Source organism: Streptococcus sp. SG2, assembly GCF_030439925.1.
GTDB lineage: Bacteria > Bacillota > Bacilli > Lactobacillales > Streptococcaceae > Streptococcus > Streptococcus gordonii.
Window position 1 is genome coordinate 1 of the sequence record NZ_JAQFJD010000004.1, and the last position, 57671, is coordinate 57671.

Annotated in this window: 57 protein-coding genes, 1 tRNA gene, 1 rRNA gene and 1 riboswitch (1 of these 60 running past the window's edge); of the genes, 48 read left to right on the plus strand and 11 right to left on the minus strand. The window is 40.3% G+C overall.

Annotated features, from left to right (window positions below; translation table 11 throughout):
• Positions 1-10 precede the first annotated feature (10 nt).
• A 5S ribosomal RNA gene (rrf, locus tag PCY09_RS08275) occupies positions 11-126 on the plus strand.
• Positions 127-131: 5 nt separating this feature from the next.
• Positions 132-205: transfer RNA gene (locus PCY09_RS08280), tRNA-Asn, on the plus strand.
• 98 nt (positions 206-303) lie between these two features.
• Here the strand turns inward: PCY09_RS08280 and PCY09_RS08285 are convergent.
• Entirely contained in the window at positions 304-1674 is a 1371-nt protein-coding gene (locus tag PCY09_RS08285) for an aspartate kinase (RefSeq protein ID WP_061600582.1), read from the minus strand.
• 252 nt (positions 1675-1926) lie between these two features.
• On the opposite strand from PCY09_RS08285, the gene PCY09_RS08290 reads away from it, so the two are divergent.
• From PCY09_RS08290 to PCY09_RS08365, 16 genes are all read left to right on the plus strand, one after another.
• Entirely contained in the window at positions 1927-2718 is a 792-nt protein-coding gene (locus tag PCY09_RS08290) for an enoyl-CoA hydratase (RefSeq protein ID WP_061600580.1), read from the plus strand.
• Between the two features lie 138 nt (positions 2719-2856).
• Entirely contained in the window at positions 2857-3291 is a 435-nt protein-coding gene (locus PCY09_RS08295; RefSeq protein WP_008809618.1) for a MarR family winged helix-turn-helix transcriptional regulator, read from the plus strand.
• The gene (locus PCY09_RS08300; RefSeq protein ID WP_061602180.1) at positions 3291-4265 is read left to right on the plus strand and encodes a beta-ketoacyl-ACP synthase III; all 975 of its coding nucleotides are present in this window, start codon (positions 3291-3293) and stop codon (positions 4263-4265) included. The genes PCY09_RS08295 and PCY09_RS08300 overlap by 1 nt, the downstream gene beginning before the upstream one ends.
• Positions 4266-4320: 55 nt before the next feature.
• Entirely contained in the window at positions 4321-4545 is a 225-nt protein-coding gene (locus PCY09_RS08305; RefSeq protein WP_002893611.1) for an acyl carrier protein, read from the plus strand.
• A gap of 288 nt (positions 4546-4833) precedes the next feature.
• On the plus strand, positions 4834-5808 hold the full coding sequence (gene fabK / locus PCY09_RS08310; RefSeq protein ID WP_008809616.1) for an enoyl-[acyl-carrier-protein] reductase FabK: 975 nt from the start codon (positions 4834-4836) through the stop codon (positions 5806-5808).
• Entirely contained in the window at positions 5801-6721 is a 921-nt protein-coding gene (gene fabD / locus PCY09_RS08315; protein ID WP_061583133.1) for an ACP S-malonyltransferase, read from the plus strand. Before fabK ends, fabD begins: the two co-directional genes overlap by 8 nt.
• A 9-nt stretch (positions 6722-6730) precedes the next feature.
• A complete protein-coding gene (gene fabG / locus PCY09_RS08320) occupies positions 6731-7465 on the plus strand; it encodes a 3-oxoacyl-[acyl-carrier-protein] reductase (RefSeq protein WP_061602181.1) in 735 nt (244 codons plus the stop codon).
• 89 nt (positions 7466-7554) lie between these two features.
• Entirely contained in the window at positions 7555-8787 is a 1233-nt protein-coding gene (gene fabF, locus PCY09_RS08325) for a beta-ketoacyl-ACP synthase II (RefSeq protein ID WP_008809613.1), read from the plus strand.
• A 6-nt stretch (positions 8788-8793) separates the two neighbouring features.
• Positions 8794-9282, plus strand: a complete 489-nt coding sequence (gene accB / locus PCY09_RS08330) for an acetyl-CoA carboxylase biotin carboxyl carrier protein (RefSeq protein WP_061600574.1) — start codon at positions 8794-8796, stop codon at positions 9280-9282.
• On the plus strand, positions 9279-9701 hold the full coding sequence (fabZ, locus tag PCY09_RS08335) for a 3-hydroxyacyl-ACP dehydratase FabZ (RefSeq protein WP_008809611.1): 423 nt from the start codon (positions 9279-9281) through the stop codon (positions 9699-9701). The genes accB and fabZ overlap by 4 nt, the downstream gene beginning before the upstream one ends.
• Positions 9702-9718: 17 nt before the next feature.
• Positions 9719-11098: an acetyl-CoA carboxylase biotin carboxylase subunit gene (locus PCY09_RS08340; RefSeq protein WP_008809610.1), complete on the plus strand. Its 1380-nt coding sequence runs from the start codon at positions 9719-9721 to the stop codon at positions 11096-11098.
• Positions 11099-11165: 67 nt separating this feature from the next.
• A complete protein-coding gene (gene accD / locus PCY09_RS08345) occupies positions 11166-12029 on the plus strand; it encodes an acetyl-CoA carboxylase, carboxyltransferase subunit beta (RefSeq protein ID WP_125397281.1) in 864 nt (287 codons plus the stop codon).
• Positions 12026-12796, plus strand: a complete 771-nt coding sequence (locus PCY09_RS08350; protein ID WP_045504127.1) for an acetyl-CoA carboxylase carboxyl transferase subunit alpha — start codon at positions 12026-12028, stop codon at positions 12794-12796. The genes accD and PCY09_RS08350 overlap by 4 nt, the downstream gene beginning before the upstream one ends.
• Before the next feature lie 160 nt (positions 12797-12956).
• A complete protein-coding gene (locus PCY09_RS08355) occupies positions 12957-13625 on the plus strand; it encodes a hypothetical protein (protein WP_227250374.1) in 669 nt (222 codons plus the stop codon).
• 244 nt (positions 13626-13869) lie between these two features.
• A complete protein-coding gene (locus PCY09_RS08360; protein WP_046165209.1) occupies positions 13870-14418 on the plus strand; it encodes a carboxymuconolactone decarboxylase family protein in 549 nt (182 codons plus the stop codon).
• A gap of 18 nt (positions 14419-14436) precedes the next feature.
• Positions 14437-15501 carry an acyl-CoA dehydrogenase family protein gene (locus tag PCY09_RS08365; protein ID WP_061602183.1) on the plus strand — a complete coding sequence of 355 codons (1065 nt, stop codon included), beginning with the start codon at positions 14437-14439 and terminating at the stop codon, positions 15499-15501.
• A gap of 483 nt (positions 15502-15984) precedes the next feature.
• Here PCY09_RS08365 and serS read toward each other — a convergent pair whose 3' ends face one another.
• From serS to PCY09_RS08390, 5 genes are all read right to left on the minus strand, one after another.
• Positions 15985-17262, minus strand: a complete 1278-nt coding sequence (gene serS / locus PCY09_RS08370) for a serine--tRNA ligase (RefSeq protein WP_061602184.1) — start codon at positions 17260-17262, stop codon at positions 15985-15987.
• 211 nt (positions 17263-17473) lie between these two features.
• Entirely contained in the window at positions 17474-17848 is a 375-nt protein-coding gene (locus PCY09_RS08375; RefSeq protein ID WP_048777611.1) for a DUF956 family protein, read from the minus strand.
• Between the two features lie 71 nt (positions 17849-17919).
• Positions 17920-18831 carry a PTS system mannose/fructose/sorbose family transporter subunit IID gene (locus PCY09_RS08380; protein WP_012130737.1) on the minus strand — a complete coding sequence of 304 codons (912 nt, stop codon included), beginning with the start codon at positions 18829-18831 and terminating at the stop codon, positions 17920-17922.
• A 17-nt stretch (positions 18832-18848) separates the two neighbouring features.
• Positions 18849-19652 (minus strand): PTS mannose/fructose/sorbose transporter subunit IIC, encoded by an 804-nt coding sequence (locus tag PCY09_RS08385; protein WP_061596369.1) that lies wholly within the window; start codon positions 19650-19652, stop codon positions 18849-18851.
• A 118-nt stretch (positions 19653-19770) separates the two neighbouring features.
• Entirely contained in the window at positions 19771-20760 is a 990-nt protein-coding gene (locus PCY09_RS08390; RefSeq protein ID WP_061602185.1) for a PTS sugar transporter subunit IIB, read from the minus strand.
• A gap of 340 nt (positions 20761-21100) precedes the next feature.
• On the opposite strand from PCY09_RS08390, the gene PCY09_RS08395 reads away from it, so the two are divergent.
• The 12 genes from PCY09_RS08395 (at position 21101) to PCY09_RS08450 (ending at position 29419) form a co-directional block, all read left to right on the plus strand.
• Complete coding sequence (locus PCY09_RS08395) at positions 21101-22351, plus strand: diaminopimelate decarboxylase (protein WP_061600748.1); 1251 nt, start codon at positions 21101-21103, stop codon at positions 22349-22351.
• 54 nt (positions 22352-22405) lie between these two features.
• The gene (locus tag PCY09_RS08400) at positions 22406-22654 is read left to right on the plus strand and encodes a YneF family protein (protein ID WP_008809598.1); all 249 of its coding nucleotides are present in this window, start codon (positions 22406-22408) and stop codon (positions 22652-22654) included.
• Positions 22655-22725: 71 nt separating this feature from the next.
• On the plus strand, positions 22726-23520 hold the full coding sequence (gene racE / locus PCY09_RS08405; protein ID WP_061593589.1) for a glutamate racemase: 795 nt from the start codon (positions 22726-22728) through the stop codon (positions 23518-23520).
• Positions 23517-24494, plus strand: a complete 978-nt coding sequence (locus PCY09_RS08410) for a nucleoside-triphosphate diphosphatase (protein WP_070492882.1) — start codon at positions 23517-23519, stop codon at positions 24492-24494. The genes racE and PCY09_RS08410 overlap by 4 nt, the downstream gene beginning before the upstream one ends.
• Positions 24470-24991 (plus strand): metallophosphoesterase, encoded by a 522-nt coding sequence (locus PCY09_RS08415; protein ID WP_070492884.1) that lies wholly within the window; start codon positions 24470-24472, stop codon positions 24989-24991. The genes PCY09_RS08410 and PCY09_RS08415 overlap by 25 nt, the downstream gene beginning before the upstream one ends.
• A complete protein-coding gene (gene cbpB / locus PCY09_RS08420; RefSeq protein WP_125369975.1) occupies positions 24988-25449 on the plus strand; it encodes a cyclic-di-AMP-binding protein CbpB in 462 nt (153 codons plus the stop codon). Before PCY09_RS08415 ends, cbpB begins: the two co-directional genes overlap by 4 nt.
• Complete coding sequence (xerD, locus tag PCY09_RS08425; protein WP_070492888.1) at positions 25446-26174, plus strand: site-specific tyrosine recombinase XerD; 729 nt, start codon at positions 25446-25448, stop codon at positions 26172-26174. Before cbpB ends, xerD begins: the two co-directional genes overlap by 4 nt.
• On the plus strand, positions 26174-26875 hold the full coding sequence (locus PCY09_RS08430; protein WP_045773078.1) for a segregation/condensation protein A: 702 nt from the start codon (positions 26174-26176) through the stop codon (positions 26873-26875). Before xerD ends, PCY09_RS08430 begins: the two co-directional genes overlap by 1 nt.
• 2 nt (positions 26876-26877) lie before the next feature.
• The gene (scpB, locus tag PCY09_RS08435) at positions 26878-27444 is read left to right on the plus strand and encodes an SMC-Scp complex subunit ScpB (RefSeq protein WP_008809591.1); all 567 of its coding nucleotides are present in this window, start codon (positions 26878-26880) and stop codon (positions 27442-27444) included.
• Positions 27445-27479: 35 nt separating this feature from the next.
• The gene (locus PCY09_RS08440; RefSeq protein ID WP_045773079.1) at positions 27480-28208 is read left to right on the plus strand and encodes a pseudouridine synthase; all 729 of its coding nucleotides are present in this window, start codon (positions 27480-27482) and stop codon (positions 28206-28208) included.
• Entirely contained in the window at positions 28205-28459 is a 255-nt protein-coding gene (gene yidD / locus PCY09_RS08445) for a membrane protein insertion efficiency factor YidD (protein WP_008809589.1), read from the plus strand. Before PCY09_RS08440 ends, yidD begins: the two co-directional genes overlap by 4 nt.
• Positions 28460-28642: 183 nt before the next feature.
• Entirely contained in the window at positions 28643-29419 is a 777-nt protein-coding gene (locus PCY09_RS08450) for a hypothetical protein (RefSeq protein ID WP_301556708.1), read from the plus strand.
• A 317-nt stretch (positions 29420-29736) separates the two neighbouring features.
• On the opposite strand, the gene PCY09_RS08455 is transcribed toward PCY09_RS08450, so the two are convergent.
• Both PCY09_RS08455 and trkA read right to left on the minus strand, forming a co-directional pair.
• The gene (locus PCY09_RS08455) at positions 29737-31179 is read right to left on the minus strand and encodes a TrkH family potassium uptake protein (RefSeq protein WP_125397279.1); all 1443 of its coding nucleotides are present in this window, start codon (positions 31177-31179) and stop codon (positions 29737-29739) included.
• Positions 31180-31183: 4 nt separating this feature from the next.
• Complete coding sequence (trkA, locus tag PCY09_RS08460; protein WP_061603089.1) at positions 31184-32533, minus strand: Trk system potassium transporter TrkA; 1350 nt, start codon at positions 32531-32533, stop codon at positions 31184-31186.
• A gap of 360 nt (positions 32534-32893) precedes the next feature.
• Between trkA and PCY09_RS08465 the strand changes: the two genes are divergently transcribed.
• The 6 genes from PCY09_RS08465 to PCY09_RS08490 all read left to right on the plus strand — a co-directional run bounded on the left by PCY09_RS08465 (position 32894) and on the right by PCY09_RS08490 (position 36894).
• Positions 32894-33400 (plus strand): tRNA (cytidine(34)-2'-O)-methyltransferase, encoded by a 507-nt coding sequence (locus PCY09_RS08465; RefSeq protein ID WP_061598626.1) that lies wholly within the window; start codon positions 32894-32896, stop codon positions 33398-33400.
• 55 nt (positions 33401-33455) lie between these two features.
• A riboswitch (FMN riboswitch) is annotated at positions 33456-33606 on the plus strand.
• Positions 33607-33737: 131 nt separating this feature from the next.
• Positions 33738-34295, plus strand: coding sequence for an ECF transporter S component (locus PCY09_RS08470; protein ID WP_111724026.1), 558 nt, complete (start codon positions 33738-33740; stop codon positions 34293-34295).
• On the plus strand, positions 34285-34935 hold the full coding sequence (locus PCY09_RS08475) for a phosphatase PAP2 family protein (RefSeq protein WP_125397278.1): 651 nt from the start codon (positions 34285-34287) through the stop codon (positions 34933-34935). The genes PCY09_RS08470 and PCY09_RS08475 overlap by 11 nt, the downstream gene beginning before the upstream one ends.
• A 95-nt stretch (positions 34936-35030) precedes the next feature.
• Positions 35031-35339, plus strand: a complete 309-nt coding sequence (locus PCY09_RS08480; protein WP_125397277.1) for an MGMT family protein — start codon at positions 35031-35033, stop codon at positions 35337-35339.
• Positions 35340-35398: 59 nt separating this feature from the next.
• Positions 35399-36346: a TIGR01212 family radical SAM protein gene (locus PCY09_RS08485; protein WP_111724023.1), complete on the plus strand. Its 948-nt coding sequence runs from the start codon at positions 35399-35401 to the stop codon at positions 36344-36346.
• Positions 36340-36894 (plus strand): class I SAM-dependent methyltransferase, encoded by a 555-nt coding sequence (locus PCY09_RS08490; protein ID WP_125397276.1) that lies wholly within the window; start codon positions 36340-36342, stop codon positions 36892-36894. The genes PCY09_RS08485 and PCY09_RS08490 overlap by 7 nt, the downstream gene beginning before the upstream one ends.
• 169 nt (positions 36895-37063) lie before the next feature.
• Here the strand turns inward: PCY09_RS08490 and PCY09_RS08495 are convergent, their stop codons facing one another.
• Positions 37064-38626, minus strand: coding sequence for a beta-carotene 15,15'-monooxygenase (locus PCY09_RS08495; protein ID WP_125397275.1), 1563 nt, complete (start codon positions 38624-38626; stop codon positions 37064-37066).
• Positions 38623-39417 carry an ABC transporter ATP-binding protein gene (locus PCY09_RS08500; protein ID WP_125397285.1) on the minus strand — a complete coding sequence of 265 codons (795 nt, stop codon included), beginning with the start codon at positions 39415-39417 and terminating at the stop codon, positions 38623-38625. Before PCY09_RS08500 ends, PCY09_RS08495 begins: the two co-directional genes overlap by 4 nt.
• 74 nt (positions 39418-39491) lie before the next feature.
• Here PCY09_RS08500 and PCY09_RS08505 point away from each other — a divergent pair, with 74 nt between their 5' ends.
• From PCY09_RS08505 to PCY09_RS08520, 4 genes are all read left to right on the plus strand, one after another.
• Positions 39492-40616 (plus strand): AI-2E family transporter, encoded by a 1125-nt coding sequence (locus PCY09_RS08505; RefSeq protein ID WP_045504054.1) that lies wholly within the window; start codon positions 39492-39494, stop codon positions 40614-40616.
• Positions 40617-40715: 99 nt separating this feature from the next.
• Complete coding sequence (locus PCY09_RS08510; RefSeq protein WP_125397274.1) at positions 40716-42362, plus strand: phosphoenolpyruvate carboxykinase (ATP); 1647 nt, start codon at positions 40716-40718, stop codon at positions 42360-42362.
• Positions 42363-42453: 91 nt separating this feature from the next.
• On the plus strand, positions 42454-43794 hold the full coding sequence (locus tag PCY09_RS08515; protein ID WP_125397273.1) for a hemolysin family protein: 1341 nt from the start codon (positions 42454-42456) through the stop codon (positions 43792-43794).
• A gap of 156 nt (positions 43795-43950) precedes the next feature.
• Positions 43951-44559 (plus strand): hypothetical protein, encoded by a 609-nt coding sequence (locus PCY09_RS08520; protein WP_125397272.1) that lies wholly within the window; start codon positions 43951-43953, stop codon positions 44557-44559.
• 287 nt (positions 44560-44846) lie between these two features.
• Here PCY09_RS08520 and treR read toward each other — a convergent pair whose 3' ends face one another.
• Entirely contained in the window at positions 44847-45557 is a 711-nt protein-coding gene (treR, locus tag PCY09_RS08525) for a trehalose operon repressor (RefSeq protein ID WP_125397271.1), read from the minus strand.
• 179 nt (positions 45558-45736) lie between these two features.
• On the opposite strand from treR, the gene treP reads away from it, so the two are divergent.
• The 8 genes from treP to PCY09_RS08565 all read left to right on the plus strand — a co-directional run.
• The gene (treP, locus tag PCY09_RS08530; RefSeq protein ID WP_125397270.1) at positions 45737-47746 is read left to right on the plus strand and encodes a PTS system trehalose-specific EIIBC component; all 2010 of its coding nucleotides are present in this window, start codon (positions 45737-45739) and stop codon (positions 47744-47746) included.
• Between the two features lie 135 nt (positions 47747-47881).
• Complete coding sequence (treC, locus tag PCY09_RS08535; RefSeq protein WP_185760630.1) at positions 47882-49507, plus strand: alpha,alpha-phosphotrehalase; 1626 nt, start codon at positions 47882-47884, stop codon at positions 49505-49507.
• A gap of 199 nt (positions 49508-49706) precedes the next feature.
• Positions 49707-52046, plus strand: a complete 2340-nt coding sequence (locus PCY09_RS08540; RefSeq protein WP_125397268.1) for an endonuclease/exonuclease/phosphatase family protein — start codon at positions 49707-49709, stop codon at positions 52044-52046.
• A 365-nt stretch (positions 52047-52411) separates the two neighbouring features.
• On the plus strand, positions 52412-54496 hold the full coding sequence (locus PCY09_RS08545) for an FctA domain-containing protein (RefSeq protein ID WP_125397267.1): 2085 nt from the start codon (positions 52412-52414) through the stop codon (positions 54494-54496).
• Positions 54497-54779: 283 nt separating this feature from the next.
• Entirely contained in the window at positions 54780-55589 is an 810-nt protein-coding gene (pflA, locus tag PCY09_RS08550) for a pyruvate formate-lyase-activating protein (RefSeq protein ID WP_125397266.1), read from the plus strand.
• A gap of 135 nt (positions 55590-55724) precedes the next feature.
• Complete coding sequence (locus PCY09_RS08555; RefSeq protein ID WP_002899779.1) at positions 55725-56660, plus strand: manganese-dependent inorganic pyrophosphatase; 936 nt, start codon at positions 55725-55727, stop codon at positions 56658-56660.
• A 90-nt stretch (positions 56661-56750) separates the two neighbouring features.
• Positions 56751-57263: a YiiX/YebB-like N1pC/P60 family cysteine hydrolase gene (locus tag PCY09_RS08560; protein WP_125397265.1), complete on the plus strand. Its 513-nt coding sequence runs from the start codon at positions 56751-56753 to the stop codon at positions 57261-57263.
• Positions 57256-57671: the 5' portion of a DUF1803 domain-containing protein gene (locus PCY09_RS08565; RefSeq protein ID WP_046165245.1), read on the plus strand. The gene runs 238 nt beyond the window's last position; 416 of the gene's 654 nt are visible here — the first part of the coding sequence; its start codon is at positions 57256-57258; its stop codon lies beyond the right edge, outside the window. Before PCY09_RS08560 ends, PCY09_RS08565 begins: the two co-directional genes overlap by 8 nt.

Genomic DNA, 57671 nt, shown 5'->3' on the forward strand with positions numbered 1-57671 from the left:
TACTCAATAGTTAAGTGACGATAGCCTAGGAGATACACCTGTACCCATGCCGAACACAGCAGTTAAGCCCTAGAACGCCGGAAGTAGTTGGGGGTTGCCCCCTGTGAGATATGGTAGTCGCTTAGCATTTATCCGGCATAGCTCAGTTGGTAGTAGCGCATGACTGTTAATCATGATGTCGTAGGTTCGAGTCCTACTGCCGGAGTTATATCTATAAGTAAGACAAGAAGTTCTTGTCTTTTTATATTTATTGTGTTTTTGCAATTTAATTTTTAAGTTCATATTTAATAAAAAGCTTGAAGATTATTCTTCAAGCTTTTTATGTTTATTAAAAAATGCTTCATAAAGGGCTTTAATGGCAGCTTTTTCTTGTTCGGAATTTACTACAAGCATGATAGAAACTTCGCTAGATCCTTGTGAAATCATCTGGATGTTAATTTTGTTGTCTGATAGAGCCTTTGTAGCAGTTGCAGTTAGACCGATATGGCTTTTCATTTGCTCACCTACAATCATGATGATAGACAAGCCGTGTTCGATTTCTGCATGATCTACTTCAATTTTTTGTGTAAGTTGACGGAGAATTTCTTCTTCTTTTATTGGGGTTAATTCCCTTTCTCTTAGAATGATTGATAAATCATCGATTCCTGTCGGCATGTGTTCCCAACGAATATTCAATTCTTCCAAGATTTGGAGAACTTTGCGACCGAAACCAACTTCACGGTTCATCAAATATTTTGACATGTTTATACTAACGAAGTTGGAATCTCCTGCAATACCGACAACAGGGATAGCTTTATCAGTATGATTTAGAATAATTTTTGTCCCGGGATGATTAGGGTTATTTGTATTTTTAATAACTAAAGGAATTTTACCACGGTAAGCTGGAATAAGTGCTTCATCATGAAGGACACTAAAACCTGCATATGCAAGTTCACGCATTTCACGATAGGTTAATTCTGGAATAGAGTCTGGTTCATGAATAATACCAGGATGGGCTGCAAAAATGCCATCTACATCAGTGAAGTTTTCATATAGATCAGCTTTAACTCCGGCAGCAATGATTGATCCTGTTATGTCTGAGCCACCTCTAGAGAAAGTACAGATTTGATTGTCTTTAGTTACACCAAAGAAACCAGGTATTACAAGTACTTCTTCAAAGTTGGTTAATTCTTCAATTTTATCATAGCTAGAAGGCAAAATTCTTGCGTTCCCAGGCTCGCTACTGACAAATATTCCTGCATCTCTAGGGTGAATATAACGGGCATTAAGGCCGTTTTTATTAAAGAATGCAGCAACTAGCTTGGCATTATTGTTCTCTCCAGCTGCTAAAAAACTATCATAAAGAAATAAATTATCTTCGATTGGTAGTGTGGCTAGATTTAAAATGCTCTTTGTTATTTTTTCAAGGACAACAGGTTTGAGCTCTAATTCTTCAATCATCTGAGCATATCGATTAATGATCCATTCTTGGTGTGGAGTGACATCGCCTTCTTCAACGTAAGCTCGGTAATATTTGATTAGTGCGTCTGTAACCTTTGTATCAGATTCCTCTCGTTTTCCGGGTGCTGAAACAACTACAAACTTTCGATCGGAATCAGATTTTACAATATTTAAAACTTTTTCTAATTGAGTTGCAGAGGCAAGTGAACTACCACCAAATTTGACAACTTTCATATTCTCTCCTAAAGGGTTTTGTTATTATTCAGACAATTTGTAATATTGCTTCTTTACATTATAGCAAATATCAAGCATAGTGTCAGTTTTTTTAGGAATAAAAAGTAGAAAAGCCGAACTATTGCTTTATTCTTTCAGATTTTGTTTTGAGAAAATAAAATTTTGTGCTAGAATATTTTAAAAGCAACAATTTGATATTCAAAATATTTGCATATCAAATCAAATTGCTAAGATAGAATTTGGAGAAGTGATATGACATTTACAAATATTTTCTACGAAGTTCTGGACGAAGTAGCTGTTCTTACCTTTAACCGACCAGAGGTTTCTAACGGATTTAATATTCCAATGTGCCAAGAAATTTTAGAAGCAATTTCATTGGTTGCGTCAGATGATAGTGTAAAAATTTTGCTTATCAAGGCAAATGGTAAGGTTTTTTCAGTTGGAGGAGATTTAGCAGAAATGCAGCGTGCTGTTGATGCGGATGATATCCAATCCTTAGTGAAGATTGCTGAGTTAGTAAATGTTATTTCCTTTGAGATGAAGAAATTACCTAAGCCTGTCATCATGAGTGTCGATGGGCCTGTTGCAGGTGCTGCTGCTAATATGGTTGTTGCTGCTGATTTTTGTATTGCAAGTGAAAAAGCGCGATTTATTCAGGCTTTCGTTGGAGTTGGATTAGCTCCAGACGCGGGAGGATTGTATCTACTAACTCGTGCTATTGGTGTGACTCGTGCAACCCACCTTGTCATGACTGGTGAGGCTTTGACAGCTGAAAAAGCTTTGGAATACGGGATTCTTTATCGACTTTGTGAATCTGAAAAGTTGGAGAAAACAACAGAGCAATTAATCAAAAAACTAAAACGTGGTTCAGGAAATTCGTATAAGGCAATGAAAGAAATGATTTGGAAAAGTCAATTTTCTGATTGGGAAGAATATGCAGAATTGGAATTGCACTTACAAAAGTCGTTAGCTTTCACTGAAGATTTTAAAGAAGGGGTCTGTGCTTATTCAGAAAAGCGTCGTCCTAAATTTCAAGGAAAATAATATTCGTTTAATTGAAATTATATAAATTGAAAAAAAGTAAATCATTTTCAAAAAGAACTTGCAAAAATATTTGGACTTTGATATAATTTGATAGTCAAATGTTTTGATGCTTGAATATTTATAAAGGGGGATGGATGATTGAATTACCAATTAGTAAATGATTATTTGACGTCGATTTTTAATAATGTATTGGTGATTGAAGAGTCCAGTTTGCGGGGCAGTCGCTTCAATGACGTCTCTATCAAAGAAATGCATACGATTGATGTTATTGGCGAAACTCCCAATGCAACTCCTAGTGACATTTCTAGAGAGCTTATGGTGACTCTAGGAACTGTGACAACGAGCTTAAATAATCTGGAGCGAAAAGGGTATGTAGAACGAACTCGTTCTGATATTGATCGTCGTGTGGTTCATTTGAGTTTGACGAAAAGTGGTCGTCTTTTGTATCGTTTGCATCGACGGTTTCATCATTCAATGCTAGACAAGATTATTGCTGGTATGAGCAGGGATGAGATTCAAGTCATGCAAAAAGGCTTGAAAAATCTTTATCAGTTTCTTGAGGACTTAAAATAATGAAATTTGCAAAAATCAGTCAAGTTGCTCATTATGCGCCTGAGCAAGTCGTTACGAATGATGATTTAGCCCAAATCATGGATACAAGTGATGAATGGATTTCAAGTCGGACAGGAATCAAAAAGCGTCATATTTCTCATCATGAATCGACAAGCGATTTAGCTACAAGAGTTGCCTTAGATTTGCTGAAAAAGTCAGGGATTTCTGCTCAAGATCTTGACTTTATTATTGTTGCTACTATTACGCCAGATTCATTGATGCCATCAACAGCTGCTCGTGTTCAGGCTAATATTGGGGCAAAGAAAGCATTTGCTTATGATTTAGTAGCTGCTTGTAGTGGCTTTGTATTTGCTCTTTCGACAGCTGAAAAACTTATATCTTCAGGTGTTTATCAGAAGGGGTTGGTTATTGGAAGTGAAACCTTATCAAAGGTTGTAGATTGGTCTGATCGAGGCACTGCGGTCTTGTTTGGTGATGGTGCGGGAGGAGTCTTGCTGGAAAGCACTTCTGATCAACATTTTCTTGCAGAAATCCAGAAAACGGATGGTTCTCGTGGAGAAAGTCTCACCTCTTGCCAAATTGGTTTGCAATCGCCTTTTGCACAGACTGAGGATGATGAAAAATATTTGACAATGGATGGTAGGGCAATTTTTGATTTTGCTATTCGAGATGTTGCTCAGTCCATTAAAGATACGATTGAAGCTAGTCCGCTGGAAGTTGATGAAATAGATTATTTCTTGCTCCATCAGGCTAATGATCGTATTTTGAATAAAATAGCGAAAAAGCTTGGTGTTTCAAGAGATAAAATTCCAGCTAATATGATGGAATATGGAAATACAAGTGCAGCTAGTATCCCTATTTTACTATCTGAGTGTGTCGAGCAAGGCCTTGTTAAGCTAGATGGAAGTCAGAGAATTTTATTATCTGGTTTCGGTGGAGGTTTGACATGGGGAACACTTATTGTTACAATTTAGTTAATCATGTGGTTTTCACATATTAAAAAATATTTTTATTTTAAAGGAGTCTATCATGGCAGTATTTGAAAAAGTACAAGAAATTATTGTAGAAGAACTTGGTAAAGAACCATCAGAAGTTACTCTTGAGTCAACTTTCGATGATCTTGAAGCAGATTCACTTGACTTGTTCCAAGTTATCTCAGAAATCGAAGATGCATTTGACATCCAAATCGAAACTGAAGAAGGTTTGAACACAGTTGGTGATTTGGTTGCTTATGTAGAAGAAAAAACTAAATAAGAAAAAGTAAATGGGGCTGAGAATACGTTCTCGCCCTCTTTTAAAGAAGACGAATTTGAGGTGGCAGTCTTGACTGTCTTTTATCTCTTCTAATGTTTAAGAGGAAACAATAGGCAGAGTAGAGGTTCGATGAAGTCAAGATGGCCGGGGTGGAACGAAAAAGTCTGTTTAAATGATTTTTTATCCACTCCCTCTTGTTTAGGTAATAGTTTGACTGTCAAAGTATAGAAAACATTCGTTTTTAAGAGAATCAAGCTATTACTTAAGCAATGATAAAAGGAAGGTATTATGCAAACACGAATTACAGAATTACTAAATATTAAATATCCTATTTTCCAAGGTGGAATGGCTTGGGTAGCAGATGGAGACTTAGCTGGTGCTGTTTCTAAAGCAGGTGGTTTAGGAATTATCGGTGGAGGCAACGCTCCCAAAGAAGTTGTTAAAGCAAATATTGATAAGATTAAGTCTTTGACAGATAAGCCTTTTGGAGTGAATATCATGCTTTTATCACCTTTCGTTGATGATATTGTTGATTTAGTCATTGAAGAAGGCGTAAAAGTAGTGACAACTGGTGCAGGTAATCCAAGTCGGTATATGGCTCGTTTTCACGAAGCGGGTATTACGGTCATTCCAGTAGTGCCAAGTGTTGCTCTCGCTAAGAGGATGGAAAAAATTGGTGCAGATGCTGTTATTGCTGAGGGAATGGAAGCCGGAGGTCATATTGGGAAATTGACAACGATGGCCCTTACTCGGCAAGTTGTAGAAGCGGTCAATATCCCTGTTATTGCAGCTGGAGGTATTGCAGATGGTTCAGGTGCAGCTGCTGGCTTTATGTTAGGAGCAGAAGCAGTTCAATTAGGAACTCGCTTTGTGGTTGCTAAGGAATCAAATGCTCATCAAAATTATAAAGATATGATTTTGAAGGCGCGCGATATTGATACAACAATTTCAGCTCAGCATTTTGGTCATGCAGTCCGCGCTTTGAAAAATAAGCTGACAAGAGATTTTGAAAAAGCTGAAAAAGAAGCTTTCAAACAAGAAAATCCAGATTTAACAGTATTCGAAAATCTTGGTGCGGGTGCCTTAGCAAATGCAGTTGTCCGTGGAGATGTTGAGAATGGTTCGGTCATGTCAGGACAAATTGCTGGTCTGGTCAGCAAGGAAGAGACCGTTGAAGAAATATTGAAAGATGTTTACTATGGTGCTGCTGAAAGAATTCAGCAAGAAGCTAAACGTTGGGCAGGAGTAACTAGAAATGACTAAAAAAGCCTTTCTGTTTGCTGGTCAGGGGGCACAGTACCTTGGTATGGGACGTGAGCTCTATGATCAATATGACGTGGTGAAATCAACTTTTGAGGAAGCTAGTCAAATTTTAGGCTATGATGTGCGTGATTTGATTGATAATGATGAAGAAAAATTGAATCAGACCCGCTATACCCAGCCAGCAATTTTGACTACGTCTCTGGCCATTTACCGTTTGTTAATTCAAGAAGGAATTCATCCTGATATGGTTGCTGGTCTTTCTTTAGGAGAATACTCTGCTTTGGTGGCTTCTGGAGCCTTAGATTTTCAAAGCGCTCTAGCTTTGGTTGCTAAACGCGGAGCCTTCATGGAAGAAGCAGCTCCAGCAGGTTCTGGTAAAATGGTGGCAGTTCTTAATGCTGATTTAGATCTGATAGAGAATGCATGTAAAAAGGCCAGTGCGCTTGGCGTAGTGTCTCCAGCTAACTATAATACACCTAGCCAGATTGTAATTGGTGGAGAGGCTGAAGCAGTGGATAAAGCTGTAGAGCTTTTGCAAGAAGCTGGGGTAAAGAGATTGATTCCACTCAACGTATCAGGACCTTTCCACACTGCTCTATTGAAACCTGCTAGTGATTTATTAGCTGAAGCTTTAGAAAATGTCAATTTTTCTGACTTTAAAGTTCCTCTGGTAGGGAATACAGAAGCTAGTGTCATGGAAAAGGAACGAATCAAGGAGCTATTAACACGTCAAGTGATGGAGCCAGTTCGCTTTTATGATAGTATTGCCAGAATGCAAGAAGCTGGTGTAACAGAGTTTATCGAGATTGGTCCAGGAAAAGTTCTCTCTGGATTTGTAAAAAAGATTGATAAGTCTGCTGCTATTTATCAAGTTGAAGATCAAGCTAGTTTGACACAACTTCTGGAAAAATGAGGAAACAATATGGAATTAAAAGATAAGAACGTATTGATTACAGGCTCCACTCGGGGAATTGGTCTTGCTATTGCCCATAAATTTGCTAGTCTTGGAGCTAATATTATTTTAAATGGACGTGGAGAAGTCTCAGAGAACGTCTTAGCAGAGTTTAAAGACTACCCGGTGAAGGTTTTTGCAGTTACTGGGGATGTTTCAGATAGTGCTGATGCAAAGCGCATGGTAGAAGAAGCAACTCTAGCTTTGGGTTCAGTTGATGTTTTGGTTAATAATGCAGGAATTACTAAAGATAAACTCATGCTTAAATTGACTGAGGAAGATTTTGAACAAGTGCTAAAGGTTAATTTGACTGGTGCATTTAACATGACGCAAGCTGTTTTAAAACCAATGACTAAGGCGCGTCAGGGAGCTATTATCAATATGTCTAGCGTGGTCGGTTTGACAGGAAATATTGGACAAGCAAACTATGCCGCCTCTAAAGCAGGCTTGATTGGCTTTTCTAAGTCAGTAGCTCGTGAGGTTGCGGCTCGTAATATTCGCGTCAATGTGATTGCCCCAGGATTTATTGAATCTGATATGACTGATGGTTTGCCAGAAAAAATTAAAGAAGCTTCTCTGGCTCAAATACCAATGAAACGTTTTGGTAATACTGAGGAAGTTGCAGATGTTGCAGTCTTTCTTGCCAGTCAGGAATACTTAACAGGTCAGGTAATCACTATCGATGGTGGCTTGACAATGCAATAATTTAGTAAAAGTATAGAAAAAATCTACTTAGAATGCATCTTAGTTGCAATTTTCTAAGTTTAAATCTTACCGTAAAAAGGAGTGTTGAGATGAAACTAAATCGTGTTGTAGTAACTGGCTATGGCCTAACTTCCCCAATTGGAAATACACCAGAAGAATTTTGGACTAGCCTTAAGGAAGGAAAAATTGGTATTGGGCCAATTACTAAGTTTGACCACAGTGAATTTGCTGTTCATAATGCTGCTGAGGTTCAAGATTTTCCTTTTGATAAATACTTCATTAAAAAAGACACTAACCGTTTTGATAATTATTCACTGTATGCTCTTTATGCTGCAGAGGAAGCTGTAAATCATGCTGGTCTTGACGTGGAAGCTATTGATAAAGATCGTTTTGGTGTTATCGTTGCTTCAGGTATCGGTGGTATTAAGGAAATTGAAGATCAAGTTATCCGCTTGCATGAAAAAGGTCCGAAACGAGTGAAACCAATGACACTTCCAAAAGCCTTGCCAAATATGGCTTCTGGGAATGTTGCTATGCGCTTTGGTGCCAATGGTGTTTGTAAGTCCATTAATACAGCGTGTGCCTCATCTAATGATGCAATTGGAGATGCTTTCCGTTCCATTAAATTTGGTTTCCAAGATGTGATGTTAGTTGGTGGTTCTGAAGCATCCATCACTCCTTTTGCGATTGCTGGTTTCCAAGCTTTGACAGCTTTGTCCACAACAGAAGACCCAACTCGTGCATCTATTCCATTTGATAAAGACAGAAATGGTTTTGTCATGGGAGAAGGATCTGGAATGTTGGTGCTGGAAAGTCTAGAACATGCTGAAAAACGTGGTGCAACAATCCTTGCTGAAGTAGTAGGATATGGAAACACATGTGATGCTCACCACATGACCTCACCACATCCAGAAGGACTTGGTGCGATTAAAGCTATTAAACTAGCATTAGAAGAAGCCGAAATCAAGCCTGAAGATGTGGCATATGTTAATGCTCACGGAACTTCTACTCCTGCCAATGAAAAAGGAGAGAGTGGTGCGATTGTATCTGTATTGGGTAAAGATGTCCCTGTTTCTTCTACTAAATCTTTTACAGGTCATTTGCTTGGAGCAGCTGGAGCGGTGGAAGCTATTGCGACTATCGAAGCAATGCGCCATAGCTTTGTGCCAAAAACTGCAGGAACTCAAGAATTGTCTGATTACATTGAAGCCAATGTCATTTTTGGCCAAGGAAAAGAGCAGGAAATCCCTTATGCTATTTCCAATACATTTGGTTTTGGTGGACATAATGCTGTTCTAGCCTTTAAACGTTGGGAGGCATAATAACTTATGAATATCAATGAAATTAAAGACTTGATGGCACAGTTTGACCAATCAAGTTTGCGGGAATTTTCGTATAAAAATCAACAAGATGAACTGACATTCAGTAAAAACGAAGGAAGAATTGTACCTCAAGAGGTTAATGCAAGTCCTCTTCCTACATCTACACCAGTAGCTCCAATTGCTCCAGCTCCTCAGGCAGAAGTAGTTGTTGAACAGCAAGAAGTGCCTGCTGAAGCAGCACCGGCACCAATCGCAGCTGAAGGTGATGTTGTGGAAAGTCCTTTGGTTGGAGTAGCCTATTTAGCAGCCGGACCAGATAAACCTGCTTTTGTGAACGTAGGTGACCAAGTGAAAAAAGGGCAAACCTTGATGATTATCGAGGCTATGAAAGTAATGAACGAAGTACCTGCTCCTAAAGATGGTATTATCACAGAAGTTTTAGTTCAGAATGAAGAAATGGTTGAATTTGGGAAAGGTCTGGTACGCATTAAATGATCGATATCAATGCAATAAAAGAGGCGCTTCCGCATCGTTATCCAATGTTGTTGGTAGATCGTGTATTAGAAGTTAGCGAAGATGAGATTGTTGCTTTAAAAAATGTGACAATTAATGAACCATTCTTTAACGGACATTTTCCACAGTATCCAGTCATGCCGGGTGTTTTGATTATGGAAGCTTTGGCTCAGACTGCGGGGGTATTGGAATTATCTAAAGAAGAAAACAAAGGCAAATTAGTTTTTTATGCGGGAATGGATAAGGTCAAATTCAAGAAACAAGTTGTTCCAGGTGATCAGCTTATCATGACTGCTAAATTTGTGAAACGTCGTGGTACCATTGCGGTTGTTGAAGCTAAAGCAGAAGTAGATGGCAAACTTGCAGCTAGTGGCACCTTGACATTTGCTATTGGCCAATAGAAAAGGGAGATTTCACCATGTTTCGTAAAATATTGATTGCTAACCGTGGGGAAATTGCGGTCAGAATTATTCGTGCGGCTCGAGAATTGGGGATTGCTACAGTGGCGGTCTATTCAACAGCTGATAAAGAAGCCCTTCATACCTTGTTGGCAGACGAAGCTATTTGTATTGGGCCTGCTAAGTCTACGGATTCTTATCTAAATATGAATGCTGTGCTTTCAGCGGCTGTTCTGACAGAAGCTGAAGCTATTCACCCTGGTTTTGGATTTTTGAGTGAAAATTCTAAGTTCGCAACCATGTGTGAGGAAGTTGGTGTGAAATTCATCGGTCCTTCTGGGGCAATCATGGATATGATGGGCGATAAGATTAATGCTCGTGCTCAGATGATTAAAGCTAATGTTCCAGTTATTCCAGGATCTGACGGAGAAGTTTTTACTGCAGAAGAGGCTTTGGAAGTTGCTGAAAAAATTGGCTACCCTGTTATGCTAAAGGCTTCTGCTGGAGGTGGCGGAAAGGGAATCCGTAAGGTTGAAAAGGCTGAAGATTTGGTAGCAGCTTTTGAGTCTGCTTCTAGCGAGGCTAAGGCTGCCTTTGGGAATGGCGCTATGTATATGGAGCGCGTGATTTATCCTGCTCGTCATATTGAAGTGCAGATTTTGGCAGATCAGCATGGACATGTTGTCCATCTGGGCGAACGTGATTGCTCGCTCCAGCGTAATAACCAAAAGGTCTTAGAAGAAGCTCCATCAGTGGCTATCGGGAAGACTCTCCGTCAAAAGATTGGAGATGCAGCTGTACGAGCTGCTCAGTCAGTCGGCTATGAAAATGCTGGAACAATTGAGTTTCTCTATGATGAAAATAAGGGTGAGTTCTACTTTATGGAAATGAACACTCGTGTTCAAGTAGAACATCCTGTAACAGAATTTGTGACTGGTGTAGATATTGTTAAGGAACAGATTCGCATTGCTGATGGTCAAGAACTTTCTTTCACACAAGATGATATTGAAATTCGCGGTCATGCCATCGAATGCCGGATCAATGCTGAAAATCCAGCCTTTAATTTTGCCCCAAGTCCGGGTAAGATTTCAAACCTCTATTTGCCTAGTGGTGGAGTCGGCCTTCGTGTGGACTCAGCTGTTTATCCAGGTTACACCATTCCTCCATACTATGACAGTATGATTGCTAAAATTATTGTTCATGGGGAGAATCGTTTTGATGCTTTGATGAAGATGCAACGGGCTCTCTATGAATTAGAAATCGATGGTGTATTAACCAACAGTGAGTTTCAGTTAGACTTGATTTCAGACTCTCAGGTTATTGCAGGGGATTATGATACAGCCTTTTTAATGGAGAAATTTCTCCCTGCTTACCAAGAAAGATTAAAAGAAGATAAATAAAACCTTTCATAAAGCGAAGGAAGCTAAGCTTTTGTAAAGGGAAACTGTAGTAATAAAGGAGTAAATGATGGCTTTATTCTCCAAAAAGGATAAATATATCCGGATTAATCCTAATCGTTCATATAGGGAACTGCCTCAACAAAAACCAGAGGTACCGGATGAGCTCTTTTCGAAATGTCCTGGTTGTAAGCATACCATTTACCAAAAAGATTTAGGTAGCGATCGTGTTTGTCCTAATTGTGGTTATACTTTCCGTATTACAGCCCTTGAGCGACTTGCTTTAACTGTAGATGAAGATACCTTTGAAGAATTATTTACAGGCATTGAAACGAAAGATCCATTGAATTTTCCTAATTATAAGGACAAATTGGCCCAAATGCGTGAAAAAACTGGCTTGGATGAAGCTGTGTTAACAGGAACTGCTTCCATTAAGGGACAGAAAACTGCTTTGGGAATAATGGACTCAAACTTTATCATGGCTTCCATGGGAAGTGTAGTTGGAGAGAAAATCACACGCTTGTTTGAATATGCAACGGAACTTCGCTTACCAGTAGTTTTGTTTACAGCTTCTGGAGGGGCACGTATGCAGGAAGGGATTATCAGTCTCATGCAGATGGCTAAAATTTCAGCGGCGGTACAAAGACATTCTAAAGCAGGTTTGTTTTATCTGACGATTTTGACAGACCCTACTACTGGTGGGGTAACAGCATCATTTGCAATGGAAGGTGACATTATTTTAGCGGAACCTCAAAGTCTTGTTGGATTCGCTGGTCGTCGAGTTATTGAATCCACTGTTCGTGAAAATTTACCAGATGGTTTTCAAAAGGCAGAATTTCTCTTGGAACATGGTTTTGTAGATGCTATTGTGAAACGAGCGAAATTAAGAGATAAGATTGCTAAATTGTTGGAATTTCATGGAGGGCTGCAATGACAAAGATTACTCGGATTGTAAGAGAAGCGAGAGATCAGACTCGGCTGACGGCTCTTGATTATGCTAAGGCAATTTTTGATGATTTCATTCAATTGCATGGAGATCGCTCTTTTCGAGATGATGGAGCTGTGATTGGAGGCATCGGTAGCCTAGACGGCCGTCCAGTGACTGTTATTGGAATTCAAAAAGGGAAGAATCTTCAAGATAATCTAAAACGGAATTTCGGTCAGCCTCATCCTGAAGGCTATCGCAAGGCTTTGCGTCTAATGAAGCAGGCAGAAAAATTTGGTCGCCCAATCGTTACTTTTATCAATACTGCTGGAGCTTATCCAGGTGTTGGAGCAGAAGAGCGTGGGCAAGGTGAAGCTATTGCTCGAAATCTGATGGAGATGAGTGATCTTAAAGTACCGATTATTGCCATTATTATTGGTGAAGGTGGTTCTGGAGGGGCCTTAGCTCTAGGAGTGGCTAATCGAGTTTGGATGTTAGAGAATTCAATTTATGCAGTTTTGAGTCCAGAAGGCTTTGCTTCTATCTTGTGGAAGGATGGTAGTAGAGCCATGGAAGCTGCTGAGTTAATGAAAATAACATCCCACGAACTTTTGCAAATGGAGATTGTTGATAAGGTAATTGAGGAAACAGGTTTAAGCAATCAGGATTTGATTACTTCTATCAAACAAGAACTTTTAGTTGAATTAGAACAACTTTCTTCATGGAGCGTGGAAGAATTGGTCGACCAACGTTATCAGCGTTTTAGAAAATATTAAGAAGCTTTTTTAAAGACCAAGATATTCTTGTCTTGGTCTCTTTTTACAAATAGTTAGTCTACAATCTATCTTTTTTGCCTAAAATCAGATTTCTTGTGATTAGAGAAGTCAAATGGAAAAAAATCGTTTGTACATTATATTGCGTCTGTAGCAGTAATAATTGGAAGTGTTTTGCCTTGGGGGACTTGTAAACCTAGGTGGATTTGGTGGTTTAAGTGTTTCAGGAATTGAAGGTGATGGGAAAATTATTATAATTTTAGCCATCGGATCTATTGTCTTAGCTATTCTTAAAGATCGCACTCAGCCTTTGATTAAAAACTTTGCTCTGGGAGTTGTGGCTTTGGGAGTTATTGAGACAGCTATTTCTATTTATGCCCTGTTTCGCTTAGGCGATATGAGTGTTAATTTTGGTTATGGTGGTTATGGTATTTCAGTTGGTATAGGTTTGTACTTGACTTCAATTGCTTCAATTGCAACATTTGTTTTAGGATTAATGGCTTTCTCAGGAGGAAAGATTTCAAAAGAAACCTTGACAGATGCAGCCAATGTAAGTAAGGAATTTGCTCAAACTGTTGGCCGTGTAACTTCTGCAACAGTGAAAACTGCTGTAAATGAAATCAAAAAAGAAACCGATCAGCCAAAAGATACAGAAGCACCTGCTGTAGCTGAAGAAGCTAAACAAGTAGAAGCTGACGAAAATAAAGAAGAGCCTACAAAGCTAGTAACAGAAGAAGCAGTTGAAAAACAGGTTCAGTCTGAACCAACAGTAGAAGAGGAAAGCCTAGATCCCATCGTTTCCAATGAAGCAGCAGAAAGTGATAAAGAGTAATCTTCTATAAGAATTGCTAATGAAAAAGTCTTTTAGTAACCATAGAGGTGAAATAATTAAAAAAGAAGCCATAAGGCTTCTTTTTTGGTTTAAACTTTTGTTTGATCACGATAAATTTATGTAAAAAATTTTAGTTTGAATTACTGCATTATATTCTCTTTATAGGACTTATATAAAATATATATTATACAAGCCGTAGAACCTATGTTAAGATAGTTGCTAATTAAAAGAAAAGAGGTCATTTATGTCAGAATTTACTATCCATACAATTGAATCCGCACCTGCTGAAGTGAAGGAAGTCTTGGAAACTGTTCAAAAAGATAATGGTGGCTATATTCCCAATCTTATCGGTCTTTTGGCCAATGCGCCAACGGCTTTGGAAACGTATCGGACGGTTGGAGCCATCAATCGCCGCAACAGCCTGACACCGACTGAGCGTGAAGTAGTGCAGATTACGGCTGCAGTTACCAATGGCTGTGCTTTCTGTGTAGCGGGCCATACAGCCTTTTCAATCAAGCAGATTCAAATGAATGATGATCTTTTGGAGGCTCTGCGCAATCGTACTCCGATTGATACAGATCCGAAGCTAGATACGCTTGCTAAATTTACCATTGCTGTCATCAATACCAAGGGACGGGTCGGAGATGAAGCGTTAGAGGACTTCCTAGAAGCGGGCTATACGCATGAGAATGCTCTGGATGTAGTTCTAGGTGTCAGTCTTGCGACTCTTTGCAATTATGCCAATAATCTGGCCAACACGCCAATTAATCCGGAATTGCAGCCTTATGCCTAGTCTTTGAGGAGGTGGCAAATGACATTTTTTTCAGAAGAGTTTATCAACTGGTTGGATGACCACGCTGATCAGATTGACAAAGAATCCTGTGCAGCGGGTAACCAACTGATTGAGCGTATCGCCGCTGAAGGAGCCTTTCGGGTTGGCGTTCCAGAAGAGCTGGGAGGCCGAGGTGGCAATGATACGGATGTGATTGAAGTGCTCAAGGAGCTGGCTCACCATTCTTTGACCGCTTCCTTTATCTCTTGGGGGCAAAGGACCTTTATTGATAACATTTTAAAATCTCCTAATCCCTACTTTAGAGACCACTATTTGGAAGGGCTCTTGTCAGGGGAATATGCAGGTGCGACAGCCCTGTCCAATGCCGTTAAATTCTTGTCGGACCTAGAAGAGTTAAATGTGTCTATTGTGGAGGAAGACGGACATCTTTATCTCAAGGGACGTCTGCCTTGGGTAACCAATGCTCGCGCGGATCGTTTCCTCAGCATATTTGTTGCTGGTTTCGAAGACGGGAGCCGCCAGCCGCTGGTTCTGGCTGTGCCATCTGACGCAGAGAATTTCTCCCGTTCAGCGGATTTAGAGTTTGTATCCTTGCAAGGGGGAAATACAGCTGCCCTGACCTTTAACCATGTGCCTTTGCAAGAGGAATGGATTCTTGCTCAAGATGCCCAGGCTTTTTTGGCAGAAAATCGCCCAGCTTTTCTCGGTTACCAGTTTGGTTTGGCTCTTGGCCTAGCAGAGAAGTCTCTGGAGGAGGTTGAAGCTAATCTGTCAGTCCGCTCTATTTTGAGAGAGGAGTGGGAGGAGCAAGTGGCTGCTCTGACTACGATCCAGGAACAGCTCTATAGAGGTCTTCTCCAGCCTGGTTATTTTGTTGAACGTCCTAAGGAGCTCTTCCAGCTGCGAATTGATATAGTTGATGTGGTAGCTCAAAGTCTGCTCTTGGAGCTGCAGGCTAGTGGAGGCAGAGGATATTTGAGTAATTCGACTTCTGGCTTTATCCGTCGTTGGAACGAAGGAGCATTTCTTCCCATTGTCTCACCGAGTGCAGTCCAGCTGCGGCATATTTTAGAAGTTTCATAGAAATGATGGCAAATTAAGTGGGATGGACATTAAGACAATGATACAAAAGAGTCACTGTGTAAGCAATTAAAGGTGCTCTAGTTTCTTGTATAGTCTTGATGATTTGCTTATTTCTGACACTAATGTAGCCATATCATCTCAAAGCAATTGACAGGATCGTCATAAGCTAATATTATTAATTATTTTTACTCCTTATTTCAAGTTTAGTAGGCTACCTTTTACTTATTTCCTATGCGAGCTAGATATATTTTGTGGAAGCAGTTAAGTTGCTATATATCCTTTCTGGCTGTTGAGATGTCATATATGTTTATTTTTACGATACAGAGTCATTGCTGGCCAGAAAGATAAGAAAAAATCCAAGATGATACTCTTTGAAAATCTGTTTTTGATTTTCTCTGAGTTGATCTCGGATTTTTTTATTTTAGTAAAATAAGTCTGTACTTAGACCTAGTGATATAGGCAAAGTATCAGGAGAATCTGCTTTTATTTTGGTGAGATGACTTCTAATCCACCCATGTACGGACGCAGAACCTCTGGGATAGTCACAGATCCATCTTCGTTTTGGTAATTTTCTAAGATAGCAGCCACTGTGCGTCCGACAGCCAGTCCAGAACCGTTGAGAGTATGAAGGAGTTTGACCTTGCCATCTGCTTCGTCACGGTAGCGAATTTGAGCTCGACGGGCTTGGAAATCTTCTGTGTTAGAGCAACTAGAGATTTCACGGTAGGTGTTCTGAGCAGGAATCCAAACTTCCAAGTCGTAGGTCTTAGCGGCTGAGAAGCCCATATCTCCAGTACAGAGTGCTACAACGCGGTAAGGCAGGTTCAGCTTTTGCAGGATATTTTCTGCGTTGGCAGTCATCTTTTCTAGCTCTTCATAAGATTCTTCTGGCTTGGCAAATTTCACCATTTCAACCTTGTGGAATTGGTGCAGACGGATGAGACCGCGCGTATCACGACCAGCAGAGCCAGCTTCAGAGCGGAATGATGGGCTCATAGCCGTGAAGTAGATTGGCAATTCTTTGCCGTCAAGAATCTCGTCTCGATAATAGTTAGTCAGCGGAACTTCAGCAGTCGGAATCAGAACGAAGTTAGTATCGCTTAGTTCAAACGTATCCTCTTTAAACTTAGGATATTGCCCAGTCCCAAACATGGAATCGTGGTTTACCATATAAGGAGTGATGACTTCTGTATAGCCTTCTTTACCATGCTCATCCAGCATGAAGTTGTAGATAGCACGCTCAAGTCTTGCACCTAAGCCCTTATAGAAGAGGAAGCGAGCACCAGTAACTTTTGCCCCACGTTCCCAGTCCAGGATGTCCAAATCTTCACCCAAATCCCAGTGAGCTTTAGCTTCAAAGTCAAATTGGCGCGGTGTACCCCAGCGACGGACTTCGACGTTTTCGTCCTCATCTGCTCCGACAGGAACACTTTCGTGCGGGATGTTAGGCAGAGTGGTAGTGAACTCAGTCAACTTAGCGTCTAGCTCTGCCAAGGTTGCGTCTAAGTTCTTGACCTCAGCAGAAAGTTTTTGCATAGCAGCAATCTTGTCATCTGCATTTTCTTTGTTGCGTTTGGCTTGGGCAATTTCGGCAGAAACAGTATTGCGCTCTGCCTTTAGCTCTTCGACCTTGACCAATAAATCCCGACGTTCTTTGTCAATGGTTTTCATTTGGTTAAGGGTAGCGGCATCAACACCTCGCGTAGCTAATTTTGTAGCTACAGTATCAAAGTCCGTACGGATACGTTTTAAATCTAACATAGGTACCTCCAAAAATAAAAGCACTCTATGAAACTGTTGGAGCGGCAGAGCCGCGGTTCCATCCAACTTCACAAAAGTGCACTTGCTTAATTATTCATTTTTAAACTAACGGTAGAATTTCCTATTTTCTCCTTATCTGCTCACAGCCGCCGCAGACTTTCTGAAAAGTGCCCAATAGTACTTATCCGTTTCCTAGATTATACTAGAAAATCTATTTTTTTGCAAATAGGTTTTTAAAAAATTTGCCAATTGTTTGTATCAAAGTAGGAAGTCTAACGACCTTATCATCTCCAACATACTCTCTTGCGATTTTGAGAATTTTACCAGAGTCTTTGGAAGCAAAGAGGAATTTTCCTTGATCTGTAAAGACTTCAAAATGTCGACTGATGCTCTTGCCTGAGACATTAGCGCCAATAGCTGTGATATTGGCCCAAGGAAGCTGAATGTAGTCCTCTACGTTAGCATCAGCATAGAACTCTAGCGCCTGATCACCGATAAGAAATTTCCCTACTTTACCACCAAATGCACCAAGGTAGGACACCCCTGTTGTTTGATAATCGATTGTTTTGTTTTGTGATTGCGCCATAATTGCTCCTTCAAAGTAAATCTCTTTCTATTATACCACAAGAAAAAGAAGGCCGAAACCTTCTTTTTTGATTACATAATCTTGAAGTAGTGAGCAACAATACCGACTGCAAAGAGTGCAAGGATGATGACGATTGGAGACACTTTCTTCTTCAATAAGTACATGCAAAGGAGTGTAAGCAACAATCCAGAAAGTCCAGGAATCAGCATATCCAAGTTTTGTTGGAAACTTGTAACCTTTTCAGGTGTTTGAGATAAGCCTTGACCTACTTGAGCAAAAGCTTCTTGAATACCTTTGTAGCCGTCAGACAATTTATCCCAGTGGATATAAGCTTTTTCATCTAGTTGAACTTTAGAAACATCAAAAGCAAATTTAATGTTTACCCAACGTTGTACAAGGACCGCGAGGATGAACATACCAAGGATTGAAGCTCCTTTGGTAATGTCTTGAAGGATACCACCTGACATGTCTTTTGTAATCTCAGAACCTGCTTTGTAACCCAATTCTTGAGTATACCACAAGAAGGCCATACGAATTGCATTCCAAAGAACGAAGAAAAGAAGTGGGCCAAGGATATTCCCTGTCAAGGCAAGAGAAGCACCAAGAGCTCCAAGGATAGGACGAACAGTGAACCAGAAGACTGGATCTCCGATACCAGCGAGAGGTCCCATCATACCGATTTTAACCCCTTGGATAGCTGCGTCATCGATTTCAACACCGTTAGCGCGTTCTTCTTCAAGAGCGAGAGTAACCCCCATAATTGGAGCGGCTACGTATGGGTGAGTGTTAAAGAATTCCAAGTGGCGCTCAAGGGCTGCAGCCTGGTCTTCTTTTTTAGTGTACAATCTTTTAATTGCTGGGATTAGTGAATAAGCCCAACCCAAGTTTTGCATCCGTTCATAGTTCCAAGAACCTTGTAAGAAAGTAGAACGCCACCAAACTTTTTGACGATCTGATTTTGTTAATTGCAGTTTTTCAGTCATGATTCGTTTCTCCTTTCTTAGTAGTCCTCTAAAATATCGCCGATTGGATCGTTAGATGAAGCGACAGTACCGCCACCGTTTCCACCTTTTTTAGATAGGTTCAAGTAGATAAGAGCTAAAGCAACACCGATTGCACCAAAACCAATCAAAGTGATATCTGAAACAGCTGCTAAGACAAAACCAATCGCAAAGAATGGCCATACTTCGCGGGTTGCCATCATGTTGATAACCATTGCGTAACCAACGGCAACAACCATACCACCACCGATAGACATACCATCTTTCAACCAGTCAGGCATAGCGTTAAGAGCTGCTTGAACAGATTGGGTAGGAACCATCAAAAGAAGAGCGGCTGGGATGGCAATACGAAGACCTTGCATAAGAAGGGCGATAAAGTGAGCGCGTTCAACTCCTTTGATGTCACCTTTTTTAGCGGCAGCATCAGCAGCATGGACCAAACCAACTGAAAGAGTACGAACGATCATAGTGAGGAAAAGACCAGCAACGGCAAGAGGAATAGCAACAGTTTGTGCTACACCGATTCCTGTTTTTGAAAAATCTCCACCAAGAACCATGATGATAGCAGCAGCTACTGATGCAAGAGCAGCATCTGGCGCCACGGCAGCACCGATATTTGCCCATCCAAGAGCGATTAGCTGAAGTGAACCACCCAGAATAACACCGGCAGTTAAGTTACCTGTTACCAAACCAATCAAAGTACATGCAACAATTGGTTGGTGGAATTGGAATTGGTCCAAGATACCTTCAAGACCAGCAAGGAAGGCAACAAAGACCACTAAAACCATAGAAATAATAGACATGATTTATAATTATCCTTTCATGAGATATGAGGACGTAAAATAGTCAGGCAAAACCTAGAAAGAACTGAGAGGTACAGTTTTGCTAAACTATCTGTCCAAATTTTATTCAATTAATGTATTATTGAACGTTTGCTTTTGTAATTAAGTCAAACAAGTCTTTCTTAGAGTCATTTGGTACTTTACGAACGTCAAATTCAACCCCAAGGTCACGAAGTTTTTCGTAAGTAGCTACATCGTCCTTGTCCATTGATAGTACGTTGTTAACCATTGTTTTGCCTGTTGAGTGAGCCATAGAACCTACATTGAGAGTCTTGATTGGCACACCGCCTTCAATAGCACGAAGAGCATCTTGAGGAGTTTCAAACAGGATCAAAGCATGAGTATTACCAAAGCGTGGGTCTTTTGAAACAGCAATCAGTTTGTCGATAGGCACAACGTTTGCTTTTACATTACCCGGTGCGGCTTGTTTGATTAACTCTTTGCGGAGTTCATCCTTAGCTACTGAGTCAGAAGCTACGATAATACGGTCTGCTTTTGAATCTGGTGTCCAAGCAGTTGCGACTTGTCCATGAAGCAAACGTGTATCGATACGCGCAAGATTGATTTTGAGCTTGCCATCACCGATAACAGTACCTTCTGGAATAGCAGCTTGAGCAGTTGCTGCAACAGGAGCGCTTGCAACTTCTTCTGCTGGATTCAATTCTTCAGGCAGTGCCTTCACACCTTCTTTAGCTTCTTTGATGATATTGGCTACGACGGTATCAACACCAGCGTTAGCATCCATCATTCTTTCTGTATATGCTTGAATCAACATTGGCAGATTCAAACCTGTAATAATAGCGAACTTGCGATCTGGATTTTCACCCATTACACGGCTAGCTTGGTTGAATGGAGAACCACTCCAAAGGTCAGCCAAGACTAAGACTTCATCGTCCGCATCAAACTGTGCCACAGCGTTATTGAATTTAGCATACAAATCATCAGGGCCTTCATTTGGCATAAAAGTAACAACTTGTACTTTTTCTTGTTCGCCAAAAATCATAGAACCTGATTGATGAATGCCAGCAGCAAATTCACCATGGCTTGCAATAATGATTCCAATACTCATTATTGACATTCCCCCTTATTAAAATGTTTGACCAAACTTTAAGAAAAGTTTAAGACTATCTTATTATAAAACGTTTTCAGGAAAAAAACAAGGGGGAGGCGCCAAAATGAATCAAATTCATTCAAGGAATAAAAGTACTCTAAAATATTGCTACAAGTACATTTTTTAATATTTAAATAGTAGAAAAATATAAAAATAAAAGACCAGTTTGAAAAAGATCGGTTAATATATGAATGAAGGTGGTAGAAAATGATAGATACGAAGGAGATGTACTGGGGTGGAAAGCTTATGAGATACTTATGGTATAATAGAGTGAATTACAATGAAAGTGTGGCATATTATGAAAACTCCTTTTATCAGTCGTGAAAAGCTAGCCGAGATTACGGAACAGTTTCCAACACCTTTCCATCTATATGACGAGAAGGGAATTCGAGAAAGAGCGCGTGCCCTGCATGAGGCCTTTTCTTGGAATCCAGGTTTTAAAGAGTATTTTGCTGTCAAGGCTACCCCAAATCCTGCTATTTTAAAAATCTTCAAAGAAGAAGGATGCGGGGTGGACTGTGCCAGCTATGTTGAGCTACTCATGAGCCAAAAGCTGGGCTTTACTGGGCAGGATATCATGTTTTCGTCCAATAATACACCAGCTGAGGAATTTCAGTTTGCGCGTGACTTAGGAGCTACTATCAATCTGGATGCCTATGAAGATGTGGCTTTTCTAAAGGAAGCCGCGGGTATTCCAAAGGTTATTTCTTGCCGTTATAATCCTGGCGGTGTCTTTGAGTTAGGAACGAGCATCATGGATAATCCAGAAGAAGCTAAGTTTGGCATGACTAAGGACCAGCTGATTCAGGCTTTCAAAGAACTCAAGGAGTTGGGAGCTGAGAAGTTTGGGATCCATGCCCTCTTGGCCTCAAATACAGTCAGCAATGACTACTATCCTGAACTGGCCCGTCAGCTTTTTGAGCTGGCTGTAGAAGTAGTGGCTGAGACAGGAGTTGAGTTGGACTTTATCAATCTCTCTGGTGGTGTCGGTATCAATTACCAGCCTGAAGGCGAAGAAAATGACATTGCGGTCATTGGTCAAGGAGTTCGTCAGGCCTATGAAGCTATTCTGACACCTGCTGGTCTAGGACAGGTCAAGATTTATACAGAGCTGGGCCGCTTTATGTTGGCGCCTTATGGCCTGCTGGTCACCAAAGTTACCCATAAGAAGCAGACCTACCGAACCTATCTGGGGGTGGACGCCTCTGCGGTTAATCTGCTGCGTCCAGCTATGTACGGTTCTTATCACCACATCACCAATATGGATCGACCTGAGGGTGAGACGGAGATTGTGGATGTTGTCGGTAGTCTCTGCGAGAATAATGATAAATTTGCCATTAATCGTCCGCTGCCTATCAGCCAAATCGGTGATACACTCGTAATTCACGATACAGGTGCCCATGGCTTTTCAATGGGGTATCAGTACAATGCCAAACTTCGTTCCAGCGAAATTCTCTTGGAAGAAGACGGAAATGTTCGTATGATTCGTCGAGCTGAAAGACCAGAAGATTATTTTGCGACTCTCTATGGATTTGACTTTGAAAAATAAAGAAGATTTGGTATAATGAAAGCAACGCAAAAAAGGAAATAGGAGATTTATTTTATGAGTTTATTTTTAGCAATTTTGCTGATTATTCTTGCTTTTGCAGGTGGTGTATTTGCAGGAATGTATATCCTTCGTAAGCAAGTCGAAAAAGAATTTGCTGAAAATCCGCGTTTGAATGTGGAAGCAGTTCGTACTTTGCTTGGAGCAAGTGGACAGCGTCCAAGTGAGGCAAAAGTCCAACAAGTTTATCGCCAAATTATCAACCAACAAAAATCAGCTTTAGCTAACAGCAAAAAGAAAAAATAATCATTTGATTATTAAATATCAAAAGGGGATTTGGGCTGTAGGCCCAATCCCTTATTTAGAAAGAAGATTTTATGGATAATCGACCGATTGGTTTTCTAGATTCCGGAGTGGGCGGTTTGACGGTTGTACGTGAATTGATGCGACAGCTTCCCCACGAAGAAGTCATTTATATCGGGGATTCTGCTCGTGCTCCTTATGGACCTAGGCCGGCTGAGCAAATCAGAGACTATACCTGGCAACTGGTCAATTTTCTTTTGACTAAAGATGTAAAAATGATTGTTATTGCTTGCAATACTGCGACAGCTGTTGTCTGGGAAGAAATTAAAGAAAAACTGGATATCCCAGTTTTAGGAGTGATTTTACCTGGGGCTTCTGCAGCGATTAAGTCAACTCATTCAGGAAAGATTGGAGTGATTGGGACACCAATGACAGTCACTTCAGATATCTATCGCAAGAAAATTGAAGCTTTGTCACCTGAGATGGAGGTTAGTAGCTTGGCTTGTCCGAAGTTTGTTCCTCTAGTTGAGTCAAATGAGCTAACATCCAGTGTTACAAAAAAAGTTGTCTATGAGACCTTGCTTCCGTTAGCAGGAAAGGTTGACACGCTTGTTCTGGGATGTACACATTATCCTCTCCTGAGATCTATTATTCAAAATGTGATGGGACCGGATGTTAAACTGATTGACAGTGGGGCAGAGTGTGTAAGGGATATCTCTGTTCTTTTAAACTACTTTGAAATTAATCGTAGTCGAGAAGAACAGACTTTGCAGCATCGTTTTTATACAACAGCTAGTGCTAAGAGTTTTGCTGAGATTGCTGAACATTGGCTAGGACATAAGGTAAGCGTGGAGCATATAGATTTATGAGTGAAAAAATATACGAATATAAGGATGACCAAGACTGGTATATCACTAAGTGGAGCGAAACGGAATCTTTTAGCAATTTTTCGCAGGTATCAGCTGAGGCTGGCAAAATTTTAGAAGATTTGCAAGTGGCTCTGAATAAGGATGGACGCACTTTCCCAATTGAGGTGGCGATTTTACGTTACCATTCCGCATATCGCTTATTGGTCTTTTTAGTAAACCTTATCAATGAAGAGGCTAAAAGAAAGTTAGAACTGATCCAGCGTCAGGGGGCTTTACTTGTAGTGGAGTCGGGTCAACTTTTGTATGTCTATATACCTCAAGGTGGAGTTTCATTGACTGATTTTTTGGGAGCTAAAGAAGTCAAGGATACTCTTTTAATTGCTACTCGAAATGAAGGCAAAACGAAAGAGTTTCGAAAGTTATTTGGGAAATTGGGCTACAAGGTTGAGAATCTCAATGACTACCCCGACTTGCCAGAAGTGGCTGAAACAGGAATGACCTTTGAAGAGAATGCTCGGCTTAAGGCGGAAACCATCAGCCAGCTAACCGGTAAAATGGTTTTAGCTGATGATTCGGGTTTACAAGTTGATATTCTTGGGGGACTTCCTGGAGTCTGGTCCGCTCGCTTTGCTGGAGTAGGTGCAACTGATGCGGAGAATAATATCAAGCTTTTGCATGAGTTGGCTATGGTCTTTGAGTTAAAGGATCGTGCAGCTCATTTTCATACAACACTGGTCGTGGCCAGTCCTGAAAAAGAAAGTTTAGTAGTCGAGGCTGACTGGCCTGGTTATATCAATTTTGAACCAAAAGGAGAAAATGGCTTTGGTTATGATCCTCTCTTTTTGGTCGGTGAAACTGGTAAAACTTCAGCTGAGCTAACAGTAGAAGAGAAGAATGAGCAATCTCATCGCGCTCAGGCGGTGAAAAAGTTAATGGAGGTATTTCCAGCATGGCAAAGCAAACAATCATTGTAATGAGTGACTCTCATGGTGATCGCTCAATTGTCGAGGAGATAAAAAATTATTACTTAGGTAAGGTAGACGGCATTTTCCACAATGGTGACTCTGAATTGCCAAGCGATGATCCTGTTTGGGAGGGGATTCACGTTGTTGCTGGCAATATGGACTTTTATGATGGCTATCCGGATCGACTAGTGACGGACTTGAATGGGACTCGTATAGCTCAGGCTCACGGTCATTTATTCCAAATCAACTTTTCTTTTCAAAAGCTAGATTTGTGGGCCCAAGAAGAAAATGCGGATATTTGTCTCTATGGGCACCTACATATTCCGGATGCTTGGATGGAAGGGAAGACTCTCTTTTTAAATCCAGGGTCTATCAGTCAACCCCGTGGTTTGATTACGGAGCGTCTTTATGCTAAGGTTGAAATTGAAGAAGATCATTTCAGAGTGGATTATTTCACTCGTCAGCATCAACTATACCCAAGTTTGTCAAAGGAGTTTGCTAGATGATAGCCCAGGCATTTGAAGATTATCTTGTGAAACAAGAAGGTGCTTTTCTGACACCTGCTGAAAATTTAGCAGTATTGGTAGACAGTCACAATGTCGATCACGCTATTTTGTTGTTGAGTCAGATGACCTATTCGCGGATTCCGGTTGTGACGGCTGAAAAGAAATTTGTCGGAACCATTTCTCTGACGGATATCATGGCTTATCGGATGCAGCATGATCTTCCAGAAGAAGAATTTATGGCGATGGATATCGTTCACATGACTAGGAAAGATGGTTTAACTGTAGGAGTGAATTACACAATTTCTGAAGTTTTGCATAAATTGATAGATGAGTCCTTCTTGCCTGTGGTAGGAGATGATCAGCATTTTCATGGAATTATTACGAGAAAGTCGATTCTCAAAGCAGTTAATGCCCTTTTGCATGATTTTTCAAGCCGATATGAGATGAAAGCTAAATGAAAGAAGCAATCGAACAGTTTATACAGCCAAAACAGTTATCTAAAAATTCCAGGCTTGCTTATACCTACGATTTAGAACAGTTTCTTGAGCAAGTTGGAACAATAAATGATACCAGTCTGCGACTCTATCAATCTTCTTTGCAGTCTTTAAAGCTTTCTGTTCAAAAACGGAAATTATCAGCAGTTAACCAATTTTTGTATTTTCTCTATAATCAGAAATATATAGAACATTACTACAAATTAAGTATTCCCAAGGATCAGAAAGAAAGCTCTTCACAAGGTTCGCTTCTTGATTTATCAGCTTTTTGGCAGGAGAGTCAAGTTCCTCAGGGGCGTTTAATTGCCCTTCTAATTTTAGAAAATGGTCTTTTGCCGAGTGAAATTTTGTCTATAAAAATCACGGATATCCAGTTTGATTTTCAGATTTTAAGTGTCGAGAAAGCAGGGCAAAAGAGGATTGTCCAACTTTCTTCCAAACTGACAGAAGAATTAAGTAGGATGGTTTCAGGCACCTATTTATTTGAAAAGAAAGGAAAACCTTATTCGAGACAGTGGGCTTTTCGTCAGCTGGAGGCTTTTTTATCAGAAAAAGGGCAGGCAGGTTTGTCTGCTCAGAGTTTGAGAGAACAATATATTTTGCGTCAATTGAAAGATAAGCGAAGCCTACATGATATTGCTCGTGACCTAGGGTTGAAAAGTATTACCACATTAGAAAAATATAGATAATGGATATAAAAATTAAAGATTTTGAGGGACCCCTGGATTTGCTACTCCATTTAGTTTCCAAGTACCAGATGGATATTTATGATGTTCCAATTACAGAGGTTATTGAACAATATTTAGCCTATGTTGCGACCTTGCAGGCCATGCGTCTGGAGGTGGCTGGGGAATATATGGTCATGGCTAGTCAGCTTATGCTTATTAAAAGTCGCAAACTTCTACCTAAAGTAGTGGATGATGCTGACTTAGAGGAAGATTTAGAACATGACCTGTTGAGTCAAATCGAGGAGTATCGTAAATTTAAACTTCTTGGTGAGAAAATGGCGGAGCAGCACGAAGAGCGGGCTCTATATTATTCTAAGCCTAAGATTGAATTAGTCTATGAAGATGCTGAGTTGGTGCATGACCGCTCAGCCATTGATTTGTTTTTGGCCTTTTCTGGCTTATTAGCTAAAAAAAGAGAAGAATTTCGTCATAGTCATACTACCATTGTCAAAGATGAATATAAGATTGAAGACATGATGGATGTGGTCCTGGAACGCTGTAAGAGTCAAAAAAAGTTGGCCTTACAGGAGTTATTTACTGAGACCAAGGACATGAACGAGGTCATCACACTCTTTTTAGCAACCTTGGAATTAGTGAAAGTACAGGAGATTCAATTGCTCCAAGAAGAAAATTTTGGAAGTATCTATCTAATTAGGAAGTAAACATGAGTAAGTTATCAGAAATAGAAGCGCTTCTTTTTGTGGCAGGGGAAGACGGCTTGAAAGTTCGGCAGATTGCTGAAATCTTGTCCATTCCTCCTACAGGAGTTAGCCAAAGTTTAGAAAAATTGGCAGCTAAGTACGAAGCTGATGCTGATTGTAGCCTGGCTTTACTTGAAACGTCGAATACTTATAAATTAGTTACCAAACAAGCTTTTGCAGAACTTTTGCGAGCTTATTCTAAATCGCCGATCAATCAGAGTCTGTCACGCGCTGCTTTAGAAACTCTGTCAATTATTGCTTATAAACAACCAATCACTCGAGTAGAGATTGATGATATCCGCGGGGTTAATTCTAGCGGGGCGCTTGCTAAGTTATTAGCATTTGAGCTGGTTCGAGAAGATGGTAAAAAGGAGGTCCTTGGTCGTCCTAACCTTTATGTGACAACAGATTATTTCTTAGATTACATGGGAATCAACCATTTGGACGAATTACCGGTCGTGACAGATACAGAATTGGTAGCAGAAGAAAGCCAATTATTTGGTCAAGCGACCGAATCAGAGTTAGAATAAATAGCTAGACCGTGTATCTTGTGAAAGGATAAAAGATGAGAATTAATAAATATATTGCCCATGCGGGAGTGGCTAGTCGCCGGAAAGCAGAAGAGCTGATTAAGCAAGGTCTTGTGACAATCAATGGCCAGGTGGTTCGTGAACTGGCTACCTTGGTTAAAACAGGTGACAAAGTTGAAGTAGAAGGACAGCCTATCTATAATGAGGAAAAGGTATACTACCTGTTAAATAAGCCTCGTGGAGTCATTTCTAGTGTGACAGATGACAAGGGACGTAAAACGGTGGTAGACTTGTTGCCTCAAGTCAAAGAACGGATTTACCCAGTTGGTCGTCTAGACTGGGATACTTCTGGACTTCTTATCCTGACTAATGATGGCGATTTTACAGATGAGATGATTCATCCACGTAATGAGATCGACAAGGTTTATGTCGCTCGTGTAAAAGGAATCGCCAACAAAGAAAATCTTCGCCCATTGACACGTGGTGTAGAGATTGATGGTAAAAAGACCAAACCGGCAGTTTATGAAATCATAAAAGTCGATCCTGTCAAAAATCGGTCTGTTGTTCAGCTGACCATCCATGAGGGTCGGAATCATCAAGTGAAAAAGATGTTCCAAGCGGTCGGCTTAGAGGTAGATAAGCTGTCTCGGACGCGCTTCGGACATTTGGATCTGACGGGACTTCGGCCGGGTGAATCCAGACGACTTAATAAAAAAGAGATTAGCCAGCTTCATAATTTGGCTATCACAAAGGCTGGAAAATGATTAAAAAGCTTCTAATCGCTCCTGTTCGATTTTACCAACGTTTTATCTCACCTGCTTTTCCACCCTCCTGTCGTTTTCGACCCACCTGCTCTAATTATATGATTGAGGCTATCCAGAAGCATGGTGCCAAAGGTGTCCTGATGGGCTTGGCGCGGATTTTTCGTTGCCATCCTTGGTCTCAGCCGGGAGAAGATCCCGTACCAGACCATTTTAGCCTGAAAAGAAACGATACAAGAAAACAGTCTCACTAGATACGTATAGTTCTTTATCTCTAATCGAAAGGCTCTCTATTCTGACCTTCCTTTAAATAATGGAGAAAAAGGAATAAGAAATAGGTTTGTTTTCATAGAACTTCAAAACATCAATATAGACTATATATTTTTTATTGTTATCAATTTTTATCTCCTAAATCGTATCTTATTGGAGGAAATAAGATGAAAAATAAAATAGATTGTCCTATACTTTTGCTTGCTTTACTGGTATCAGCTGTACTTTTGACCAGTTGCAAGATTATGATGCCTAGCGATTATCGAAGAGCCAAAGAAATAGTTACTAGAGAATGTGAGAAGGTTGGCCTTCATGGAAAAGTCACTATCAATCATTTGGATTGGACCCCTTTAGAAATTCCTACTTATAATGTGAATTATACCTACTCTGAAAAAACCTATGATGGCCAGACGGTGACTTTGGAACAAAATACAAGTTATCATGATGGAGGGTCAAATAGTCCCTCCCTTCCATATTATGAGTATGTGTTTGTAGAACAGAAATCTGTTAAAAAAATAGAGGAAAAAATTGAAAACAAATTAATGAAGCAGTCTATCGGCCTTCCTATTAAATTTTTTAGCATTCAATCCAATGTGTATGGTGATAGTAAAGAGGAAATGCTAAATGCCCTTGTCTCCCAGAACATCAAGGAAGGGAAAAAAGATTTTGCAGGCCACTATCAAATCCCTTTTCAAACCTTGATTGATCAAGAGTTGGTCGAAATGACCATATTTTTAGATGATGTAGCATCCATCAAGGAGCAAGATTTAAAAGACGCAGCTAAAAAGATTGATGTCAAAGACATTCCTGATGGAAACTATAGATTAACATATTACAGTTATAAGAGTGAATCGGATACGTCTCTAAACTATTCCTTTAAAGTCAAAGATGGGAAAGTAATATTTTATGAGGATCAAAGGGAAGAGATTGAAGGAGATGAATAAGAGGGAAGAGTTAAAGCAAAGACACTTCATAATGCAAAAAAACAAGTCACACAGAGAGGCTGGGCATAGGGCACCAGCCTCTCTGTTTTTTATAGACTAAGTTGGGAAACCTTTCTTGAGTAGGAGCTTCGTCTAGATCCTATAGGTAACTTTTTGATGATGGAGAATTTGTTTATTTTTATTATAGTTTTACCAGGCCTATTCTTTGTAATTAAAAAGCTCTCTCAGGCCTATAGTTATTGATCCACTACAGGAATGAGAGAGCTAACATTATTTAGTAAGACTTTTTTGATAGACCGGTATTCCCTGAATGAGTCCTATCTTCTAGACCAAGTTTTGGGTAGGAAGAGCAGGAGCATTGGATAGATTTCCAGGCGTCCAGCAATCATAGCCAAGGACAAGAGAAATTTAGAAAGGGGACTGAAAATAGAAAAGCTCTCAGTTGTTCCAATCATCGGCCCGATGTTATTAAAACAGCTTAGTACTCCACTGACAACGGTCATAAAGTTATTATTATCAAAGCTCACAATAAAAATAAGTGCCGCAATAATCATCATATAGACAACCATGTACTTTAAGACCTTGTGCTGGGTATCTTTATCTAGTACATTTCCGTTGACATGTAAGGTCAATACCCGGTTTGGAGAAAGGGTTGATAGAATCTGATTTTTTGCAATCCTCGCCAAAATCATACAACGAATGACTTTAAATCCTCCGGCGGTAGAACCTGCTGAGCCTCCGATGCACATTAAAAGTAAGATGATAAACTGTGAAAAGAGAGGCCAATCAACAGTGTTTCCAAAACCAAAACCTGTTGTAGTGATGGTGTTGGAGACTTGGAAGAATGACATTTCCAAGCTGTCAGCAATATTCCCATGGAAAATATGGAGGATATTGAAGGTGATGAGGAGAGTAGAAACCCCAACGATTGTCAAGTAACCTTTTAGCTCTTCATCAGCAAAGAAAGCTTTGAATTTTCTGATCAGGAAGAAATAGTAAAGGTTAAAGTTGACCCCAAAAGTCAAGACTCCAAAACTAACAAGATAGGTAATCAGTGGACTGTTATAGTGGGCAATACCGTCATTATAAACGGTGAATCCACCTGTACCAGCTGTTCCCATACCAATAATGAAACTGTCAAATAAAGGCATTCCTGCTAGGAAATAAAGAAAAGTGAAAATAGCAAAAAGGGCCAAGTAGATGATGTAGAGAATCTGGGCAGTGTCTTTAAGTTTGGAGACGACCTTGCCAAAGACAGGACCTGGCACTTCAGCCTTCATGACTTCCAAGTGACCGTTCTTGGCATTATCCATAATAGCTAAGGCAAAGACCAACACTCCCATACCACCAATTAAGTGGGTAAAACTACGCCAGAAAAGTAGAGAGTGGGAGAGGACACCAACATCGTTGAGAATAGTGGCACCAGTTGTGGTAAATCCTGAGCTAACTTCAAAGAAAGCATCAATAATATTTGGAATTTGTCCAGAAAAGACAAAAGGTAGAGCCCCAAAGAAGGACCAAAGAATCCAACAGAGAGCAACAATCAAGACGCCTTCCTTAGCGTAGATGTGAGCGTCTTTGGGTTTAAAGAAAATACCAACTCCACCTAAAATTAGTAAAATACCGATTGTACAGCCTAAAGATAGAAATACTTTAGCTGGCTCCTGATAGATAATAGCGATGACGACTGGCACTAAAAGCAGGCAGGCTTCAATCAGTAACAACTTAGAGAGGAGATAACGAATCATGGATTTATTCATCTGATTACTCCTCTAACAAGTCATAAATTTTGGTGATGTTTTGCAATAAGGTTGTGACAAGAATTTTGTCTCCAGCCTTAATTTGATCGTCACCAGTTGGGAAAATGGCTTTTCCTTGACGAATGATAGCTGCCAAAAGAACTCCTTTTTTCAGTTTCAGCTGAGACAAAGGTCGATTTGTCATCTTATTCTCTTCTTTAATCTGGAATTGCAGAGTTTCAATGCGACCGTTTGCAACATGGTGCAAGGCCTCTAAACTAGAAAATTGTGCATTGTAGCGACCGCGGATAAAGTGCATAATGGTATCTACAGCAATTCCTTTTGGTGTAACAATACTAGCAAAATCTTGACTATCAATGATTTCTAGTAGACTCGTTCGATTGATTTTTGTAATATTTTTTTGAACACCGATGCTGTTTAGGAACATAGACGCAATAATATTTTCTTCATCGACACCTGTAAGAGTAGCAACAGCATCATAATTTGGCGCACTTTCTTCTAAAAGAATATCTTTGGCAGTACCGTCACCATGAACAACGTAAATATCAGGAAATTCCTGACTGAACCATTCAGCTCTTTGACGATTAATTTCTAAGACTTTAAGATCAATTTTACTATCTTTCAGAATGTTTAAAAGATAGTAGGCGATCTTACCTGCCCCGATAATCAGCAGGCTCTTGATAACGCGTGGGCGGATGTAATGGTGGAAAGCCATAATTTCTGAGCGATTTCCGGTCATGAATATCTTATCGTTTGCCTGGATGCTGACATCTCCATCAGGAATAGTCAGTTCATTATTCCGTTCAATAGCACAGATAATGACATTTCCATATTGTTTTCGAAAGTCAGAAATAGTTGTCTGACACAAGGGACTATTTTCCTTTACCTTGAATTCCATCAGAGCAACCCGTCCATTGGCAAAATGCTCAAAAGATAGGGCATTAGGGAAGTCAATAATATTGGCAATGGAGCGTGCAGCCAATTGTTCAGGATTGACAACTAAAGAGAAGCCAAGAATATTTTTTTCCTTAAAGAAAGGATTAGAATACTCAGGATTGCGGACGCGGACAACAGTTTCTTTAGCTCCCATTTTCTTTGCTAAAACTGCGGAAACCATGTTGACTTCGTCTTGTTCAGTCATAGAGATAAAAATATCGCAAGATTCAATATTTGCTTGCTCTAAAACTTTAAAATTGGCTCCATTTCCTAGAATACCCATAATATCGTAACGTTTGGTCAAGTGGTTGAGAACAGCCTCATCCTGCTCGATAAGAACCACATCATGATTCTCAGCAACAAGCGAGCGGCAAAGGGCGCTTCCGACTTTACCACCACCAACAAGAATAATCTTCATCTTATACCTCCGAGATATGTATCTATCATACTCTATTTTGCAAAAAATTTCATCTCTTTGCTTCAATGTAGTGGTTTTGCCTGGAATAAGAGAGGATTTTTTCCAGTTCTTCCTCCATTTGTTCGAGAAATTAAAGCTCTCTTTTTGTATAATTTGAAAAAAATAAAAAAATCGTTCATTTTCAAGCTCTTTAAGTTGACATGTCAAAGGAAAATGATATACTAGAAAAGTGCTATCATTGATTTACCTCAAACCTGTTGTGATGTAAGTTAATGAAGCTTTAACCACGCTGTTTGCTGAGCTTGACTCCGGGCAGTGTGGCTATTTTTTTATACGAATGACGACTAGGAAAAGAGAAAGATGTTAGAAAATCACATTGTACTATTTGAACCTCAAATTCCACAAAATACTGGGAATATAGCTCGGACTTGTGCAGCAACAAATGCTCCCTTACATATTATAAAGCCTATGGGCTTCCCTATTGATGACCGAAAGATGAAGCGGGCTGGTCTAGATTATTGGGATAAGCTGGATATTAGTTATTATGAGAGTCTGGAAGACTTTATGGAAAAAATGGATGGCCAGCTCTACTTGGTTTCAAAGTTTGCTGAAAAGGTCTATTCTGAAGAGGATTTTTCCAAGGAGGGCAAACATTATTTTATGTTTGGTCGTGAGGACAAAGGCCTGCCGGAAGAATTCATGCGTCAGCACCCAGAAAAAGCTCTACGTATTCCAATGAACGATCAGCATGTCAGAAGCCTTAATGTTTCAAATACAGTTTGTATGATTGTTTACGAGGCCCTGCGTCAGCAGAATTTTGCTGGCCTTGAACTGGTACATGAATATGAAGCGGATAAGCTGAAATAATTTGTATTACATCAAACAAGGAACTTGCTATTGCAGGTTCTTTTTGGTATCATAAAAGAGTCTTCAGGGCAGGGTGTAATTCCCGACCGGCGGTAATTTTTGGACTGGAAATGTTTTTTCCTCAATGCCAAATCAAGTCCGCGAGCGCAAGCTGATGTGGTGAAATTCCACAACCGACAGTATAGTCTGGATGGGAGAAGACGAAGGGCATTGGATTTATTTTGCCATTTAATCTTTATTTAAGGGCTGAGCCTTATACTAAATAATCATTAGCTGACAAGCTTTTTTCGGTAGCCTTTCCAGCTTCTCTAATTTTTATAAATTGGAGGAACCTGTGATGACAAATACTCGTAAATTGGCGATTGTAGCAGTTTTATCTGCACTTTCATTTCTACTCATGCTTTATGAGATTCCTTTGATAACCGAGTTTTTAAAGTTGGATTTTTCAATTATTCCGATTTTACTGGCTTTGGTGGTCTTGGATTTCAAAAGCTCAATGGCAGTACTCTTGATTCGCTCGGCCTTAAAGCTAGCTTTGAATAATCATGGTATAGGCACTCTTATCGGTCTCCCCATGAATATATTGGCGGTAACTGTTTTTGTTTCTGCTTTTGCACTCTTATGGAAAAAAAGGAAAAACTTGTCTGACTATGTGAAGGCTTCTCTGGTAGCAACACTTGGTCTAACTGTCACTATGATCGTTTTAAATGTCATTTATGCAATTCCTCTCTTTGCGAGATTTGCTAATTTTGATATTAATAAAACATATGGTATGTCCAAGTATCTGCTGACTATGATTGTCCCTTTTAATCTATTAGAAGGAGTGATCTGGGCTGTTGTCTTTTGGCTAATTTACACACTTTTACAGCCTGTTCTAAAACGCTATGAAAAATAAACAATCTTATCTAACAAAGGGCACTTTTGCCCTTTTACTTTTCGTTATACTCGGTTATATGGTCAAGTTTTATCCTGACCAGCTGACTCATTTTGATAACCCCATTCAGACCTGGTTGCGGGGCGATTTACCTACAGCTTTGACAACTTTTTTTAAACTTGTAACCAGTGTGATTGATCCATTGGGGATTATCATTTGGGTTTCTGCCCTTGTCCTATTTTTCCTGTATAAAAAATGGAAATTAGAAGCTGCTTTACTAGCAGGAAATCTGGTCTTACATGGAATTTTAATCAAGTTGATCAAATTTGTTTACCAAAGAAGCAGGCCTTCTATCACACATCTGGTTGAAGAAGGAGGTTATTCTTTCCCGAGCGGACATTCTATGGCGACAGCCATTGTGCTTGGGACCTTGATTATCATTGTTCAGCAACGGGTTCAGAACCAGCATATTAAGCGCTTGGTACAAGCTTTGCTCTTACTCTATATTTTCACTGTTATGGCCTCCAGAGTCTATCTGGGCGTGCACTATCCGACAGATGTAATCGGAGGAGCCTTGATGGGCTTTGCCATTCTCAATATCGAATTTCCCTTTTATGATAAATTACGCTTTCAATGGCGTTTCAAAGGGAAGCAGAAATAAGTCTAGATTAGAAAGGCCAGCTAAGCTGGCCTTTTTGTCTTGACAAAGAAAATCTCTTTCTTTAAGATAGGAGCAAACAAGATGAGGAGGTCAGAATGTCTCTTTTAGATCAAGAACTCGTTGATGCTGTTTTAGCATTAGTAGATAGTATTCCCTCTGGGCGCGTGGTGACCTATGGTCAGATTGCTCGTTTAATTGGTCGGCCAAAAAATGCCCGTTTGGTGGGGAAGATTATCAGTCAGTCGGAACCTTATGGAAGCAAGCATCCTTGCCATCGGGTAGTCAATGCAGCAGGGCGCCTCGCACCTGGCTGGGAAGACCAGAGACACTTGCTCTGGGCGGAGGGAGTGGACCTGAAGGCTAATGGCTGTGTGGATTTGAAAGTCTATTTGTGGGAGCGGTGATTTCCTTCTTTCCTTGTGAAAGAGGGAATTTTTGTTTCTATACTCTTTTTTGTGGTAGAATGAAAGGTATGAAATCTTACAATTCTTTGAATGATTATTATCGTAAACTTTTTGGAGAAAAGACTTTTAAGGTGCCTATTGATGCAGGCTTTGACTGTCCCAATCGAGATGGTACGGTAGCGCATGGAGGCTGTACGTTCTGTACCGTTTCGGGCTCTGGTGATGCCATTGTGGCACCAGATGCGCCCATTCGCGAGCAGTTTTATAAGGAAATTGATTTTATGCATCGCAAGTGGCCAGATGTTCGCAAGTATCTGGTCTATTTCCAGAACTTCACCAATACTCATGAGAAGCTTGAAGTAATCCGCGAGCGCTATGAGCAAGCCATTAATGAGCCAGGCGTTGTTGGACTTAATATCGGCACTCGGCCGGACTGTTTGCCTGACGAGACTATTGCCTACTTGGCTGATCTGTCTGAGCGTATGCATGTGACTGTAGAGCTGGGGCTTCAGACCACCTATGAGGAGACCTCAGATCTTATCAATCGTGCCCATTCTTATGAGCTTTATGTGGAGACGGTCCAGCGAGTCCGTAAGCTAGCTCCCAAGGCGGAGATTGTTTCACACTTGATCAATGGCCTGCCGGGTGAGACCCATGAGATGATGTTGGAGAATGTCCGACGCTGTGTGACGGATAATGACATCCAGGGAATTAAGCTTCACCTACTCCACTTAATGACCAATACCCGTATGCAGCGGGATTATCACGAAGGGCGGCTGCAGCTGCTCAGTCAGGAGGAATATGTCTCCATTATCTGCGACCAGCTTGAGATTATCCCCGAGCATATCGTCATCCACCGAATCACAGGCGATGCTCCAAGGGATATGTTGATTGGCCCCATGTGGAGCCTCAATAAATGGGAAGTTCTCAATGCAATAGAGGCAGAAATGCGTCGTCGTGGCAGCAAGCAAGGTTGTAAAGCAAAGGAGCAGAAATTCGTATGTTAAGACCCTTACAGATGGCCCATGCCTTTTTGGCTGAAGTCGTGACCAAGGAAGATACTGTTGTGGATGCTACGATGGGCAACGGACATGACACCCTCTTTTTGGCTCAATTGGCCAAGCAAGTCTATGCTTTTGACATTCAGGAGCAGGCATTAGAAAAGACACGCCAGCGCTTAGCAGAAGCTGGTTTAGATAATGTTCAGCTAATCTTGGCTGGGCATGAGACTCTGGACCAATATACAGACCAGTTCAAGGCTGCTATTTTTAATCTTGGCTACCTGCCTTCGGCGGATAAGTCTGTCATTACTCGACCTGATACAACGCTAGAAGCTTTAGAAAAGGTCTGCCAAGGTTTAGTAAAAGAGGGCCGAGCAGCTATCATGATTTACTACGGGCATGAAGGTGGCGAAGTTGAGAAAGATGCCGTGCTAGACTTTGTCAGTCAACTGCCTCAGCAGGACTTCACCGTTGCCCTCTACAAGACCATCAATCAGATTAACAATCCGCCTTTCCTGGTCATGATTGAGAAATTGAGAGAAGTGCTTGGCTAAACGCCTCAAGAAGCGTTTGGTCAAGTGCCTTTTTAATTTGCTGACGATTTTATTTGGAAAATGAGCAAAAAAACAGTAAACCTTCGTGATTTACTGTTTTAAAAATTCAACTTTCTTTCTCTCAGTGTTCCTATAAAATTATAAGAATTTCTTATCAAGTGTTCAAGTTTTATAGGTCTTTTTCAAGCTGGTCTATTGATTTCTCTTTTCCTTTGTTCTTCCACCAATCTCTCAGATCGACTAAGGATTGAGCGGCGGAAGGGATGAGAAGGAGGACATAGATATAGACATACTGGCTCTTGGTTTCCCAGAAGAAGTGGAAGAGACCACCTCCCAAGAGAAAGATGAAGGGATAGAGGTCAAAAGGAGTCAGCTTTTTCTCAGTGACAAAAAATTTATGCAGGATAAAGAAACAGGAGAGCAGATAGATGCTGGCTAGCAGGGTCAAGAGCAGGAAATTGACAATCTGATAACCTTTTCTTTCCTCATAAATGCTGCGCAGAACGGTTGGTTTCATATATTGCTGGCGCTCAATCTGAGGCCCAGTCCAAATAGACTGAAAAGTCGGTTCAGTCCAGGTCGACTTGACCTTCTCGTAGAAGAATTTCAGCGCATATGCAGGATGCTTGCTGAAGTGAATCAAAATATTTTTCAAATCCCGAGTGGCCATTTCTGTAGCCAAATTTTCATTGTACTTGTTGCGCTTGAGAATCTTGGTATTGTAAGCATCATACCAGCCTCCCAAGGTCTGCCGATTAGGATCATCTCGTAGGCCCATAGTAATATAGGCGATTTTTGGGGTGCCGACACCGATCTTCCCGCCAATCAGCTGTTCATAGTAGGCTGTCAAACCCTTGTTTGAAAAGACGATACCAGCTACAATCAGGACGATAGCTAACGGTTTCTTCCAAGACCATTTATAAAAGATGGACAGGAAGCAGCATCCGATCAGCATGATGGCAAAGATGATATAGTTGTTGCGCAGGAGGCAGGCCAGGCTGATGCTAGCAGCTCCCAGCAAGGCATAGAGCAGGTTTCCTTTTTGGTCCAGCTTGATAAAAGCATAGAGACTGAGCAGACAGAAGAAGAGCCCAGGAATGGTGCCGTAGACAAAGAGAACGAAAAAGAGCTGTGGTAGAAAGAGAAATGTCAGCAGAATCGTGTATTTCTGGATTATTTCTCTGGCATTGAGGAGGGCAGTAATCTTGTAAATCAAGAAATGACTGAGTAAAGTCCAGACGACATTCATGCTAAAGGCAAACTGAGTCGTTGGAGAAATAAAAGCATAAACTCGCTCCAGAGTCATCAGTCCTAGCTGATGGGGATTGCGATACATGTAGCTTCCGACGGTTGTCAGTGAGCTGTAATCTCCTCGATTAAAGGCTAGAGCTGCATTGAAAACGTGCTTGGCGTCAGCTCGGATCCGACCATCGTAGGCCGTTATCAGAAAAATCGCTGCTACGATAAAGATGAGGGACAGGCTCCAAAAAAGATGCTTGGTCTGAACCTTTTCTAGCAGAGGACGGATTAAAAAAAGGCTAAGAAGAAAGAGTAGAAGTGTAGGGTAGAAATACCAAGGATTATTGACAAATTGGACTCCTTCAGCAATTCTTAAAGGGATGTATGTGTGGGACAGCAGAATCTGCCCAGACAGGAAAAGCAAGGCAATCGCAGTCATGGTCAGAATCAGGAAATAGCCCAAATTGAAAATGATGTTAAAAAGTTGCCTCATAAGGAGTTGCCTTCTACTTTGATGAAATAGCGACCTTCTCCCAATTCAATCAACTCGACTGGCTGTGGATAAAAGCGGTCCATGACCTCTTTTTGGAGGATATCTTCTTTAGGGCCTTGGGCTATAATTTCACCTTCTTTTAGAAGTAGGACATGGTCTATAGCAGATGTAATTTCCTCTACATGGTGAGTTACATAGAGGATAGTTGGTGCTTGACTCATCTGTGTAATCTTTTTGATCTGATTTAGCAGGCGCTCGCGAGCAAAGAGATCTAGTCCACTGGTTGCTTCATCTAAGATAAGTAGTTCTGGCTCTTCCATGAGACTGCGGGCAATCAACAAGAGCTGCTTTTCACCTTGAGACAGACTGATGTAGCTCCGGCCAATTAAGTCTTGCCCGCCAATAGAGGTCAGCATTTCTCTAGCCTGGTTTAGTTCTGTTTGCCCATAGGCAGCATAGAGAATGCTACTTTTATACTTGCCTGTCAGGACGATTTCTTCGGCGGTGAGATGACTAGGTAGGCGCTCCGCAATGAAGGAACCAACTACTCCAATCTTAGTTCGCAACTGAGGGATATCACCAGCACCAAATTCCGTCCCTAGGACTGTCACCTTTCCTTGGGTCTTCCAATGCTCAGCCATGAGTAGTCGTAAGAGGGTTGACTTTCCTGATCCGTTAAGACCGAGTATGGCCCAATGCTCTCCCTTATTCACCTGCCAGTTGAGATTTTTTAAGATAGTTTGGCCTTGTTTTGCCAAGCTTACATTTTCCAGCTTGATAATCTTTTCCATTTTTATTCTTTCTTTCATTAAATCCCCTCTATTATAACAAAATTTATGGTAAAATAGCTGATAGGAGGAAAAGAATGTTTTATAAGAGTAAGTTATTTTTTTGGACAGTGGAAGTTTTACTAGCAACGCTTGTCTTTTTCCTGTGGAGAATGATGGGGGACTTGATTACTCCAGTGATCAGTGTTGTAAATACCATCTTAATCCCTTTTTTAATAGCAGGTTTTTTATATTATATTGCCAACCCTTTAGTGGTCTTTTTGGAAAAATACCTGAAATTAAACCGTGTCTTAGGTGTCCTGCTGACATTGACGATTTTATTTGGGTCTATTGTTTTAGCAGTTATCTACCTCCTACCTATCTTAGTCACTCAGCTGACTAGCTTGATTAATTCGAGCCAAAATCTTTATAGCTATGTCTATAGCTGGGTCAATGACTTAGCTCAAAATCCTGTATTCAAAAATCTCAATATCCAATCTACCCTGCAACAACTGAATCTATCTTATATTGATATTCTGCGAAATATTCTAAACGGGGTAACTAACAGCCTGGGCAGTGTGGTATCAGCTGTAATCAATACCATCTTTATCATCATTATGACTCCAATTTTCCTTGTCTATTTCTTACTGGATGGTCATAAGCTCCTGCCAATGCTGGAACGCAGTATTCTAAAGCGAGACAAGCTCAACATTTCTTCCTTGCTGAAGAATCTAAATGCAACAGTTTCACGATATATCAGCGGAATTTCTATTGATGCAGTGATTATTGGTTGCCTGGCCTACATTGGTTATAGCACTATCGGCATTAAATATGCTTTAGTATTTGCTATCTTCTCTAGCTTGGCTAACTTGATTCCTTATGTTGGACCAAGTATTGGTTTGATCCCGATGATCATCAGTCATGCCTTTACAGATCCAAAGAGAATGTTGATAGCAGTTATTTATATGCTGATTGTTCAGCAGATCGATGGGAATATCCTCTACCCTCGGATTGTAGGAGGGGTTATGAAAGTCCATCCGATTACTATCATGGTTCTCTTGCTCTTGTCTAGTAACATCTATGGTATTATCGGAATGATTGTAGCTATTCCGACCTATTCCATCATCAAAGAAATTGTAAAATTCCTAGCTAACCTTTATGACAATCATAAAGAAGCTCAGGAGATTAAGAAGAATGAAGAATTTGGAATTATAAAAAAATAGGAGAAAGGAATCTTTCTCCTATTTTTTATTTGAATTTTTATAACACGAAACAGTATATTTATGCTAAAATGGTAGTAATAGGATAAAGGAGGTATGGTCATGGTAACACGTCGTAAATTTTCCCCACAAGAAATAAGGAAAAATTCTTCTTACTTTTCCCCTCTGAAGACTATCGTGGAAACAGCCTTTTATGAGAACCAGGTTCAGTCTATCAAAACGGTAGAAGAAGCCTACCAGTTAGCTTCAGCAGCAGCTGGAACAGTGGTCTTAGATATGCCTGTGATTCATACAAAGGAGTTGGGTCTTCCTTCTTATGCACGGGTTTTACTGACGAATTCCGGAGCGGTCGTTGGACGAACGGCAAAGGCTAGAAGGATTTATGGTAGAGATAGTCAAGAAGATGAAACTTTACTTTTTCTAGTTCGTAGTGCTATTTACCAAGCTCATCATAGAGATTTTTACAAAGCGGATGCTGTTGTTGGGCTGGATGAAGACTTTATGGTCTGTGCCCACCTCATGGTTCCTAAAGAAGAAATAAACAATCTCTATTCATGGCTACTAAATTTCCAAATTTTAGATGAAGAATTTAAGAACCGTCTGAGAATTTCAAAAAAATATGAGGAAAATGATATCTTTGTCTTTTTTGATCCCAAGTGGAAGCATCCAGAATATCCAGATGGTCTTGTTTACTTTGATACTAATCACAACTGTGCAGTTATTTTAGGTTTAAATTATTTTGGAGAATTGAAAAAAGCCACTCTGACTTTGGCCTGGGCAACTGCTGCTAGAAATGGCTACGTAGCTTGTCACGGTGGTCTGAAAATTTTTAAGCAAAATAATGATAAAAAAGATTTTGTTGCTTCATTTTTTGGTCTATCTGGTTCTGGAAAATCCACTCTTACGCACGCCAAACATGGTCAAAAATATGACATCAAGGTTCTCCATGATGATGCCTTTATTATCTCTATCAAGGACGGATCTTCAATTGCCTTAGAGCCATCTTATTTTGATAAGACGAGTGACTATCCAACTGGACATAGGGAACAAGATTTCTTTATCACTGTGCAAAACTGCGGAGTGACCCTAGACGAAAATGGGAGAAAGGTGTTAGTTACTGAAGATATCCGTAATGGAAATGGTCGAACGGTCAAGTCTCGCTTTTCGACTCCAAATCGAGTGGATCGAATTGACGAAGCTATCAATGCTATTTTCTGGATTATGAAAGATGACTCTCTACCACCTCTAGTCAGAATTCACGATCCTTTGATGGCCTCCACGATGGGTTGTACCTTGATGACCAAACGCTCCAATGCAGAAAATGTTCTAGGTTTACATGATGAGTTGGTGATTGAACCTTATGCAAATCCTTTTCGTGTCTATCCTTTGGTAGAAGACTACCGAAAATTCTGTCGCTTATTTGAGTCGGGAGTATCCTGTTATATTATCAATACTGGGTCTTACATGGGGAAGGCTGTCTCAAAGGAAGTATCTTTAGATGTCATTGAGCAGGTAGTGGATGGGACAGCAGATTTCAAACCCTTTGGTCCTATAGTAGGCTTTGATTATCTTGAATATGAGGGATATCCCCTTCCTAATTTTGATAATGCTTACAAGAAATTGATTCGAGAAAGAATGCAGATTCGGCTAAACTTCTTGCTGGCCTTTAACCAAAAGTATCCTCAGACTGCCCTACCAGTTGGAGCTATTTCAAGACTGGAAAAGGTTTTACAAGATCTAGAATCCTAATCAGAACACAAGCTTCCATAAAATACGTGTGCACGAAACTCAAAAATATGTTATAATCAGGGTTGATTATACTTTTTAGGAGAGGAAACTCATGGAAGACCCCAGCAGTCAGACCCTTTTGTTACAGTTTTTATTATTAGTCGTTTTAACCTTTTTAAATGCTTTCTTTTCCGCGGCAGAGATGGCCATGGTGTCACTCAATCGGGCGCGTGTTGAGCAAAAAGCAGAGGAAGGTGATATAAAGTACATTCGCCTCTTACAGGTTTTAGAAAATCCCAATAACTTTTTATCTACTATTCAGGTAGGTATTACCCTCATCAATATCTTATCAGGGGCTAGCTTTGCTGATACTCTCGGTCGTGTATTTTCAAGTTTGATGGGCAATTCTAAAACAGCACATGCCATAGCCTCTTTTCTAGCTTTGGCCCTTTTGACCTATGTTTCTATTGTATTTGGTGAGCTTTATCCTAAGCGGATCGCACTCAATCTGAAGGATGATTTGGCTGTTCGAGCAGCTCCTTTTATCATCTTTTTGGGCAAGCTCGTCAGTCCCTTTGTCTGGCTTTTGTCGGCCTCAACTAATCTGTTAAGTCGCATTACGCCGATGAAGTTTGATGATGCAGATGAAAAGATGACCCGAGATGAGATTGAGTATATGCTGACCAAGAGTGAGGAGACCTTGGATGCGGATGAGATTGAGATGCTACAGGGGATTTTCTCGCTGGATGAGCTAATGGCGCGTGAACTAATGGTGCCCCGGACGGATGCCTTTATGGTCGATATTCAGGACGATACCAAAGAAATCATCGAAAGCATTCTCAAGCAGAGTTTCTCGCGGATTCCTGTCTATGATGGGGATAAGGACAATGTTATTGGTCTGATTCATACCAAGCGACTTCTCAATGAAGGCTTTGTCAATGGTTTTGACAATATCGTTCTGCGCAAGATCCTGCAGGAGCCACTCTTTGTACCGGAGACTATGTTTGTCGATGATTTGCTCAAGGAGTTGCGTAACACGCAAAATCAAATGGCAATTCTCTTAGATGAATATGGCGGTATGGCTGGTCTGGTCACGCTTGAGGACCTCTTGGAGGAGATTGTTGGTGAGATCGATGATGAGACTGACAAGGCTGAGATCGAAGTTCATGAAATTGGTGAGAATACCTACATTGTCATAGGAACTATGACCCTCAATGACTTTAATGAATACTTTGAAGTTGAAATCGAAAGTGATGACGTGGATACGATTGCGGGATACTACTTGACTGGTGTAGGAACTATTCCAGATCCAAAAGAACGCATCAGCTTTGAGGTGGAGAGTCAGAATAAGAAACTGGTTTTAACCAATGACAAGGTTAAAAATGGCCGTGTCACCAAGGTTAAAGTAGAAGTTTCTGAACAAGTAGAAGCAGATGAAGAAGTTACTAAATAGTTGCTTATGTGTAAATGAGACAGACTTTCGATAAAGAAGGTCTGTTTTTGATTGTCAAAATAGAATAACAAACAAGTACACTTTCGCAAACATCCTCAAGTTTTTGTTTAGTCAACTTTTATGATACACTGCACATAGAAAGACTTGATATTTTATATGATGAAACGAGTAAAAACAATTTTCTTATCTCTGCTTTGCCTTTTTGTACTTGCAATCGGAGCTAAGTTTTTCACGGATAGAATGAAAGTAGACAATCTCTACCGGCACGGTTTTCAGCTTTATGAAGAACAAATCGCAACCGACCTAAAAGAGCATTACAGCGGTATCTGTAAAATCGAATTTTCACCGATTTTTATTAGTGGAGGAAAAGGAGAAAGTTTTTTACAAGGCCGTGTAGTTCCAGTAGTTTATGATACTTATGGAAATAAAATCTATCTCAGAAATGATGGTTTTGTTGATAAGGTTCTTGTGGATTATAGTATGGTATTTGGAACTGATTTGGAATTCAATATTAATGATGGATCGGAAATTATTAATTTGAGAGATGATAAAAGAAGACACAATAGTGTCATTAGTGGACAACCTCTACCTGAAAAATTGAAATGGGTAGACCACGAGACAACAGATGAAGCAATGTATGCTTTTTCTCGTGAAGGGTATCTAAAAGGTGTTGAAAAAAGTAGTCAAGGTAGCCCTAAGGCTGAGATTGTTTATAATCTAGAAATTCAACGAATTGATGAAAGAGAGTTGGATAAATGGAAGTAACACATAGGGATATTCAAACATTTAAGCTTTTTTCAAGAAATCTATAAGTCTTCCTTAAGCTTTGCTGGTTATACTATATTCATCTTAAAAGAAAAGAGGACAGTCCAATGACAATAAATAATCATAGCTCCCCAACCTTTTCACTTTTCCCCACTCAAGAAACATAAGTAGTAAAAAGCAAAAGCAAAAGTAGCAAATAAAACATTTTAAAAAAATTTTTTCATCTAAATCTCCTAAATTAAATAAATCTGAAAGAGCTGGAAGTTTACAACTTCCAGCTCTTTTTCTTAGTTGTGCCTTTTGGCAAAATCAACAAAGCGAAATTTATCGAGTTTGTGTCTGCTGTCTGTGAACTGAAATTGCTTCCCGTTCGCTAAATAAACCTGAGATTTGACGGAAACGACATGGTTTTCTCTCTCAATATCGAGCAAAATTTTATCTCGACTGGTCGCATGATCAATGGTGATTTCCTTTTTAGCATAGTCGATGCTAAGTCCAAGATCATTTTCAATGAAATGATAGATAGAATGCTCTGCAATTTCTCTCGTCATCGTAGGAACAAGCTCTTTATCCAAATAATCAATATCAAGGACAGAAGCAACTTGATCAACAACTCTTTGTCGAACAATTCGCCAAACCAAGCGATATTCCGGAAAACCAGTTAGCTTAGCAAGTTTTTTATCTACGGTTATCTTTTCTAGGCTGATGACATTGGTTTTAGATTCTAGTTTATTTTGTAGGACGAGTTCCTGGTAGCTAGTCAGATTGGAGATTGGAAAATTGATGTGTTCCTGTTTGACGATTTTGGATCCTTGTCCCTTAAATTTTTGGATTAATCCTTCTTTTTGAAGTTGCTCCAGAGCTTTTCGGACAGTATCACGGCTGACTTTATAAATCTGAGTTAATTCATTCTCACTTGGCAAAAATTCACCAACGGGGTATTTCTCGCTCAAAATATCTTGCTCAATTAGTTTGAATAATTGTTGGTATTTTTTCATGATCGACCTACTTGTTTTGTTTTTATCATACAACTACTGAAATTTTAGCAAAAAATAAGGGAAAAATCAACGGACATCTTGTATACAACTTTGGTATCGTTTACAATTGGTGTTAGAAAGCAGTTAGGAAACTAACAAATAAATATAAGGAGAGTGCTGGTTTTCCAGCCAATAATCAAATGGGCAAATTTGAAAAAGAGGCGAAAGTCTTATTGGACGCCATTGGTGGTAAGGAAAATGTGTCTGCAGTAACCCACTGTGCCACTCGGATGCGTTTTGTACTTATTGATGAGAAAAAAGCTGATGTAAAAGCTATTGAAGAAATTGGAGCTGTCAAAGGGACCTTTACGAATGCAGGGCAATTCCAGGTTATTATTGGAAATGATGTGCCAATATTCTATAATGATTTTACAGCTGTCTCTGGAATTGAAGGTGTTTCAAAAGAAGCAGCTAAGGCTGCTGCTAAGATCAATCAAAATGCGGTTCAGCGCGTTATGACCATGCTAGCTGAGATTTTTACGCCAATTATTCCAGCGATTATCGTTGGTGGTTTGATTCTTGGCTTCCGTAATATCCTAGAAGGTGTGCAAATTCAAGCTTTTGGTCAAAAGGTCGTTGATGGTGTACTTCAGTTTACTAAAGATGGAGAGCCGATTTATAAAACGATTGTGGATGTATCAAAGTTTTGGGCTGGAGTAAACCACTTCCTTTGGTTGCCAGGTGAGGCGATTTTCCAATTCCTACCAGTCGGAATTGTTTGGTCCGTGAGTCGTAAGATGGGGACTAGCCAGATTCTTGGGATTGTTTTGGGGATCTGTCTGGTGTCTCCTCAGCTCTTGAATGCTTATTTAGTAGCAGGAACACCACAATCAGAAATTGCTAAAAATTGGGTTTGGGATTTTGGATTCTTTACGGTGCAACGGATAGGCTACCAAGCTCAGGTTATTCCAGCTTTATTAGCAGGGCTTTCCTTGTCTTATTTGGAAATCTTTTGGAGAAAACGGATTCCAGAAGTTGTTTCCATGATTTTCGTACCTTTCCTGTCTCTCTTGCCAGCGATTATCTTGGCTCACACAGTTTTGGGGCCAATTGGTTGGACTTTAGGTCAATGGTTATCTACGATTGTTCTTGCAGGTCTAACTGGTCCTGTTAAATGGCTCTTTGGAGCTGTCTTTGGAGCTCTCTATGCACCTTTTGTTATTACAGGTTTGCATCATATGACCAATGCGATTGACTCGCAGTTAGTGGCAGATGCAGGTGGTACTGGACTTTGGCCAATGATTGCTCTGTCAAATATTGCACAAGGATCTGCTGTTTTTGCTTACTATTGGATGAATCGTCATAATGAAAAGGAAGCGCAGATTGCTCTTCCAGCTACGATTTCTGCTTATCTTGGGGTAACTGAGCCAGCTCTATTTGGGGTAAACGTAAAATATATCTATCCTTTTGTAGCAGGAATGATGGGTTCCTCCATTGCAGGTCTTTTGTCTGTAAGCTTTAATGTGAAGGCAAATGCTATCGGAGTCGGTGGACTTCCAGGTATCTTGTCAATCCAACCTAAATATATGTTAGCCTTTGCTGCGATTATGCTAGTTGCAATCGCTGTTCCATTTGTACTGACCATGCTCTTCCGTCGCTTGGGTCTCTTTACCAAAGTAGAAGATGAAGCAGTCAAAACACCACAGGCTGAAGCCCTGACAGAAGCAAAAAAATCTGCGCCTTTAGCTGACTTGGTTGAAATTGCAAGTCCCTTATCTGGCCAAGTGAAAGAACTTAGTCAAGCAACAGATCCGGTCTTTGCTCAAGGAGTTATGGGACAAGGTGTCCTGATTGAACCGATCCAAGGAGACTTGCTTGCTCCAGTAGACGGCGTTGTATCGGTTCTATTTCCAACCAAGCACGCTGTAGGTATCGTGTCTGATCAAGGTGTAGAAATGCTTATGCACATTGGTATGGATACGGTGAATCTTGAAGGCAAAGGTTTTACAGCTCATGTTAGCCAAGGAGACCGAGTAAAAGTTGGCGATAAATTAATCAGTTTTGATATTGATGTGATTAAAGATGCTGGTTATGTGACAGAAACTCCGGTCATCATTACCAATCAGGATCAATACCAAGCGGATGCATTGGGCAGTTTGCCTCGCCAGATAGCTGTTGGAGACGCCCTGATGACAGCAACAAAAATTTAAGAATTACATGATGGAAGTTGGGCTTCTCTTGTGAGACGGGGCTTCCAGAATCTTGAGGGTGGGATGAGAAATTCTATTCATTTCAAGGAATGAAATATTCGTCCCACCTCTTTTATATTCAAAAGAAGGAAAAACATGGCATTAGATAAAACAAAGGTAGTCTACCAAATTTATCCAAAATCTTTTAAAGACACGACAGGGAACGGAGTGGGAGATTTTCGTGGGATTATTGAGAAACTTCCTTACCTAAAGGAGCTGGGAGTGGACATGATCTGGCTCAATCCTTTCTATCCGAGTCCACAGCGGGATAATGGGTATGATATTTCTGATTACACTGCGGTCGACCCTATCTTTGGAGATATGGCAGATTTTGAAGAGATGGTCAAGGTTGGCCAACAGTATGGTATTGACTTCATGCTGGACATGGTTCTTAACCACTGTTCAATTGAGCATGAGTGGTTCCAAAAGGCTCTGGCGGGGGATTCCTACTATCAGGACTTCTTTATCCTGCGGGATGAGCCGACGGACTGGCTGTCCAAGTTTGGTGGCAGTGCCTGGGCGCCATTTGGCGATACGGGCAAATACTATCTGCACCTTTTTGATATCACCCAAGCGGATCTCAATTGGCGCAATCCCAATGTTCGTCAAGAGCTTTTCAAGGTAGTGAATTTCTGGCGGGACAAGGGCGTTAAAGGCTTCCGCTTTGATGTGATCAACTTGATTGGTAAGGACGAGGTATTGGAGGACTGCCCAGAAAATGACGGCAAGCCAGCATACACGGATAAGCCAATCGTCCATGACTATCTGCACATGATGAATGAAGCAACCTTCGGGAAAGACGATTCCTTTATGACGGTTGGTGAGATGAGCGCAACGACGATTGAAAATTGCATCCTTTACACTGCACCAGACCGGCAAGAACTGTCTATGGCTTTTAATTTCCATCATCTCAAGGTGGACTATGAGGCTGGACAGAAATGGACTCTTAAGGCTTTTGACTTTGAAGAGCTCAAACGCCTCTTCCATACTTGGGGCAAGGAAATGAGTGATCATGATGGCTGGTCGGCTCTCTTTTGGAACAACCATGATCAGCCGCGAGCTCTCAACCGCTTTGTCGATGTAGAGAATTTCCGAAATGAAGGGGCAACCATGTTGGCAACCAGTATTCATCTGTCTCGCGGGACGCCTTATATCTACATGGGTGAGGAGATTGGCATGGTGGACCCTGACTATGACTCTATGGAAGACTATGTGGATGTCGAGTCTCTCAATGCTTACCAGAGTTTGCTTACTGAAGGGCAATCGCCAGAAGCAGCCTTCAGGATTATCAAGGCTAAATCTCGTGATAATTCTCGGACGCCTATGCAGTGGGATGATTTAGCCAATGCAGGTTTTACAACTGGCACTCCATGGCTAAAGGCTGGCAAAACCTATCCTCTTATCAATGTGGAAAACGAAATCAAGGGACCGATCTTTAGCTTTTATCAGAAATTGATTGCCCTGCGTAAGGAACTGCCAATCATTGCAGAAGGAAGCTATCAGCCAGCCTATGAGGACAGTCCCCAGGTCTATGCCTTTGAGCGGGAGCGGCAAGGACAAAAACTATTAGTCCTGAACAACTTTTATAAGGATCCAATTACAGTGGATATCTTACCGGATTATCAAAATGGTCAGGTCCTTCTATCCAACTATGGTAGAGCTCAGAGTGATCATATTCTGACCTTGCAACCTTATGAAACGCTAGCTATTCTTGTTAATTAAAAATACTATTTTGCAGTGAGGAAAGCTGATTTTTAGATATCGGTTTTCTTCACTGTTTTTATATATAGACTGATTTATCAAAATATATAACAGAAATGGAAGTATGCATGAGTTTAAGAAAGCGTTTGCGAAAATATTATTTTTTCTATATAATATAAACAGTATAGTAATTAAGTTTCATTAGGAAAAGGAGAACTTTATGAAGAAACAAGCTTATCAAAAGCGTCTTTTTTATTCAGCAGCAGTATTAAGTGCTTTTCTGCCTTTGCTTTCCTTGGCTGTTCCAGTCGGAGCTGAAGAGACGGAAAATTCTTCGAGTTCAGCTCCAGTAACTGTTGCAGAAAGTTCAGCAGTCAGTGAGTCAACAGCTAGTAGTTCTGCAGAAAATACAAATTCTTCAGGAGATTCAAGAGCTACGTCTGCTGAAGAAGCAGATAAAAAAGAAGAGACAGTTGCTGCACAAGCCGTATCAAGCACTGCAGAGACTGTTGCCAATCTAGGAACGATTCAAGGTGAATCGCAAGTATCTCCTTATCAGGATAAAGATGTCCGAGTTTCAAATGTTGTTGTTACAAAGACAGATCGCTATGGATTTTATGTTCAAGATGTGACGCCTGATGGCAATAGCAAGACTTCAGATGCGATTTATGTTGTTTCCAAAGAGCAAGTCGACGTTGGAGATAAATTAACTCTTGAAGGCCGAGTAAAAGAAGGCTACATGGAAGAGCTTAGCATTCGCCAAGGACAAACTTTTAACAAGCCAAGTGGCAGTTTGACCGTCACGATGCTGGAGGCTTCAACAGTTACTAAGGATGGTAAGGCTGACCTACCGACTCCTGTTGATATTGTAGATAAGATGCCTCAGGATACAGTAGATAATGATGTGAATAACTATCAGCCGGAAAATGAAGCTTTGGACTATTGGGAAAGTTTAGAAGGCATGTTAACGACAGTTAAAAAACCACATGTCTTAGGGCCACAGTATCGAGGAGATATTTATGTTTTACCTGAAGGTTACCAGGCTCTTCCCTTAAATAATATCGGTGGTGTCAATCTGCGTCCGAATGCCCAAAATACAGCGACCATCCCTGTCTACGTTGGAAATAAATTCATTGCCAAGGCCAAGGACTATTTCAATGGTGATGTGGTTGGAGTGGTTACCTATCGTGGCAAAATTTATAAACTAGATCCAACACAATTACCTGATTTGGTAGACGGTGGTCTTCAAAGACAGATTTCTCCTCTCTATCCTAGCGAAGATAAGTTAACGATTGCTTCTTACAATATTGAAAATTTCTCTGCCAATACACAAAAAGGTGAAACACCTGACGAAAAGGTGACCAAAATCGCTAATTCCTTTATCAATGAAATTCACAGTCCAGATATCATCACGCTCATCGAGGTTCAAGATGATAACGGTAGCGTCAATGATGGAACGACCAGCGGTGTTAAAAGTGGTGAAAAACTAGCAGCTCGAATCAAGGAGTTGGGAGGTAAAAACTACAAATATACTGAAGTTGCACCTCTTGATGGCCAAGATGGTGGTAAACCTGGATCTAATATCCGTGTAGCCTTTCTTTATAACCCAGATCGTGTAAAACTAGTTGAAAAAGAAGCCGGTAAGAGTGATGAAGCAGCTAGCTTCTCAGGTGGCCATTTAGTTAAAAATCCAGCCCGGATCGATCCAACGAATCCTGCTTTTACTAAGGTTCGTAAATCTTTAGCAGCTGAATTTGAATTTAAGGGACAACATGTTGTCGTTATTGCCAACCACTTGAAATCCAAGCTAGGTGATGATGCTGTATATGGCTCAAACCAGCCGGCTGTTCAACATACCCAAGCTGCTCGGATCGAAGAGGCTAAAATCTTAAATAATTTTGTTCAAGAAGGGTTAAGACAAAATCCAAATCTTAAGTTTGTTCTGACTGGGGATTTCAATGACTTTGAGTTCTCTGAAACCGCTAAAGCTATTGCAGGAAATGAACTCATTAACCTCATGCAGGAACATGATGCGGCTGACCGCTATTCTTACTTCTACCGCGGAAGCAACCAAAGCTTAGATAATATTTTCATCTCTAAGAACCTAGCTGGTAAAGCGATTTTTGCTCCTGTCCATATCAATGCTTCTTTCATGGAAGAACATGGCAGAGCTTCGGACCATGATCCAGTAGTGGTACAGTTAGACTTCTCAAATCAGACTAATCAGCCAGATACATCTTCATCATCTAGCTCGTCCAATCAGGGATCGAATCATACTATCCCAAGCACTAGTAACAACCAAACAGATTCATCTAGTCGAGATAAGGGAGAAAGTTCAAGTCAAGCTTCTTCAGCTGAGACAAGTCAATCCAAGCAGGTTGGTCAAGAAGCAACAAATCAGAAAGATAAAACAACAACAGATAAGCATTCAGGCGGAAATAAAAAGAATTTGCCAGCTACAGGTGAACAAAGAGGCCATTGGGTAGCCTTTGGTTTCTTAGTCTTAATCTTTGCTTATCCATTATCTAGAAAATCAAAAAAGTCATCTAACCTAGAGTAAGCTCTAAACATCTTCGGCACTCATTCTTAGCTGAATAAGTATTTTAGACTGAATACAAAGTGACAAGTAGTAGTTCATCATATCAACTATGTCAGCCTCTTGAGCCTAAGTATCAGCTATTTAGGATAGACTCGCTATATCTTCTTATGGTAATCAGTGGATCAATAAAATAATCCAGTTTGCCATAAGCTTGATATAGCTTTTTATTTTGATTTTTTTGAAGATAGGTGCCTAGCAAAAGATCTCTTTGTGAAAGCAATTTAGAAAATGCTTGAAAATCCAAGGAAATTATTTTATAATGAAGTGATAGTTTTGTTATAAAACGATCCTGTTGTTGTATTTTTTTTGGAAAAGGAGATGATAAAATGAATAAAAAAATCTTGATGATGATTTTTCTTCCCCTAACTCTACTATTCAGTTTATTTGTTACTCAAGGAAATAAGGTCTTTGCTACAGAACATGGAGATGTCATTACTCGGATGTATCTGACAGATAGCAAAGGAAACGAGCTCACTTCTTCTGATGTTGATCAGTGGCAAGAATTTCGTATTAATGTGGAGTTTAAATTACACAATAATGAAATAAAGGCAGGAGACACAACGGATGTTCAACTGCCGGATGTTGTTACTTTAGCAAGTACTGGTAGCTTTGACATAAAAGACCAAGATGGAAATGTTGTTGCCAAGGCAGTTGTAAATCAGCAAACAAAAGTAGTAACGATTACATATGAACCTTATGTTGAAACACATTCGGATGTAAAAGGAACCTTTTATTTTTATGTCCGTGCGGATCATAATGTGATTAAGAAAGCAAAAGAAGTACCAATTGATATCACAGTTGGAGGGAAACTTTTCCCAGCAGGTAAGATTAACTTCACTGGAATTGGTCAAGCTAAAAAAGAAGACTTAAACAAAGTTGGTTGGCAGGATGTAGCTGAGCCAACAATTGGACGCTATTCGATTTCAGTCAACAGAAGCGGAAAAGCTATGTCTGGTGTAAAAATAGCAGACGTTTTAAAAATCCCAGGTGCTACTTATAAACAAGATACTTTCCGAGTTTATAAGGGAGTTTGGGCCTTCCGAGATGGCGATTGGGTTTTAGATAACGCTGTAGACATTACAGGCCAAATTACTGTAAACTTTACTGATGATAATTTTTCTGTTCAATTACCAGATCTTTCGGCTAATGAAGGAATTCGGATTAATTACTCGGTTCAACTACCATATGCACCTTCAGATGGCGAAAACTTTTTAAATGCAGCTACTTTGACAACAACAAACGGAGTTGAAGACAGCCGCAATTCAACTTATACTTATTACCTAGGTCATGGCGAGGCAGAAGGATACACTTATAAAATTCAAATTAAAAAAGTATCAGATGATGGTTCAGCTTTGCCAGGTGCTAAATTTGATATTATTCGTGATCGTTCTGGTCAAGTAGTTGCTCAAGTAGTGACAAACGATCAAGGTATTGCAGAAGTCAGCAATCTCTTGAAAGATGATTATACAATTAGAGAGACAGAAGCCCCTGCTGGATATGAGTTGGCGGACGATGTTAAAGTAAGTCCGGATGACTTTGATAGCACTCTTAAAATAGCTTCAAAAACAATTGTTGATAGAAAACAATCTTCTGCATCTGCTCAGCTGATGGTTCAAAAAGTCATGATTGGTCGTGATCTAAATGGCGGCGAGTTCTTCTTCACCTTGTACGATAAGAATGGAGCTGAGATTGAGACTGTTAATAATGCGGCTGATGGCTCCATTAAATTCTCACCTTTAACTTTTACAAAAGCTGGAACTTATACTTACACAATCAGAGAAAAATCTGGCAATATCAGTGGGGTCGTATATGACTCATCTGTAATAACTGCTAAAATTAAAGTAAAAGCGGATAATCAAGGCAAGTTGGTGGCAAAAGTTAGCTATGACGATAACAAAAAACAGTTTACCAATACTTATGTCCCAGGTTCAACAACAGCTCAATTAAAAGTTAAGAAATTCTTAACAGGTCGTGACTTGAAAGATGGCGAGTTCTCATTTGAACTAAGAGATGCCAAGGGTAAGGTAGTTGAAACAGTTAAAAATAAGGCAGATGGAAGTGTAGATTTCAAGACTCTTGCCTTTACTAAAACTGGAACATACACGTATACAATTCGCGAAGTGAAGGGTGATGCAGAAGGCATTACTTATGACAATAGCGAAATTAAAGTAACGATTACTGTAACGAATGAGAATGGCAATCTTCTCTCAACAGTTTCTTATGAGGGAGGAAAAGATAGCTTTACCAACAGTTACCAACCACCGAAAAATCCTAAATCAAAAACTCCATCAAGCAAGGACAGCAAGAAAGAACTTCCAAATACAGGTTCGTCAGACAGCAAATTTATCTTTGTAGTAGGACTTGCAACGATTGTTCTCCTTGGTTTGGTTTGGAAGAAAAAACATAGTTAAGAAGAAAACATAAAGAGGGGCACCCCTCTTTTTTCTTGGAATAAAGAGGGAGAGAAGGTGGTTTGATTTTTATAATAGAAAATTTTAGCCTAGAACTTGAAAAGATTAGTTTCTTGAGTCGGAAATGAGAATAAAAGTTGAGGCTCATCTGTTGTAAGACAATGAAAATGAAACTGAAAAACAGTTTGTTTTCTAAAAAATAGGCAAATGAAGTCATTTTTAACATTAATCGTGTTATAATAAAAATAGTTATAAAACGTTTTCAGAGTGAAGAGGTTGTGTTATGGTTGAAGAGAAAAATGAAGAAACTGTTGATTATGGAAAGGTAACTGGCATGGTTCACTCTACCGAGAGTTTCGGTGCTGTAGATGGACCTGGTATCCGTTTTATTGTCTTTTTGCAGGGATGCCATATGCGCTGTCAGTATTGCCATAATCCAGACACATGGGAGATGGAAACCAACAAATCTCAGCTGCGGACCGTGGATGATGTCTTGCAAGAAGCTCTCCGTTATAAGGGCTTCTGGGGTAACAAAGGTGGCATCACTGTCAGTGGTGGAGAGGCTTTGTTGCAGATTGATTTTCTGATTGCCTTCTTTACCAAGGCTAAGGAGCTGGGTATCCACTGTACCTTGGATACATGTGCCCTTCCCTTCAGAAATACACCACGCTATCTGAAAAAATTTGACAAACTTATGGCGGTCACCGACCTTGTCCTTCTGGATATCAAAGAAATTAATGAAGAGCAACACCGTATTGTGACGACTCAGACTAATAAAAATATCTTGGCTTGTGCTAAATATTTGTCTGATATTGGAAAACCAGTCTGGATCCGTCATGTCTTGGTGCCGGGATTGACCGACCGTGATGATGACCTGATTGAGCTGGGTAAGTTTGTTAAGACACTGAAGAATGTTGATAAGTTTGAAATTCTACCTTACCATACCATGGGAGAATTCAAATGGAGGGAGTTGGGCATTCCTTACAAGCTGGAAGGGGTTAAGCCTCCGACAGCTGATCGGGTCAAGAATGCTAAGGAACTCATGCAGACAGAGTCCTATACAGAGTATATGAATCGGGTGCATAGTAGCTGATCTATTTTGAGTATCAATAAAAGGGCTGGTAAGTTAACCAGTCCTTTTTTCAAAAAATATTCTTCTGTTTTTGTGAAATGATTGTAATTGTGGTAAAATAAATGCAATAAAGTTTATATAAAAAAGAGGTTTATCATGTCTAAAATTTTAGTTTTCGGTCACCAAAATCCTGACTCAGATGCTATCGGTTCATCATACGCTTTTGCTTACTTGGCTCGTGAAGCTTATGGCTTGGATACAGAAGCTGTTGCATTGGGAGAGCCTAATGAAGAAACTGCCTTTGTTTTAGATTACTTTGGTGTAGCTGCACCGCGCGTGATTACATCTGCTAAGGCAGAGGGTGCTGAGCAGGTTATTCTGACAGACCACAATGAATTCCAACAGTCTGTGGCTGATATCGCTGAAGTTGAAGTTTATGGCGTGGTGGACCACCACCGTGTTGCTAACTTTGAAACAGCTAGTCCACTTTACATGCGTTTGGAGCCAGTTGGTTCTGCTTCATCTATTGTTTATCGTATGTTCAAAGAACATGGCGTAGCAGTTCCAAAAGAAATTGCAGGATTGATGCTGTCTGGTTTGATTTCTGATACTCTCTTGCTCAAGTCGCCAACAACTCATCCAACTGATAAGGTCATTGCACCAGAATTGGCTGAGCTGGCTGGTGTCAACTTGGAAGAGTATGGTTTGGCTATGCTTAAGGCAGGTACAAACTTGGCTAGCAAGTCTGCAGAAGAATTGATCGACATCGATGCGAAAACATTTGAGTTGAACGGAAACAATGTCCGTGTAGCACAGGTCAATACTGTTGATATTGCAGAAGTTTTGGAGCGTCAAGCAGAAATTGAAGCAGCTATTGAAAAAGCAATCGCTGACAATGGCTACTCTGACTTTGTCTTGATGATTACAGATATTATCAACTCAAACTCAGAAATTTTGGCTATCGGAAGCAATATGGACAAGGTCGAAGCAGCCTTCAACTTTGTTCTTGAAAACAACCATGCTTTCCTTGCAGGCGCTGTTTCTCGTAAGAAACAAGTGGTACCTCAGCTGACAGAAAGTTTTAATGCTTAAAGAGCTCATTTAACGAAAAAAATTACTAGGAGGGGCTATCCCCCTCATACCTAAAAGGAGTTTTGACTCCTTTTTTGATAGGCGAGAGAGATGAAGATTCAAGATTTACAAGACGGAGATTTGATTTTTACAGTCGGATCTTCAGAAATTGCAACAGCCATCCGAGCAGCGACTGGATCATATAGCCACGTGGCCATCTTTTTTAATTGTGAGATTTATCATGCAACCCATGAGAAGGGTGTTGTCAATCAAGACTTGTCTGATTTTTTGAAGGATAAGGATATTTATGACGTGTATTGCTATCCAGCTATTGAAGTAGAAGCTGTCTTAAAAAGGGCCAAATTACATCTAGGAAAGCCATACAATTTCAGCTTTTATCCGCAGTCCGATGGTTTTTACTGCTCGGAGTATATTGCGGAAATTTTGCCGATTTTTGATACGATTCCCATGCAATTTGGTGATGAGGAAAATCTAATTTCTGATTTTTGGCAGGAGTATTATCGAGAATTGGATTTAGATGTGCCTTTAAATCAGCCCGGAACGAATCCTAGCCAGTTGGCTCAGTCAAGCAAACTCATCTATAAAGGAGAACTCCATGATTAAAATCATCAACCCTAGCCGTTTGACGCGCCAGCCATTTTTTCAGGAGCTGATTGATTATTTGGATCAACATGAAGACGTTATTTTGCGGGAGATAAAGCGAGAATTTGCTGATGCGGCTAATATTGATCGCTCAATTGAGGACTACATTAAGGCTGGCTACATCAAGCGGGAGAATAAGCGTTATTACCTGACGTTACCTCTTTTGGAAAGTCTGACTGACTTGCACTTGGACCAGGAAATCTTTATCCGTGATGACAGTCCTCTCTATCAGGAACTGTTGGAACAGCGTTTTGAGACCCAGCTTTCCAATCGCACCAATGCGGCTGTCTTGCTGGAAGAGACAGATTTTCAGCGGGATGAGCTGACTTTGGCTAATTATTTTTATAAAATGGAGCATCAATATCCGCT

Excerpts from the sequence above, each read along its gene's own strand:
- pflA (WP_125397266.1), top strand. The coding sequence starts at position 54,780 with ATGGTTGAAGAGAAAAATGAAGAAACTGTTGATTATGGAAAGGTAACT.
- PCY09_RS08340 (WP_008809610.1), top strand. The coding sequence starts at position 9,719 with ATGTTTCGTAAAATATTGATTGCTAACCGTGGGGAAATTGCGGTCAGA.
- PCY09_RS08505 (WP_045504054.1), top strand. The coding sequence starts at position 39,492 with ATGTTTTATAAGAGTAAGTTATTTTTTTGGACAGTGGAAGTTTTACTA.
- treP (WP_125397270.1), top strand. The coding sequence starts at position 45,737 with ATGGGCAAATTTGAAAAAGAGGCGAAAGTCTTATTGGACGCCATTGGT.
- serS (WP_061602184.1), bottom strand. The coding sequence starts at position 17,262 with ATGTTAGATTTAAAACGTATCCGTACGGACTTTGATACTGTAGCTACA.
- accD (WP_125397281.1), top strand. The coding sequence starts at position 11,166 with ATGGCTTTATTCTCCAAAAAGGATAAATATATCCGGATTAATCCTAAT.
- PCY09_RS08415 (WP_070492884.1), top strand. The coding sequence starts at position 24,470 with ATGGCAAAGCAAACAATCATTGTAATGAGTGACTCTCATGGTGATCGC.
- PCY09_RS08520 (WP_125397272.1), top strand. The coding sequence starts at position 43,951 with ATGATGAAACGAGTAAAAACAATTTTCTTATCTCTGCTTTGCCTTTTT.
- PCY09_RS08305 (WP_002893611.1), top strand. The coding sequence starts at position 4,321 with ATGGCAGTATTTGAAAAAGTACAAGAAATTATTGTAGAAGAACTTGGT.
- fabZ (WP_008809611.1), top strand. The coding sequence starts at position 9,279 with ATGATCGATATCAATGCAATAAAAGAGGCGCTTCCGCATCGTTATCCA.
- PCY09_RS08475 (WP_125397278.1), top strand. The coding sequence starts at position 34,285 with ATGAAAAATAAACAATCTTATCTAACAAAGGGCACTTTTGCCCTTTTA.
- PCY09_RS08490 (WP_125397276.1), top strand. The coding sequence starts at position 36,340 with ATGTTAAGACCCTTACAGATGGCCCATGCCTTTTTGGCTGAAGTCGTG.
- PCY09_RS08515 (WP_125397273.1), top strand. The coding sequence starts at position 42,454 with ATGGAAGACCCCAGCAGTCAGACCCTTTTGTTACAGTTTTTATTATTA.
- PCY09_RS08385 (WP_061596369.1), bottom strand. The coding sequence starts at position 19,652 with ATGTCTATTATTTCTATGGTTTTAGTGGTCTTTGTTGCCTTCCTTGCT.
- fabF (WP_008809613.1), top strand. The coding sequence starts at position 7,555 with ATGAAACTAAATCGTGTTGTAGTAACTGGCTATGGCCTAACTTCCCCA.
- yidD (WP_008809589.1), top strand. The coding sequence starts at position 28,205 with ATGATTAAAAAGCTTCTAATCGCTCCTGTTCGATTTTACCAACGTTTT.
- PCY09_RS08350 (WP_045504127.1), top strand. The coding sequence starts at position 12,026 with ATGACAAAGATTACTCGGATTGTAAGAGAAGCGAGAGATCAGACTCGG.
- PCY09_RS08465 (WP_061598626.1), top strand. The coding sequence starts at position 32,894 with ATGTTAGAAAATCACATTGTACTATTTGAACCTCAAATTCCACAAAAT.
- PCY09_RS08410 (WP_070492882.1), top strand. The coding sequence starts at position 23,517 with ATGAGTGAAAAAATATACGAATATAAGGATGACCAAGACTGGTATATC.
- treC (WP_185760630.1), top strand. The coding sequence starts at position 47,882 with ATGGCATTAGATAAAACAAAGGTAGTCTACCAAATTTATCCAAAATCT.
- fabD (WP_061583133.1), top strand. The coding sequence starts at position 5,801 with ATGACTAAAAAAGCCTTTCTGTTTGCTGGTCAGGGGGCACAGTACCTT.
- PCY09_RS08375 (WP_048777611.1), bottom strand. The coding sequence starts at position 17,848 with ATGGCGCAATCACAAAACAAAACAATCGATTATCAAACAACAGGGGTG.
- PCY09_RS08555 (WP_002899779.1), top strand. The coding sequence starts at position 55,725 with ATGTCTAAAATTTTAGTTTTCGGTCACCAAAATCCTGACTCAGATGCT.
- PCY09_RS08540 (WP_125397268.1), top strand. The coding sequence starts at position 49,707 with ATGAAGAAACAAGCTTATCAAAAGCGTCTTTTTTATTCAGCAGCAGTA.
- PCY09_RS08430 (WP_045773078.1), top strand. The coding sequence starts at position 26,174 with ATGGATATAAAAATTAAAGATTTTGAGGGACCCCTGGATTTGCTACTC.
- cbpB (WP_125369975.1), top strand. The coding sequence starts at position 24,988 with ATGATAGCCCAGGCATTTGAAGATTATCTTGTGAAACAAGAAGGTGCT.
- PCY09_RS08285 (WP_061600582.1), bottom strand. The coding sequence starts at position 1,674 with ATGAAAGTTGTCAAATTTGGTGGTAGTTCACTTGCCTCTGCAACTCAA.
- xerD (WP_070492888.1), top strand. The coding sequence starts at position 25,446 with ATGAAAGAAGCAATCGAACAGTTTATACAGCCAAAACAGTTATCTAAA.
- PCY09_RS08440 (WP_045773079.1), top strand. The coding sequence starts at position 27,480 with ATGAGAATTAATAAATATATTGCCCATGCGGGAGTGGCTAGTCGCCGG.
- PCY09_RS08560 (WP_125397265.1), top strand. The coding sequence starts at position 56,751 with ATGAAGATTCAAGATTTACAAGACGGAGATTTGATTTTTACAGTCGGA.
- accB (WP_061600574.1), top strand. The coding sequence starts at position 8,794 with ATGAATATCAATGAAATTAAAGACTTGATGGCACAGTTTGACCAATCA.
- PCY09_RS08390 (WP_061602185.1), bottom strand. The coding sequence starts at position 20,760 with ATGAGTATTGGAATCATTATTGCAAGCCATGGTGAATTTGCTGCTGGC.
- PCY09_RS08290 (WP_061600580.1), top strand. The coding sequence starts at position 1,927 with ATGACATTTACAAATATTTTCTACGAAGTTCTGGACGAAGTAGCTGTT.
- PCY09_RS08470 (WP_111724026.1), top strand. The coding sequence starts at position 33,738 with ATGACAAATACTCGTAAATTGGCGATTGTAGCAGTTTTATCTGCACTT.
- PCY09_RS08545 (WP_125397267.1), top strand. The coding sequence starts at position 52,412 with ATGAATAAAAAAATCTTGATGATGATTTTTCTTCCCCTAACTCTACTA.
- treR (WP_125397271.1), bottom strand. The coding sequence starts at position 45,557 with ATGAAAAAATACCAACAATTATTCAAACTAATTGAGCAAGATATTTTG.
- PCY09_RS08380 (WP_012130737.1), bottom strand. The coding sequence starts at position 18,831 with ATGACTGAAAAACTGCAATTAACAAAATCAGATCGTCAAAAAGTTTGG.
- PCY09_RS08300 (WP_061602180.1), top strand. The coding sequence starts at position 3,291 with ATGAAATTTGCAAAAATCAGTCAAGTTGCTCATTATGCGCCTGAGCAA.
- PCY09_RS08480 (WP_125397277.1), top strand. The coding sequence starts at position 35,031 with ATGTCTCTTTTAGATCAAGAACTCGTTGATGCTGTTTTAGCATTAGTA.
- PCY09_RS08400 (WP_008809598.1), top strand. The coding sequence starts at position 22,406 with ATGAGTTTATTTTTAGCAATTTTGCTGATTATTCTTGCTTTTGCAGGT.
- racE (WP_061593589.1), top strand. The coding sequence starts at position 22,726 with ATGGATAATCGACCGATTGGTTTTCTAGATTCCGGAGTGGGCGGTTTG.
- fabG (WP_061602181.1), top strand. The coding sequence starts at position 6,731 with ATGGAATTAAAAGATAAGAACGTATTGATTACAGGCTCCACTCGGGGA.
- PCY09_RS08395 (WP_061600748.1), top strand. The coding sequence starts at position 21,101 with ATGAAAACTCCTTTTATCAGTCGTGAAAAGCTAGCCGAGATTACGGAA.
- PCY09_RS08510 (WP_125397274.1), top strand. The coding sequence starts at position 40,716 with ATGGTAACACGTCGTAAATTTTCCCCACAAGAAATAAGGAAAAATTCT.
- fabK (WP_008809616.1), top strand. The coding sequence starts at position 4,834 with ATGCAAACACGAATTACAGAATTACTAAATATTAAATATCCTATTTTC.
- PCY09_RS08360 (WP_046165209.1), top strand. The coding sequence starts at position 13,870 with ATGTCAGAATTTACTATCCATACAATTGAATCCGCACCTGCTGAAGTG.
- PCY09_RS08455 (WP_125397279.1), bottom strand. The coding sequence starts at position 31,179 with ATGAATAAATCCATGATTCGTTATCTCCTCTCTAAGTTGTTACTGATT.
- PCY09_RS08500 (WP_125397285.1), bottom strand. The coding sequence starts at position 39,417 with ATGGAAAAGATTATCAAGCTGGAAAATGTAAGCTTGGCAAAACAAGGC.
- PCY09_RS08495 (WP_125397275.1), bottom strand. The coding sequence starts at position 38,626 with ATGAGGCAACTTTTTAACATCATTTTCAATTTGGGCTATTTCCTGATT.
- trkA (WP_061603089.1), bottom strand. The coding sequence starts at position 32,533 with ATGAAGATTATTCTTGTTGGTGGTGGTAAAGTCGGAAGCGCCCTTTGC.
- PCY09_RS08485 (WP_111724023.1), top strand. The coding sequence starts at position 35,399 with ATGAAAGGTATGAAATCTTACAATTCTTTGAATGATTATTATCGTAAA.
- scpB (WP_008809591.1), top strand. The coding sequence starts at position 26,878 with ATGAGTAAGTTATCAGAAATAGAAGCGCTTCTTTTTGTGGCAGGGGAA.
- PCY09_RS08450 (WP_301556708.1), top strand. The coding sequence starts at position 28,643 with ATGAAAAATAAAATAGATTGTCCTATACTTTTGCTTGCTTTACTGGTA.
- PCY09_RS08365 (WP_061602183.1), top strand. The coding sequence starts at position 14,437 with ATGACATTTTTTTCAGAAGAGTTTATCAACTGGTTGGATGACCACGCT.